The organism is Undibacterium sp. TC9W (genome assembly GCF_049339865.1).
Lineage (GTDB): Bacteria > Pseudomonadota > Gammaproteobacteria > Burkholderiales > Burkholderiaceae_D > Undibacterium.
In genome coordinates this window covers 114,333-172,003 of sequence record NZ_JBMPPJ010000002.1, presented here as the reverse complement: position 1 = coordinate 172,003, position 57,671 = coordinate 114,333, and the positions used below count along the sequence as shown (strand labels likewise).

Sequence of the window (57,671 nt, the reverse complement as noted above, 5' to 3'; positions counted from 1 at the left end):
ACGAGCAAAAGCCTTACCATCGCTTTGCAGCGATTTAATTTTACGAACATATTGTCTCCAGTGTTTTCTTTCCCTTTGTGCTGGATGCCAAAGGGTGTTTTGGTTTGTGCTCAACAAAATTTCCGAAAAGCATTGCCCAAAGAATAAAACACATCTTTGTTAAAGATTGTCATTTGGATGACTATTCAATTACTCAAAGGAAACATTTGTCAGTTTTTAGCTACGCACTACAACATCGCGGTATTCACTCGGCGTCATACCTACTGTTGCCTTAAAGATACGCGAAAACGCGCTGTGGTCCTGGTAACCGCAGGCAACAGCAATATCGGTAATGCTCAATTGTGATTCGGCCAGCAAGGATGAGGCGGCGTCGAGGCGTATCTTGACCATCATCTGCCGCGGGGTAAGGGAAAATATCTTGTGGAAATTGCGCTCCAGTTGCGCCACCGACAGACCAGTCAGCTTGACCAGGTCTGCCATGGCAATGGTTTGGGTATAGTTTTGATGCAAGTGTTTTACCGCAGCAGCAATTTTGGCATACACGGGATGACGCTGGTCAGGCATGGCCAGGTCGCGTGAGATGCCTGTCATGCCTATGATGTTGTGGCGGGCATCGCGCAAGGGAATTTTTTGTGTCAGGCACCAGCCCGGCGAGCGGTTCGGGTACAGGTGCAGCTCCAGCTGGTCATGAATTTCTTTTTTGCCACTCAGCACCAGCGCGTCCTGTGTGGCATAGCTGGTTGCCAGTGAAGATGGGAACACTTCCTCTGCCTTCTTGCCTATCAACGCATCCTTGTCCCGGACACCACATCGCCTGACCAGGGTGTGATTGACCACCAGATAACGCCCCTCATCGTCCTTCACAAAAAACACGATGTCAGGCATGGCATCGAACAGGCTTTCAGCAAAAAACACATTCGCCATCTGGCTGGCCATTTGCTGACGTTTTTGCTGTGCTGGAAAAGGGGATGCTGGCAGCGTCAATTAATCAACTCCATCAATGAAGAGATAAAAAATAACAAGAAAGAATATTGCGTTGTAATTAACTTAATTTATAAATATATTTAAATTATATTTGAAATGTGGAGCTTAGACCATAATTCCGTCTAGAATCTATTCCTGTGCCGATTTCTGCGTAAATCACCAGCAAATAAGGATAGTCCATGGCAAAATTGAAGGCAGGAATATATTGCCATATGTCAAAAAAGTGCAAAAGTTTTATAAAAACGCGCAGAATTTGATAATACTGGTTTTTTACAAGGTAAAATTCGTACTCGAATAGGTAAAATCCATACAAAATACAGAACATGGATATCTGATGCTTGCTACTCCTGAAAAAACACCCGCTTTCGCTCCTAAATTACGCGCAGCCGACGTTGCGTATGATGCGATAGAAAGCATGATTGTCACGCTGCAGTTAAAACCTGGCTCACCCGTAGTCGAGTCTGAACTGGTAGAAAGAACTGGCCTGGGCCGCACGCCGCTGCGCGAAGCTCTGATGCGCATGTCATCAAATGGCCTGATACAGCAAATGCCCAGGCGCGGCCTGATCATCAGCGACATCGAAGCTGCCGAGCACATGACGCTGATAGAAACCCGCCGCGTCATCGAACGCCTGATCGGCGCCAGTGCCGCCCGCCGTGCCACGCCGCAGCACCGCAAAGACATCATAGAATGCGCTGACAAAATGCTGGTCGCCGCGAAGCGTAATGACCTCAACGACTACATGGCAGCAGACCAGGCCCTAGACCACGTCGTCCACGAAGCGTGCCGCAACCCTTCAGCCGTCGCTGCAGTGATCCCGCTGATCATCAAATGCCGCCGCTTCTGGTACGCCTTCCAGCACGAAGGCGACATAGAAGAAGGCGCCCGTTGCCACATGCTGGTTGCCAAGGCGATTGCCAAAGGTAATGAAGAGCAGGCAGCCAAGGCGGCGGATGGTTTGATGGATTATCTGGAGTCGTTTGCGCGTAAGGTGATTGGGTAGGTGAAGTGTTTGAGGGCTTAGAAAGCCTCATTGACTACAAGCCCAAGAATACTCCCCAAGATCGTAGTGACGTCGCAGTTGGGGTTGGTTTTGACTTTCCGCAGTTCCCATGTGTCGACGCCGTTTGTGCAGTACAGAAAATGGAAAAAGAAGGGCCGCTTGTTTGAGCCGCAGGCGAGTTTCGGACCTTCCCATTTTTTGTACTGCACAAACGGGAACCCCCTTTAGGGGGCGGCGATGCCTGGGTCGCCTTCTTTTGCTTCCTTTTCTTGGCGAAGCAAGAAAAGGGAGTAGCTGCCGGTCTACCACCGGCCTGCGATCCCAAAATACGTGTGCAAGTATTCAATTAAACAGACGCATAAAACACAATGAGTCTGAAACTAATAACGCATTACTTTGCCACGACCGTCGCTGGAGCGCCAGCCCGGTGGATTCCAGCTAAAAACACGCTGGAATGACGTTACCAAGATTGCCGACCATATTGCAGCTCACCAGTCGCAAACGATACCCTTAAAGAATGGCACAAAACACGCTCAATTGCGCCCAATTCTTCAGCAGCTAAGAGTATAATCTTGCCCCTATGGCATTCCACCCTTTTATTTCCAAACCCAACACCCAGGCGATCGCTGTCTCGACTGTTGTGTATGGTCTGCTGTATTTCATATTTATTGCATTGCTGAAGGCTTCGATGGCACCACCAACACTGGTGAATACGGATGCTGGCTTATGGGGAAATCAGCTGTTCATGGCGATCTTTGGCTTTGCACAGTATGTAGTGCCAGGCTTGCTGGTGGGGTATCTGGCTGAAAAATCGCCTATGATGCATGGCTATCTGTTGGGTATTGCCACCACGGCGCTAGTCTATACCTATGCCAGTTTTACCTATAGCGACAATCCTGCCCAGCTCCCCACCTCCTATGCAGTCTTATATACCTGCTTTGTAGCCGGAGTCTGGTGTTCTCTTGGTGCGGTGATCGCTGACCATCTCAGGTCCAAAGAACCAGAACAATAATCAAGTCCATTCAGGTCTGCGTTTTTCCAGGAAAGCCTGTACCCCTTCTTGCGCCGTCCCATCCAGCATATTGCAAGCCATGGTTTGTCCAGCCAGCTGATAGGCGGCCTCCACTCCCATTTCCAGCTGTTTATAGAATAATTGCTTGCCCATGCTGATGGCCAGTGCGGGTTTGGCAATGATGCTGGCTGTGAGCTCTGCCACACAGGTATCGAGTTCATCAGTACTGACAACACGATTGATGAGGCCGCGCTGCAAGGCAGTCTGAGCATCGATAAAATCACCGGTCAGCAGCATTTCCATCGCCTGCTTGCGTGAGACATTGCGTGACAAGGCGACTGCGGGTGTAGAACAGAACAGGCCGACATTCACGCCAGATACGGCAAAGCTGGCATTGTCACTGGCAACAGCCAGATCACACATGCCCACCAGTTGGCAGCCGGCTGCTGTCGCCAAGCCCTGCACACGGGCGATGACGGGTTGGGGCAATTTCTGAATTGCCAGCATGAGCTTGCTGCATTGCTGGAACAGGCTCTTGTAATAATCTTCAGATGGATGGGCCTGCATTTGCTTCAGGTCATGGCCAGCACAAAATGCCTTGCCAGCAGCAGCCAGCACTACTACCCGCACATTTTCATCCACTGCGATGGCCTTGAACTCAGACTGCAAGGCAGCCAGCATTTCTTCAGACAGGGGGTTAAAGCGCTCGCCACGATTCAATGTCAGGGTGCTGACGCCCGCGACATCCTTACGCAATACAAAAGGCGCTTCTACCGAGGTACTCATTCAGCATCTTCCTGTTCTGGCTCCATACCAGTCTGCACGCTCTTGCCCTGCCCGAGCAAGACTGGCGGCACATAGGTCGCCAGCAAATGTTCGCGGCTGGCCGGAGTTTCCAGGCTCACGCGACCCAGGGCTCCACTGCGGTAATCAAGCAACAGGGTGTGGGAAGCTTTTTCATAATCCCAGTCGCCACCTTTGAGCTTGTAGCCACGTTTCTTGGCCACGCCCTCAATGACAGAGACTGCATCTATGCCTTCGACCGGAAAGCCATAACGCGCAGTGATAAATTTTGGGTAATGAATCAGCAATTGCTCTGCCAGAAATGTCGCGATTTCTTCTTCTATCAGCGCATTCACGCCCACCGCATGGCTGGCTGCCAGCATCAGACCATCCGTAGGATGTTCAATCTTGGGCCACAGCATGCCGGGGGTGTCGGTCAAAATCATGTTCTTGCCCAGGTACAAACGCTGCTGGGTCTTGGTCACGGCGGGCTCGTCACCGACATTGGCAACACGTTTCTTGAGCAAGGCATTCATCAAGGTCGATTTACCGACATTGGGTATGCCCATGATCATCATGCGCAGCGGCTTAGTCGGCACGCCGCGGTGCGGTGCCAGCTTCAAAGCCAGGCCAGGCACTTTGGCGACATCAGATGGCTTTTTGCAACTCAGGGCGACAGCGAACACGCCTTTTTGTGCATTGTAGAAATCCAGCCAGGCCTTGGTGGCATTTGGGTCAGCCAGGTCAGCCTTGTTCAAAATCTTCAGACAAGGACGCTGGCGAAAGGTACGCAACGACTCCACCATGGGATTGCACGAGGCTTGTGGAATGCGGGCATCCTGCACTTCTATCACCAGGTCGGTGTTTTCCATGGTTTCCGCCGCCTTCTTGCGGGCGGCGTTCATGTGGCCGGGGAACCATTGTATGGACATGCTTATTCTTCTTTTTGGCAAAAACAAAGCGACATTGTACGGAAGTCTGCCCTGCTTGCGCCGGATTTTCCTTGCGACACCAGTAAAGCCAGCTATTTATCTGGTCACGATGAAATTCATGAGTATATAAAAAGACAATAATATTTAATAAAATGACCAGAATTGTAAATTTTGTTGATTATTTTATACTTGAATGCTATTTTTTCAATCTGTCATTTATTGTGTTTTTATTATTGCAAAAATATTTCTGCCGAGCCAACTTCCAGTATGTTTTTGTCGAGAAATTAGTTATTTCCTTATATCAAGACAAGCTCGTGGAATCAAATCAATGAGTGACGATTCAAGTAACAAAACAAAGTGCAGAACAGGCTTCGATACGGGAATACAGCAGCAGTAGGAATTTTATTGTTTCATAGGTGTCATAACCATAGGTAGATGAGCGATGAAGGTAATTTCCTGGAATCTCAGAAATGTCAGTCTCAACAAATTAACCAAAGGCAATACCTTCCAGCCTTTGTTTCAAACCTATGGCATGGGTAACACCGTTCTTGATTTCGTTACCAATGTCGTCATGGGGGCCGAACAATGGGAAGGCGTAGTATCCTCCGCACCGGTTGACCTGTTTGTTGTCATTGAGCTCAAAACCGGAGGCAGCAGAAAGGGCGGGCCAGTGTCCGGCAATTGCCTGCCCACCCTGGTCGCCTTGCGCGATGCCATGAATCTTGCAGTCCCTGCGATGAACCATAATCCCCAAGAATATACCTACGATTATCTGGTACCCGTTGTCACCGGGCGACATGAGACGGTAGGCTTCATCTATAACACCAGGGAATTGACCCCGGCGGCTGTAAATGCGATTGCCATAGAACGCGATACCATCACCAATGCCTATCTGCCAGGCAGAACACCTCTGGTTGCTACCTTCAACCTGGTATCGCGACCAGCTACTTCGATACGTTTTTCCGGCATTCATGACCCGCCACCGCGTGGTGGAGCAGCGGTGAGAATGCGCCCTCCCATTGATTTTTGCAGGCAACTTGTGAACACGCCATCGGCGGCAGTGCAGAATACCTTTTTCCTGGGGGATTTCAATTGCCAGCCAAGCGACAGCTATGTGAACGGGAATGGCGTTACCGTCAGGCCATTTAGTAATCTGCCCAATTTTGGTACCGACCTGCCCAACAATTCACTCTCCAGCGTCAGGCGGCGCCTTGATACAACGCAGGCGGGGCAAGCCGCCTATCTGAATGCGGCTTACGACAACAATATTTTCTGGGCGATACCTCAGCTTGTTGTAGGCGATGAGGAAGTCGCCGACCTGATAGGTGAAGCCAAGGACAATACCTTTGACCCGCCGAATGACTTGTATCCGGCTAGAGGGCGGGCAGTGTTGAATGCATTTAACGCGGTATCGGATCACCTGCCAGTCATCATCGAATTCAACGTCATATAAATTAAATATTAGCAGGGGCATACCTCATGGCTTACTGGAAATTTACCGATGTCTATGGCAGCACTTATCCGGCACTGAGTAATTCCATACTCAGTGTGCTGGTATTTGACGTACCGTCAGGCTCACCGATCAGCGGAACGAATTTCAGTGCCAACCTGGATTTGCAGGCGACTGGCAAGGCCATGACTGTGCTGTCAAAAATGCTTGGCATGACGACGGTGCCGATGACGGGCACAGTCACGACCACCAACAATGTGCTCAGTATTGAGCTGACGTCGAGCAATAATGCAGCGATACTGAGCGCACTGGCAACCTGCATTCCCGTCATCGGTGGCCAGCTCATGCAGGCGGCCAGCCTGACCATCAAGAACACTACACCACAATCCGCCACCGTCGATGATGACCCGACCACGGACCAGTTCAATCTGAATACCACCGTCAAGATAGGCAGTGGCAGCGGGAATGTGACCACACAGATACCGATGAGCAATGGCCTGTTCACCATGAGTGCCACGTTCGACAACTTTGGCATCGGTTTGAGCGACCTGAATTTCCTGGTGCCGGGTGCACAGTTTTCCAGCATGTTCCCAACCACGCTACCAACGAATTACTATAACCCGGCCAGCACGACCTTAAATCTCTTGTCGCTGGAATTGTCGCTGTATGTGAAGACTACCCCTTCGCTGAGTATCAGCGTCAATAATGTCTCGACCTCGATAGGCATAGTCAATATACCGCTATATCCAAACGCGCTCTTCCTGAACCCGCTGGCGATCTGGATCAGTGTCAGCGATCCACTCAGCCGGCCGACACCGACCTGGGGACTCAATGGCACGATCGCGCTCTACCCTTACGACAAACAAACCAGCCCGCCCAGTGTGCCGCCGGATTTTAGCTATGATCTGGCGATGCAGATGCCGACCAGATCCGACCCCACTTTTTCTGTAACTGGCACTCTTGACAATCCGCAAAACCTGCCCGTGTCGCAAATCCTCTGTGACCTCATGAGTGACGGCAGCTTCAACACTGGCATATCGAAACAACTGACACTGGAAACATTTGATTTTGCCACCGTGGCCGACACCTCGACAGGCACGATCAGCGAATTTTCTGTCGAGATAGCAATGAATGCCACTGCTAATGGTGGCTCTTACCTCGGCTTGTTCAGCGACAGTTTTGGCGTCAAGGATTTCAGTATCGCGGTTGCTTACGTCAAGTAAGTGGCAAATAAGTGGCAAATGAATATAGAACCATCCTCTATTGAAAACGAAGGTGCGCGGACCATGGGTACAACGATCAATTTTAAAACCACGCTGGTCATAGGTGAACAGGATGTACCGCTGGCTTCAGAAATTGTACTGGGCCAGAGCGATTCGCAGGAAGGTGCCAGCAATGGCTTTTTATTCAAGCTGGACCGTGAACCCTTTGATCCGCCTGTCACGATTTATCTTGGTGATGTCATCAACTTCATCAATACCAAACTCGGTGGTGGTGATGTTTCCAGCAACTCTGGCATGGCATTGATCAGCCAGGCTTTTCCCAATATGAATCCGGCCAATTTCAATGCCAGTAACCAGACGCTGGTCAATATTTATGAATTCAGCCTCAACTCGACGACCAAAGAATTTCTGTTTTCTTTCAATCTTGATGTAGAAGGTTCCAATCCTGACGTCGGCCTGATTGCTTTGCCGCCTGTCTTGTCGAACTGGCTCAAGATAGAGAGTCTGGCGATTTCGTTTTCTGCCAGCAGTCAATCCTGATCACCTTGATCAACCCTGAATAATCCAGACTCCGCGCCGCCATGCCCACCACATCCAATACTGCCATAGACCTTACCCTCGGCCTGAACCTGCAAATCGGGTCTGTTCCTGTTTCCCTGAGCGCGGAAGTGGAAAGCAAATCGAGCGGATCTGTTTACACCTTCAGTGGCTCTGTGCAGGATGCCACCATCGATATAGGCAAGTTCATGAGCTATATCGGTCAGCAATTTGGCGTCGATGTACAATTCCCGCCTGAACTTAATCTCGAAGCCATCATCGACTATGTCGCCGGGCAAATTACCTATACCAAGCCTGTCACTGGCGCAACGACGACAGAAATGGGCATGGCAGCCAAGTTTGAACTGGTCTATCAGAATGGCAGCAGCACCGAGACATTTGGTTTCAGTTTTTATGCCGACACTATCCTGACCAGTGGCTCTGCTACCAGCAACTACGTGGTCGGTGCCTCGATAGACACCAACCTGGCATTCAAGGATTTACCCCTGGTTGGCAGCATACCTGTATTCAATGAATTCATACTCCAGCATCTGGGCTTCAGCTATACCAATGCTGACCCCGCACAGAATAATGGCAAGCCTGTCAGCTTCAATATCCCCCAAGTGTCGCAGAGCAGTAATCCATTAAAGCCAGCAGGTTCACCGCCCTCGCGTGAAAGCAATACCTATGCGATAGATACGAAAGGTGACCAGACTACATTCAGTCTGAATAAAAAAGGCTTTGCATTCACTGCAGGTCTTTTGCGGGAGGGCAGCAATACTGCTGTCAGCAATTTCTCCTTGCCCATGGCCTTGCCTGCTGCCCCGGTTTCTACTGCACCAGCCACTTATTACCAGGGTAGTGGTAGCGGCAGCGTCAAAGCCAGCCCGCCAGCCAGTCCCATCAACTGGATCAATATCAACAAGACTTTTGGCCCGGTTGACCTGCAAAAAATCGGTCTGAATTATAAAAGCGGTGAAGCGACGTTTGGTCTGTCTGCCGGTTTTTCCATGGGTGGTTTTTCGCTGGACTTGCAAGGTCTGTCAATCACCTTCCCACTGCCCTTGCCTGGCATGCCAGCAGGTAACACGGTCAGTTTTGACCTGGATGGCCTCGCGATGGATTTCCAACGCGGCAATCTGCGTCTGGGTGGTGCTTTCCTGAAAGTCAAACAGAACGACATCACAAATTATTTTGGTGAAGTCGTCGTGCAGGTTGCCAGCTATGGCTTCAAGGCCATAGGCGGCTATGCTCCGGCGCAGAATAATAATCCGGCCTCCTTCTTTATTTATGCGAACCTGCAAGTGCCTTTGGGTGGCCCGCCTTTCCTGTATGTATCCGGCCTGGCCTTTGGTTTTGGTGTCAACTATGCGTTGAACCTGCCAACCATTGCAACGCTGCCGGGTTACCTGCTACTGCCAGGCAAGGCGCCAGCACAACCATCGAATGCGGGTGCGGCCTTCAGTAGCGTGCTGACACAACTGGCTGGCGGCACCAACCCTGTTGTAACCAACCAGCCTGGCCAATACTGGGTGGCAGCTGGCATACAGTTCACGTCTTTCAATATGGTGTCGGCCTTTGCCCTGGTCACGGTGTCGTTTGGCGTCAGCACCCAGATAGGTTTGCTGGGTTCATGCTCCGTCACTTTGCCCAAGGGAGCCAGCAGCCCACTCGCGTATATAGAAATCGATATCGTCGCCTCGTTCACACCAGACAGTGGTGCACTGTCCGTGGCTGGCGTGGTCACGCCTGCGTCTTACCTCTATGGCGACTTCGTCAAGATCAGTGGTGGCTTTGCCTTCAATATCTGGTTCAGCGGTGCGCACAAGGGTGACTTTGTTGTGACACTGGGCGGCTATAACAGCGCCTACAGTAAACCAGCCTGGTACCCAGCCGTACCCCGTATGCAAATGGGTTTTGCACTCGGGCCTTTCCAGGCATCGGGCTCGTCTTACCTGGCGCTGACACCGGCGATGTTCATGGCGGGCATGCAGTTTTCTGCCAGCTTTTCGCTCGGCTCCATCAAGGCCTGGTTCAATTGCGGCATGGACTTTTTGATAGCCTGGGCACCCTTTGTCTATCGTGCAGATGCCTATGTCAATGTCGGTTGCTCGGTTGATCTTGGCCTGTTCACGATACGTGTCAGTGTGGGCGCGAATCTGCAGGTATGGGGCCCGTCATTTGGTGGCCGTGCAGAAGTTGATCTCGAGATCGTCAGCTTCACCATCAGCTTCGGTTCCTCTGCACCCAACCCTGCTCCTGTCAGCTGGCAAAATGTGGCAGACAACTTCTTGCCTGGCAGCGGCACAACCTCGTCAAACTCCGTCAAGTCTGTCTCTGCACGCAGCATGGGCATGCTGAACATGCAAAAGTCTGCCAGTATGGCAAAGACTGCAAAACTTAGCGCGGCAAATGTCAATGCCAACGCCAGCACCGACACCAATGCATCGGCATCAGTCGCCGTAGGCTTGCTGCAACAGGACATCGTTGACGCACAAGGCCGCACCTGGGACTGGATCGTCGATCCTAATCAGTTCCAGTTGATGACTGCATCAACCATACCGTCGAACGTAGCACGCTGGAGCACCGGCAGCAGTACGACAACGACGATACCAAATGTCTTGCCTATTGCCGGCACCACAGCGCTGCCGCACCTGGTGGCGGCCAGCGAGTCTTACTCCAGTACACAGATATGGAACACGACGATCAGCGTCAAACCCATGAAGCTGTCGGATGTGCAGACCATACATACCATCACGCTGACCAAGGCAGACAATAACGGTAACTTCACTGACTATATCAATGAAGTGCAAATCCAGCCTGTGCTGGGTAATTCGAACACTGCCCTGTGGGGTGACCCAAATGTCAGCAAGGATGCCAATGCTGCAGCCCTGCTGCCACATACGTTGATGGGTTTCAATATCACGGCCCTGCCGCGCAATCCATTGACGGTCAACAATGTGCCATTGATACAGCTGATTTTTACGGCAGGTAACCAGACTACCTTCAGCTATACATCGCAACAATCCAACCAGAATTACACGGTGACCTCGACCATCACCAGCCCGGCGGAGGAATTGCAGATCAATATCACAGGCGCCAGCACGCAAACGCTGAGCAACCAGAATTATGTACTCAGCTCGCTGACGAATAGCTGGGTCAGCAGCCAGCGCAATACCTTGCTGGATGATCTGACGGCCAATGGCTTTGGCACCTACACGCCCGCGCAACTGAACCTGACAGCCATGGCCACGACAGAAGCCCTGACAGACTGGCCGTTGGTGGGTGTACTGGGGGAAGCAATAGCGGCCTAGCAATCGCGGCCTGGCAATTGCAGCTTGTATGGAATAGCGCAACAAATAATGCATAGATGAATATTTTTTCTGAAGGTGTGGATCAACATGGCTGTCAATGACGATGAAACCTATTTGCTGAACCAGCAGGTATCCTTTATCCAGCATTTTTTACCAGGCCTGGATGCTGGCGGTTATCAGTTAAAAGTAAGGCAAAACATAATCGACAACGCAGGTAATGCTGTCAGCGGCGCAGACTATAGCAATAGCTATACCTTTGCGGTAACGGCAGACCGCTTTGCGATTTCGCAGCCCGGCAATGTGATCAGCTCGGTCTTCCCCTCGGACAATGTCTCGGGTGAATTCAGCAATGTCTTGCCGCATGTGGTGTTTTCACAAAAAACCTTCCCCTGGGTGCGTTACCCGACCAATAAACTTCCGTATTCACCGCCAGAGGCAGGCACGGATACCGATGCGGATGTACCAACCTGGCTATGGGTCATGCTGCTGGATGAAGATGATATCGATGCCTGCACTGCTGAAGGTGTGAGCCTGAGTCTGACTGCTGCAACCCGCTGTGTGGCGGACCTGTTCCCACAGGCTGCCCTGCCGTCTGGCACGAACAGCAGCCTGGGTAGCAATTATTCCTATTTCAATGGGGCAACCAACATACTGGGACTGGAGCCTGGTGAAACCTTGACCGATGCGATCCAGACCATTGATGTGCCGCTAAGCCTGTTCTGGAAGATCGCACCCAGTGTCGATGACTTGAAGCAGATGGCGCATGGCCGAGTAGTCAGCCTGATCAACCAGCCAACCACGACCAATACGCCAGACCCAGGTGAACCTACCGGTTCATTTTCCATCGTATTTGGCAACCGCCTGCCTGCTACAGGCAAGAAGACCGTGGCCTTTCTGGTATCACTCGAAGAATTGGAGAACTTTTTGCCCAGCACCAGCAGTGGCGGTGCACCGGCGGGCAACACTTACAATGGCAATCTTTCGTTGAGACTGGCGGTACTCAGTACCTGGACTTTCTTCAGCACTGGTCAGCCAGCGACCTTTGTCCATCAGTTGCTGAGCCTGAATGATCGCGTCATTGATGACCCGAAAAAACAACCGCCACCAGCCGCCACCAATACCAATCTGCGTCTGCCCTATCAGGGCAGCAATGCGGTCGTGCGCGGCGCATTGAATATGGGTTACGTGCCACTCAATGAAACCCTGCGCACTTCCGGCCAGACCGTGTCCTGGTATCGAGGCCCCTTGACGCCTTATCAGGTCACGCAGTCATGGTTGCAGGTACCAATAGCCTCGCCTGATGCGGCCACCATCTTTGATCCGACCACGGGTTTGCTGGATACCTCTTATGCTGCCGCCTGGACCATAGGCCGCATGGTGGCCTTGCAGGATACTTCGTTTTCAACCGCCTATTACACCTGGAAGCGCGACCTGGAAATGCAGGTGCAACAATCCGTCGAAGACCAGATGCTGGAACAAAGCCTGGGTGCTTCGCTGGACCTGGCACCGCAAGCGAAGCAAATGAAACTCATGGTCGGCGCACCGGCACCGCATGGTTCAAATTCGCTGCTAAAGCGCACCATCATGTCACTCAATCCTGAGGCTTAATATGAAATCCGTCTATAAGCGCTCATCGCTGATCAGCAACCTGCAGACTGCGTATTCCAGTCCCGCCAATGTGCAGGCCAATCTGCCCAATCCTGCCATGCCACAAGTGCTGGTGGATTGGCTGGCCAACCTGGCACTGCTGCATGGCGTGCCCTTTAATTACCTGGTACCAGATGAAAACATGCTGCCGCCAGAATCACTGCGCTTTTTTTATCTCGACAGTAACTGGATTTCTGCATTGACGGATGGTGCCATGAGCATAGGCCGCAATTTGACCACACAGGTCGATACGCCAGAGATGAATCTGCAATCTGCCGTCTTGCCGGAGGTGACCAGCCAGGTCAAGGGCACAGCTTCTCAAGTCAGGGCCAAGGCCTTTGGAACCACTGCCAAACTCAGCGAAAGCAATTCCACAGTCATCAGCGGCTTTGTCCTGCGCTCTTCACTGGTACTTGATTACCCGAGCATGGGCGTGAATGTCTATCCTCTCGGTGGCACTCCCAAAGACCCAAGCCCTGTCATGTTGCAAATCCTGAGACTGGAGCAACTGGGACCACAATCAGACACCTTAATCTGTCTGGTCGCCGGTGATGCCTATCGCGTTGATATACATGAAGCGCCACAGGCACTGCATTATGGTATCGATTGTTTCCAGAATGACTGTACCGTCAGGGGCGAGGCGGCCACTGCGGTCAAGAACCTGTACACCTTTGGCAATGCAACTAAGACCGACGATGGCACGACGACGAATAGCGTCACCATGAGCCAGACGGTGACGCCGACTGACATCAGCTCATGTTTCCGCAGCATATCGCCGCGCGTGCTGGGCATGGACAGCTTGTCCAAGCTCATTCTGCAAGCAAACCGCTCTGTCGCACCGCCACCGGGCACCACAATCCCCAGCAGCATCGATTCTGCCAAGATGGGCTTTGAGATGACCGAGGGTGTGGGCATGGTCAGTTTTTATAAATCAAATTAATTAAGCCAGCGACTGAAAATCATGATGAACGCCATCGTTCCACTCAATATTGCCGCATTGCGCGTCAACAATAATGATGCCACCAATGTCGTTGGTGGCTTCCAGGGCAAGACGGCCAGCTTCAATTCCATGCCCTGGTATAACCCGAATGGCGGCACGCCACCGGCAGCGGCCAGTACCGGTGACAAGATTTATGCGCCACTGGGCAGCACAGCCAGCGGCAATCCGCTTAACAGCCCAGCCAACCCGCTCGGTGTGGGTGTGCACCTGCAATGGGAATTGCCTGATTATTTTCGCAAGGGGACACAACCAGCCGAAGGCGGCAACCTGGTTTTCCCGGCTGCGCCTAACCGCTGGCTGGTAACCCGCTTCCTGAGTTTTTATGATACGCAAACCCAGGCTTATGGCAGCATCAGCAGCAAGAGTTGGGTGGTCGAGAGTGATTATCTGTCATCAACGCTGCAGGCAGATGCTGCCGGCATTATCAGACCCGTTATTTCCGTCCCTATTCCAGCCCAGCCTGGTTTCCAGCAACAGCCTTTCATGTACATGGGGCGGGTGGTCGATGCAGCAAGCTGGAACCCGGCGAATACGCCAGCATCGAATTACCTGCCAAATTACAAAGCCACTGATGGAAGCTCACTGTACCTGACATCAATAGGTTTTGTCGGTGCCTATTTTGGTTCTTACTACCCTGAATGCTGCAGTGTATTTGGCTTCTGGGATAACTTTTCTGACGTACCTTATCCCGGCTACAAATCTTTGTATGAAGCCCTGAAGGCGAATGCGACGATACAGTTCCGCACAACTTACCAGGTCACAGGCTGGCTCAATGAGAGCATGTCTGATCCGCTGGCCAATATTGATGCCCATATCACCGACGACTATAACAAATATCTGACTGACTGCAATAACAATGATGTTGCCCCTGAACTGACGCCGAATGACTTTTTCCAGCAGATCACCAGCGGAAAAATGAAGTGGACCTTCAATATGGCCGATGTCAGTTACGAGCTCAATGAAAATCATACGATAGCTTCGCTCAACTACCCTGAAGAAACCCTGTCTGCCGGTACCAGCCAGGAAATCGTCTGGAACATGCTCAGCAATCCCGGGACGACTTACTTTTTGCAGTCGAATAATGCAGGCAATGTTTCTGTCTGGGATACCCAGGTTGAGATTGCCGTCGGCAATTCAACCGAAGAAGCCGTGGCTGCCATGCTCAAGACCGACATGGGCCAGCAGACCAATGACCCGAATGTGCTGAGCAATTATGAATACCTGCTGGATGCCCTGCAACTGGGCTTGCTGGCAGATCTCGAAAAAACACCGAACAAACTCATTACGCTAGAAGAAGCACTGCACAGCAATGCCTTCTCTACCGACCCTGGTGGTTACCTGTGGATCATAGGCAGCCAGGAAGTCAATGGGGACACCCCTGTCAATCCCGATATCGAAGTCACCCTGCCACTCGATCTGGCCGAACAACTGTATTTGCTGAATCAGGCGCAAAAAAACTACGACATGGGCCGCGCTGCGCTCTCCACCATGCGCAAGCAATTGTTCATGGACTGGACGCATTATGTGAAGCTATACACGGGTGAGATCACTGACCCGAATATCAGCATCAGCAACATGACGAATTTCATCAACACTGCCAGCGGTGGTGAATTGAATGCTGTCATCGCCAAGGGCACGGCAGTTGGCATATTGTCGTATATTACGAATGAAGAATCAGGTGCAGTCACCGGCATCAGCCAGCCTGTCAGCGGGGTGTCGATTTCCAGCCTGGCCTACAAGGTCTGGGATAATTATCAGGTAGTGCAAAATGCCCTGGCGGCTTACCCGGCATGGCAAGTGCAATGCACGAAGAGTGATGCTTTCTATCTGCCGAATGAACCTCTGGTACTGATGCAGGGCGACATGATGGAGCCTGCGCGCAGGAATGGCAAAAATCCACTGACCTTTGTGCGCCTGAGCCAGGAGATACTGGGCCAGCTCAATATCTGCTATAACAGCACTGAATTCCAGGTCACCGCCAGCAGCACAGGTATCGTACCGGCCATCAACAGCAATATCCCCATGGGCACCGATGTCAGCGCCCTGCTGAGCGAAGCCTGCCTGATCACGCCCATGCTGGCAACGGCAGTGGCATCCGGCCTCGCTGCAATAGGTGGAGCAAATAATCCGGCAGTCACTTCACTGTCCGCCTTTACTACCAGCCTGATGTATGCGCAAGGTGGCCTGAGCCCGCTTGATATTGCACCGAATGCCGGTGGCGTACCTGCATCCACAGATACCAGTCTGTTTGCCAAGGTGGCAAGCGACAATTACCAGGCTGCAGCCAATCCGGTCATCGCGATCAGCGCGCCACAGTCGCTGAATATCACGTTCAGCAATGTTGCCGGCAATGGCTGGGCACCGAATACCATAGGCTGGAGCACCCAGGCTACCCCAGCCGGTTTCCCATCCAGCCAGGTCAACCCTTTCCTGCCGGTATTCATGGTCTGGAATGTCAGACTTAATCCCTTGCTGTGGGAAGCCAAGGACAACAATGGCAACGCGATTTATTCACCATCGAATCTCACGGACTTTTTTACCCTGGATACAGATGCGGTCGATTATGTCTATAAGATGAATGGTAGCCAGGCTGTGAACTTCACCTCGCCTGACGCCATCACTTATGGCAACTCATCGACCATGAGTTCCAACTCCACCGGTGTGCTGGTGTACCAGATCAACTCTTATATAGCCAGCCACCCCGGCGACCCGGATAACCCTACCCTGCAAAGCATAGCCGATCTGTATGCCGACAAGAACTTCCTGGCGCAATCGATCAGCGGCTTCAACATCCAGCAGATATTGGCTGCCGATGTCGCCCAGGTAGCAGTGGAAGACCTGACCAAGGGTAGCCGCGACAGCGTGACCACCGCTGTCGCCAACGCCGCTAAAAAAAATGCCTGGGACAACTGGTATGACTTTGGCTTCAACAGCCAGCAACCTATCTCCACGGGCTTGCTGGCTCAGGGTAATTTTGGCCCCCTGCGTTCTGGTTTCCTGGAAATCATGAGCATAGAAATCGTCGATGCTTTCGGCCAGCGCATGGATCTGGCGACTGCGGCCAGCAATCCCGATGGATCGCTGGAAGTGATCACCGCCTACTCCATGACGCCGCCCGCCGAAGATACAGCGAACCAGGGCAAAATCTATCTGCCACCAAGGTTACTGGCCTCCAGCCGTCTGTGGTTCCAATGGTTGTCAGCCTCTTATGACACCAGCATCGCCGGTATCACAGGTGATTTTGAAGAGATGAGCCATCACCCCGCCACCTCACCCGTGTGCGGCTGGATCATGCCGAATCACCTCGACAACAACCTGTTTTTCTACAATGCCGATGGCAGCCCGATAGGCACGTTTGGCATAGAACATCTGAGCACCAACCCTGCCCTGGTCTATCGCACCCGTGCCGGTAACCTGGACAATCCCACCAGCAGCCTGGCGTATGACATAGGCGAACCAGGCTCACCCAAGGTGAATGCGAATCTGGCCAACTACATGTGGTACATCAATGGCCAGAACGCCAGCTATCTGCAAGATCTGATGAAGGTGATACTGGACTCTGCCGACTATATCAACCCGGCCAATTACGCCAGGGATGCGAATCTGTCAGTCCTGCTGGGTAATCCCCTGGCCCTGGTCAGGGCCTCGGTCGGGCTGGAAACTGCTGGCAACCTGCTGCCAATCAGCCAGGCAAGCAGCGGCCCCGGCGCGCCATTCCCGCAAGACGTGAACAATAACCGCGTCAATTACACAGACCGCATGGCCTACAGCAGTGCCAACCTGCAAAACCTCAACTTCCCACTGCGGCTGGGTGACCTCGCCAATCTGGATGACGGGCTGGTTGGCTACCTGATGGATGGCACTGGCGACAATCCTTACACCGGTGCCGTATTTTATGCACCTGCTGCCGATCCTGGCATGCAAGGAAGTATCCGGGCACCGACTGAAACCACGGTGCAACTGAACCTGAATGCAGCATCACGTCACCTGACCATGCTGGTTGATCCGCGGGCCGCAGTACATGCCACGACAGGCGTATTGCCGGTCAATGAACTGAGCATACCGCCTGACCAGTACTCGACTGCAATGAACAGCCTGCAAGTCAATTTCGTCACCAGACCCATGCTGAAAATGAGTCAGGGCCTGGTTGTACCCTTGCCTGCGGAGGCCGGTTATGCGTGGTCGTGGATCACGCCGGGCAGCACTACCGAGACAGCGCTGATCGCCAACGCGGCGAATGAAACCCCGGTCTATGGCTACTCACCACAGACCCTGCAGGAGGGTTGGCTGGAACTCACCCCGGACAGTAATGAATGAAGCATGCATACAAGCAGTGACAACCAAGCAGTAACAACCAAGCCTGCACTACTCAACATTTATTATGTTGATCAACCCTAACAGACAGAAAAAATTATGAGCTCAGTAATAATGACCATGAACAACCCTGCGGTACCGGGCACGCCCGCTACCATTTATACAGGGGTCACAGCCAGCCTGAATATCGTGCTCACCAATGACACCGGGGCTGATATCAATCTCACTAACGCCGCCAGCCTGGAAGTGTTCATGCCGCTGTATTTCACGGCTGCACAACTGGAGCAGATGACGATAAGCAATATCACGCCTGGAGGCTGGACTTTCAGTTACAACAGTGCCGACATGTCTTTGCAACTGAACTGGACTGGTGGCAATGCCCCCTGGTTCAGCAATGGCGCCATCACTTTCAGCATCAATAATGTGCTGACATCGAATACCCCTACCGCTGACGTGGTGCAGATCAACTTCAATGACATCAGCGGTGCCAACGTCCCTAGCCAGGTATCCTCAGCCCTGGCGCTGGTTGCACAACCTGCGCCAGGCAACCTGAATCTGCAACAGGTGCTCAGCGTCACACCAGAATTTGGCGGAGCGGTCTATGTGTCCGCCATCAGCAATCCACTGACCAACACCCTGTATCTGAACCTCAAGAATATCGGCAGCACGCCACTGTTCAATGGCAATAATATGTGGACAGGCTCACCCAAAGTATCAGTCAGTTTTGTGTATGGCACAACCAGCGGCTCGCTGGCGCCGGACGACAAACAGCAAGCGACACAAACGGGCTCAGCCTGGGCTATCAGTGCTGGTATCTATGTAGATCAGACGGGTGGCTGGAGTGTACAAAACCCCTCAGTGACCGGCCAGGCGAATTCGCCAACCTGGACACTGACACCCAACAATACCAATAAACAGATCATAGGTACTGGTGACCAGTCAAATGTGACATTCTCTTTCGCCAATATCATTTCGATGACGCCAACTGGCCCTACGCAGATGTATGTGCAGTTTTCCGGTTTCATGGCAAACGATGGTACGCATTACAACGATACGGTGTTTGTCGTTCCTATCAGCAAACAGATTCCACCCAATCCCGGCGCGATAGGCATCTACAGTCTGGCAGAAACTATCCCTGTTAACAGTTCAACTGAACAGGTTTCTATCCCGCTGACCTGGAGCATGTTTGGCGTTGGCAGCGTCAAACTGAGCTTCTATATACCAGGCATGACAATACCCGAACAAAAGTACACCTACGGCACTACGGCACATCCCGCACTCATTTATGACACTGAGCATCCACAGATCACAGGCATTACCAAGACCCAGACCCTGACTGTCTATTGCTGGGCTTACTCTGACAGCAACTGGCAAAACCAGCTGAACAAGATACAGTGCACGGTACCTCTGATCTTCCCGCCCGTGATCAATAGTTTTACCATACAGCCTACCACGATCGTGCCACCGGCCAGCTATGCCTTCCAGTTGCAATGGGATATTGAGGGACAGGACAGTTTTGAAATCATTGCTGACAACGGTTCAGGCAGTCCACTTAAACTCCCAGTTCCGCAAACCGCGTCAACTTATATAGTCAACCCGACTTCACCACAAACCACCTATACACTGAATGTGTATGGCAATACCACTAATGACTGACCGGAGTATCCCATGCCAAATTTAAATGTCGTCACTGCGCAAGTCACAGCGACAATACAGATGCCGGTCGGCACCGTCGTCAGCTATGCTGGTGGTGCAGCTCCTAATGGCTGGCTGATATGCGACGGATCAGCGATTGATCAATCCACCCATCCCACATTGTTTTCTTTGATCGGGGGCAACGTACCTGACTTGCGCAGCCGTTTCATCGTCGGGGCAGGTCAGGGTGGAGGCTTATCCAACCGCACATTGAAAAGCGCTGGCGGTGAAGAGACTCACACCCTGAGCGAAAATGAAATGCCCAATCACAGTCATGCATATGGTGTTGGAGGCGGCAACCGTGGTAACAACAACGGAGGTGGCAACTCGGAAGGCTGGTCAGCCAATAACTGGTCATTTACGACCTGGACAGCCCGCACTGGCGGTAATGTTCCTCACAATAATATGCCACCTTTTTATGCACTGACCTACATCATCAAATACTAAAGCTGCAGATTCCAGGCGTCTTTATCCAGATGCCAATGCTATATCCTGTATTGGCATAATTCATTCCATTTTTTTGAAAAGAACTCATGAGCACATTAACCAACACCGCGCCTTCCCAGTCCGCTGAGACGGTTGCCATCAATCCCTTGCCAGTCGGCTCCATCATTGCTTTTGGTGGCAGCGATGCACCAAACGGCTGGCTGCTTTGCGTCGGGCAAACTATCAGCCAATCGACCTACCCCAATCTTTTTGCCGTCATAGGCGGCACCGTGCCAGATCTGCGCAGCCGTTTTGTCATCGGCACAGGGCAAGGCAATGGCCTCAGCAACTACCCGCTAAAAAGCACGGGCGGGGCTGAACACGTCACACTCAATACCGACCAGATACCCAGCCACCAGCATTTTGGTTTTGGTGAATCGACTTCTCCCTGGCCCATGGGTACTTCTGGAAAAAATCAGATGGGAAGCAAAGGCGGCATTGATAACGACAATTATTACTATGGCACGACATTTACAGGTAGCGGCCAGGCCCATGAAAACCGCCCACCGTATTTTGCACTGAGTTACATCATCAAGTACTGAAAGCACCTGAGCATAAGCAGGTTTGAACAGTTTGCAGGGCTTATTTTTTCTGCGTCTGTTCAGCCTGTTTTTCAACAAGTTGCTTCACACCGGCAGCGAGATAGTCAGTCAGTTCATTCGGCACAGTCAGTGACAACTGGTAGTGCATGATTTCAAAGCCCCGTGCGGTCTGGTGTATGACGCCTGTCGCCTGGCAGATACCCATCTGGGTTTGCAACTGCTCATCAAACCAGATAAATTTGCGGTCTGCCGACATGCTGATATGGCGGTTGAAGGACTTGAAAGCCCAGGCAGATTGCCGTTCAAAAAACCGTTTTGCCCAGGCTTTGAATTCATCACGCGTCCAGCGTTCTGTCTTGTCGGTGCCGATATACACACCATCTTTTGCCATCTTGTCGAAATACTGCAGGCGTGCGTGGGCAGCATCGTCATGCCATTCATCAATGAACTGGGCAACTTTGCTCGTGACGCTTGCAATATCATCTGCGGCTTGAACCAATGTAGTCTGCATGGCCCATGCAGCCAATAAAGCACTCAGTGTCTTTTTCATTTTCACACCCTGGTTTTCGTAGCCTGATCTTCGTAGCCTGATCGGGGTATCAGTTTTGTTGGATCAGGTAATCGGCACGGGTGATGCGGTAAATCAGGCTCGCTGCTTCACCCGTCACATCTTCAACTTCTGAATATGGCTGCAAGCCGATTTTTTCCAGGGTGCGGCGCGAAGGTATGTTGGCGGGCCTGACCAGCCCATATACTGCATCCTCAGCCAGCACGACAAAGGCAGCATGCAAGGCAGCCATAGCCATTTCCGTTGCATAGCCCTTGCCCCAGGTGTGCGCAGCAAAACGGAAATAGATGTTCAGGCCACTGAAATCAGCTATCTGTTTGCGCATGACGCCACCAAAACCCAATACCTGGTCCGGCTCATCTATAGAACAGACCGTCCAGTAACCAAAATGCTGACGTTCCCAGGCCCCGGCCCAGTCATCCAGCAACAAGCTGGTGGTTTCACGCGACCTCGGCCCAGTGGGGTTATGGACATTGGTCGCGGGGTCACCATGGATGATGGCGGCACTGTCGATATCGCTGCGCTCCATCTTGCGCAACAGGAGACGTTCCGTCTTCAACGGACTCAAGCTGGCGTAGTCAATCATACTTGTTCAACGATGATCAATCCAGGTCAGCCAGGACTTTAAGATGAGCAACCACGCTGCGCCCCAGAGCCGACAGGTTATAGCCACCTTCCAGGCAACTGACGATGCGTTTGTTGGAAAACTGCTGGGCTACCTTCATGATTTCTTTGGTGATCCAGGCGTAGTCGGCTTCGACCAGGCCCATCTGTCCCATATCATCTTCGCGGTGGGCATCAAAACCGGCAGAGATAAAAATCATTTCTGGTTCAAACTTGCGCAAGGCAGGTAACCACTGTTCAGTAATTAACTGGCGCACCACATCGCCATAACTGTGTGCCGGGACGGGGATATTCACCATATTGCGGGCAGGATGCTCAGTACCCGTATAAGGATAATACGGGTGCTGGAAAAAACTGACCATCAGGACCCGCTCATCACCCCTGAAAGCTTCTTCAGTGCCATTGCCATGATGAACGTCAAAATCGACGATGGCAATACGCTTCAGACCGCGTACCTCCAATGCATGCTTGGCCGCTACGGCAATATTATTGAACATGCAAAAACCCATGGCTTCACTGGGGGTCGCATGGTGTCCTGGCGGGCGTATGGCGCAAAAGGCATTTTCCACTTCGCCATTAAGCACGGCATCGGTTGCCGCTAGAGCGGCACCGGCGGCACGCAAGGAGGCGAGCCAGGTGTAAGCATTCAGTGAAGTATCAGCATCCAGCGGGAAATGGCTGTATTCAGAGCGCTCTGAGGGGCAGTTTTCCCGTATGCGATAAATGGCGTCGGCAGTATGCACGCGCGCAAGATCGGCTTCCGTCGCCGGAGGTGCTTCGCGATGGTCCAGCAAGTTGCTGATACGGCTGGCGATCAGTTGATCGTCTATGGCTTGCAAACGCTCGGGTGATTCGGGGTGCCATGAGCCCATTTCATGGCGCTTGCAGTCAGCATGGGTGAAATACGCAGTTGTCATGTCTCTGTGCCAGAACTGCCACAAAACCAGTCCGGCATTAGCTTGCCAGCGCAGTATGAGTGAACTCAGTTCTGTTTATCTTATCCGTCTTGCCATCAGTTTCACCCTATTTGCCTGATTTTGCAAATCCGTCTGTCTGAATCTTTTCACTATGGGCAACAGTTTTTCACATTTCGGTTTACACTGTGGGCACAGAAATTTGACAATTCATCTGCGTGGCCAGCCCAGGCTGGCTTGAACCATCATGATTTTCAGGCAACAATAAATATTGCTCAGCAAGGACGAACATGTTTTCCAAAGTACATAAAGTAGCAAAACAGGTGAATAGCGTCATCATCGGCAAGGAACAGCAAATCAGGCAGGCACTGGTCTGTTTGCTGGCGGGTGGACACTTGCTGATAGAAGATTTGCCTGGTGTAGGCAAAACCACACTGGCGCATGCACTGGCAATTTCCCTGGGTCTGAAGTTCAACCGTCTGCAGTTTACCAGCGACCTGTTGCCAGCAGACGTGGTTGGCATTTCGATTTTTGACCGGGAAAAATCACAATTTGTTTTTCATCCCGGCCCCGTGTTTGCCCAGGTACTGCTGGCAGATGAAATCAACCGCGCAACACCCAAAACCCAATCCTCATTGCTGGAAGCCATGGAAGAAAGGCAAGTCTCGGTAGAGGGGCAAACGCGCAACCTGCCCTCGCCGTTCTTTGTCATCGCCACCCAGAACCCTGCCCATCAGGTGGGTACTTTTGCCCTGCCTGAGTCGCAACTCGACAGGTTTCTGATGTGCCTGTCGCTCGGTTACCCGGATGCCGCAGCAGAACGTGCCCTTTTGCTGGGTGAAGACAGACGCAGCCTGCTGGCACAATTGCCCGCCATCATGCAACCGGAAGAATTGATGGAAGCACAGCAGCAACTCAAAAAAATCCATACTTCAGCAGCGCTGATCGACTACGTGCAATCACTGGCCCATGCAACACGCCAGGGCGATTTATTTGCCGAGGGCATGAGCCCACGTGCTTCTATCGCTCTGTTACAGGCCGCGCGTGCCTGGGCGGCCATGGAAGGCCGTGACCACGTCCTGCCTGAAGATGTGCAGGCAGTATTGATACCCGTTATCGCGCACAGGCTGCGCCCCTTGAAGTCAATGACAGGCAAGGTCAGTGCGAGTAGCGAATTGCTGGCACAACTGATGAAACGCGTCAGCGTCTGAACTGCACAGCCATAGATCAATCACGGCATGTTCACATCGATAAAAAAAAGACTGCGCAAGATCGTTTTTCTGGAACACAAGCCAGAAAGTGGTGAAGTGTTCCTGAATCAGCGACGGGTATTCACCCTGCCCAGCAAACCCGGGCTGGTATATGTCGTCCTTTTGCTACTGATGTTTTTGGCAGCGACCAACTACAGCCTGAACCTGGGCTTTGGCCTGACTTATGTACTGGGTGGCGTTGCGCTGGTCAATGTATTTTATGGCTTTCGCAATCTGGCCTACCTGCACTTGCTGCCAGGCTCGGCCCGGGCTGTCTTTGCGGGCGAAGAAACCGAATATACAGTGTATCTGATCAACCGCCGCATTCACCCACGCTATGCCATCAGCGTGGGTTTTGCTGAAAAAGGTCATCCGGAAAAATTTGTTGATATCGCTGCCGACAGCCGCGTTGCAGTGCAGCTCAGCTACCCGACGACGAACCGGGGCTTGCAAGCGATACCCAGAATCCGTTTGCAAACCAGTTACCCGCTGGGCCTGTTACGCGCCTGGAGTACCTGGCTGCCAGATGCCAATGCGCTGGTCTATCCGCAACCAGAGGCAAATCCACCACCCCTGCCCATGTCAGGTGCCGGGCAAAAGACAGAAGCACCAGGCCATGCCGGTGATGAAGATTTTGCCGGTGTGCGTGCCTATCAGCCTGGCGACGCCATGAAACACCTGGCCTGGAAACAGATTGCCAAAGTCGATACAGCCCTGGGTGGTTCACTGGTGACCAAGCAATTCGCCGGAGGTTCTGGCAACGATGTCATGCTGGACTTTGCTGCGCTGCCCCGGAATATGGATACAGAACTAAAACTGTCACGCCTGACCAGCTGGGTACTGGAGGCTGATCAGCGCGGCCTGACTTATGGCTTCAGGCTGGCGCAAACACAGTATCCACCAACTACTGGGCCAGAGCACTGTGAGGCCTGCCTGCGCGCACTGGCGCTCTACGAGATACCAGCATCATGAAATTGCCAGTCTTCCGCACCATATTGTCACGTGACAAGGCAGATACCCTGCTGTTGATCTTTGCCTGCGTCTTCGTATTATTACCACATGCTGACCATGTCAAATGGTGGGTGAATGCCTCTTGCGCCCTGTTATTGACCTGGCGAGGATGGCTGACCCTGAGCGGACGCCGCCTGCCCCCTGCCTGGCTGCTGCTGCCGGTTGCTCTGATGATGATGGCCGGAGTCTATCTGACGCACAGGACTTTTTTTGGCCGGGAAGCTGGCGTCACCATGCTGGTCTTGCTGCTGACCTGCAAGCTGCTGGAAATGCATGCCAAGAGAGATTTGTTCGTGGTGATTTTTCTTGGCTTTTTCCTGTTACTGACGAGCTTCTTTTATCAGCAGAGCATCTTCGCCGCCATGCTGACATTGACAGGGCTGTGTCTGTTATTGACAGCGCAGTTATCCTTCCATTACACAGGCGTAGTACCGCCTTTACTGCAAAGGCTCAAGCTTGGGGCCAGCATACTGGGGCTGGCAATTCCGCTGACCATCATCGCTTTTGTGCTGTTCCCACGCATACAGGGTCCATTGTGGGGCTTGCCAGGCGATGCACAATCTGGCCGCAGCGGTCTGTCGAACTCGATGTCGCCGGGGAATATCAGCGAACTGGCACAGTCTGAAGAAATTGCCTTTCGCGTCAAGTTCGATAAATTCATCCCGGCCAAACCCCAGCTTTACTGGCGTGGCATCGTCATGAATAAATACGACGGACGCAGCTGGTCGCAGGAAGAAAAAAGGTCTTCCTATAAAACTGACCAGGACAAAAACTGGATTAAATATGGCGGCCAGGCCATACGCCAGGAAATCACGCTGGAAGCAAATGGGCAAAACTGGCTGTTTGCACTCGACATGCCCGCAGGCAAACCCGAGCTGGACACCAATACCGGTACCGTCGCCATCATCAACAGACTGATGGAAACCCGGCGCGAGCAAGTCACCAATGACAGGCTTAAATACACGATAGAGTCGTATACTACCTATGCCCTGGAAGCCAGCAGCAACCGGGAAATGATGGCCGATTCGCTGAAACTGCCAGAAGGCTACAATCCACGCACCCTGGCTTTTGCTGCGACGCTGAGACAACAATATCCCGATGATATGCAGTTGATCTGGGCCATACTGAACTACTTCCGCCGTGAAGCCTATTCCTACACGCTGGAACCACCGCGTCTGGGCAGGAATAGTGCCGATGAATTCCTGTTCGATACCAAGGCTGGTTTTTGCGAACACTATGCCAGTGCCTTTGTCCTGCTGATGCGCGCCGCCAATATTCCGGCGAGGGTAATTGCCGGCTATCAGGGCGGCAACCTGAATTCTGTCGATGGCTATCTTGAGATACGCCAGTCCGACGCACATGCATGGGCCGAAGTCTGGCTGGAAGGCAAAGGCTGGCTCAGGATAGACCCGACCGCAGCCGTAGCACCGGAAAGGGTGCAGCGCTCACTCAATTATGCCGTGCCGCGCCAGGGCCTGGCGGGCCTCATGAACCTGAGCCCGGATGGAATTTCCTTTTTCAATCAGGTACGCATGCAATGGAGCGCCGTCAATAACTCCTGGAATCAATGGGTATTGAACTACAACCAGAATACCCAGAGGAGCTTGTTGAACTCCATGGGTCTCATGAAAGTGGATTGGACACAACTGACCATGTTGTTTTTTGTCGCGACCAGCCTGATACTTGGCCTGATCTCCCTGCCCTTAATTCGCAACCGGCCACGTGTCACAGCGCTTGATAAGGTATACTTTTCTTTCTGTCGCAAGATGGAAAAAAAGACCGCAGCACGCGCTTTGCATGAGGGGCCAAAAACCTATCTGGAAAGATTGCGCAGCAGCCTGCCCGCAGCTGAATTTGAAAATGCCGAGCGTTTTCTGACACTGTACGCAAGTGCCCGCTACGGCAAAGACCCAGGTCCGGAAAGTACGCTGATCCGGCGTTTGAAAACCTTGCTGGCAGCATGCCGCTAATTTTTAATAGACGTATTTTGATCTCTCTGACATCCCACGCATCACGCCAGCCAGGCATCCTGCTGAATAGCATTTACTCACTCATTATCGCAGTCGCACTGCTCACCTCAGGCGCAGCCCAAGCAACAGAAAAAAAACAAGTGAAAAAGCCTGTAAGGAGCACGGCGGCAGCCAGTTCTGCCCCGGCTGCCAAGGCAAAAAAAGATGAAAGCCATTTTGAGCAATGGAAGGAAGTATCCAGCTTCATCTCGGAAATGGTCAGCAAGCATGGCTATACCGAAGCAGAATTGAAAGCCATCTTCAAGCAAGCCAGATACATAGAAACCGCCAGGCAACTGATGCGCCCTGCTCCGGCAGGCAAACCCAAGAACTGGAAAGCCTACCGCGCCCGCTTTGTCGAGCCTTACCGCATCGAAGCTGGTGTTGCTTTTTGGGATAAATATGCCGATGCCCTCGCCAAAGCCGAGCAGGAATATGGCGTGCCGCCAGAAATCATCGTCGGCCTGATTGGTGTAGAAACCATTTTTGGCAAGCAGACTGGCGGCTTTCGCGTCATGGATGTGCTGACTACGCTGGCCTTTGATTACCCTGACACACCGACTCGCGATACACGCATGCAATTCTTCCGGGGGGAACTGGAAAACATGTTGCTGATGTCCAGGGAAGCCTCGCTTGATCCTTTTGTTTTTAAAGGCTCTTACGCAGGCGCGATAGGCTGGCCACAATTCATGCCTGGCAGCATCAGGAAATATGCAGTGGATTTTGATGGCGATGGCAAGATCAACCTGACAGATTCACCAGTGGATGCGATAGGCAGTGTCGCCCATTATCTGGCAGTACATGGCTGGAAGCGCAATTTACCTGTCGCATTCCCTGCCACTCTAGTGTTGCATGAGAAAAATGAACAACTCAGCACGGCCTTGGGCAAAGGTTTGCAGGCCAGCTATCAGTTGCAGGATTTAAAAGCCATAGCGACAACAGCCAGTAGCGATGCGCCAACAAATATCCCTTACGGGCTTGTCGATCTGCAAAATGGCAATGACGCAACAGAGTACTGGCTTGCAACAGAAAATTTTTACGCCATAACCTTGTATAACCGCAGTTATTTTTATGCAATGTCAGTCTATGATCTGGGTCGTGTCATTGCCTTGGCCAGACAAAAATAATTCTCACTTAATGTGTTTAACGCCGCATCACAGAGTGATGGGAGAAGAAGATCGCAATTTAACAGATTTTAATAAACCAAATAAAATTGTTAATTTATGTTATTCTAGTAACTAATTACTGGAATAAACATTGCCATTCAGTATTTTCTAAACTAAAGTGCTGTTATCTAGTTGACACATTTACTTCTTAACTAAGCAAAGTGTCAAGAGATTTAACAATGGTTTGCTATTTTTCTGACAAGCAAATTATATTTTAAAGATACAATATTACCGTTTGATTAATTTTTTATTGAAGCAACTAATTAAGCGTCAATAAACTACACAGCGAGGTAATTATGGCAAATTTGACCCAGCTTGAATCCGATGAAATCGACTATGATCCAAACAATCTGTTGGATACTCTGATCAAGCAATTGCATTTGAAAAATGATGCAGCACTCTCCAGAGCATTGGAAGTGGCACCACCAGTAATCAGTAAAATCAGGCATCGTCGCCTGCCGGTCGGCGCATCACTGCTGATCCGCATGCATGAAATCAGCGATGTCAGCATCAAAGAATTGCGCGAATTGATGGGCGACCGTCGTGCGAAATTCCGTATCAGCGACAAGCAATTCAAACCAAAAGACGCAGCATAAGTCTTTAATTTGATCAGTGCTTGCTGGCCTGTCTGACCTTCGGGTTGTCAGGAAAACTGCTACATTGAAAAATACCGAAAATGCGCCACAAGCGTGATTTCGGTATTTTTTTTCTTGTTTTTATTGTGCGCCGGATTTATGACAGCTTGATGTAAAGCTACCGGAGAAGTGCAATAAAATTGAGTGCCTGGAGATTTCCATGGCAGAGCGCCATGACAATGCGCGCACGAATGGCAGCAGCTAAACCGCTCGCCTTGACCTGCTCATCACATCTAGCACTGCCCTTCATGATCTGGCTATATGAGTAGCGATGTAAGTAGCTATATAACTTAGCTGTATGCCTTAGTCCTGTCACTTGCACCTGCAAGATATACACGCTATCCACTCAGTCATGCCTGCAATTACATCAGCAAGCCACACCTTTGGCTCAATCAGCGAGTGCGGGGCTGCACTCGCCTATGATGCGACTACTCAGGCTGGAAACACACCTGTCGATAAATACCGGTCGCCACGATCACAAACAACGAAGACTATTGTGGCGTTTTCTACCGTCTGGGCGATACGCAAAGCGATTTCGCAAGCACCTGCGGCAGAAATACCACAAAATATGCCCTCTTCCACGGCCATCCTGCGGGCCATTTGTTCTGCATCTGCCTGCGTGACTGACTCTACCTGATCAACTCTGGCTTTATCAAAAATCTTCGGCATGTAAGCCTCTGGCCATTTGCGTATGCCTGGTATCTGCGAACCTTCTTCCGGCTGCGCACCGACGATGCGTATCTGTGGATTCTGCTCCTTCAGATAAGCAGATACCCCCATAATGGTACCGGTAGTTCCCATGGCGCTGACAAAGTGGGTGACCTGGCCCTTGGTGTCGCGCCAGATTTCTGGCCCTGTGGCTTCATAGTGTGCGAGCGGATTATCCGGATTGGCGAACTGGTCAAGTATCACCCCCTGCCCTTCGGCCTGCATTTGCTCTGCCAGGTCACGCGCATATTCCATGCCGCCGGTCTTGGGAGTCAGCATGATTTGCGCCCCGTAAGCAGCCATGCTCTGGCGACGCTCTATGCTCAGGTTTTCTGGCATCAGCAAGATCATCTTGTAACCACGCATGGCGGCAGCCATGGCGAGGGCAATGCCGGTATTGCCGCTGGTGGCCTCGATCAAAGTATCACCAGGTTTGATACGGCCACGTTCTTCTGCCCTCTTGATCATGGACAAGGCAGGCCTGTCCTTGACGGAACCGGCAGGATTATTACCTTCCAGTTTGCCGAGGATGACATTATTGCGTCGCTGGTTTTCGTCACCGGGTATGCGCTGCAATCTAACGAGCGGTGTATTGCCTATGGTGTCTTCGATGGTCAGATAGTTCATGGTAAACAGCTTAACAACAGCTTAAAAAGACAAAGTCTTATTCTAAACGCAGTTACCTTTAGACGCTTGCCGCATAAGCAAGCAGTTTGTTTGAAAAACACCCCGCCAAGGCTGATAAAAATCAGCTTCTCATAGACAAATCAAGTCTTTACAACCCACTCGCAAGCACTAATCAGGCTTATACAGAATTTAAATAAGCTAATAAAAAACCCCGGAATCACTTCCGGGGTTTTGTGGAACTGTCAGTTCAACAAAAGAACTGAAGAATCAGACTTATTTTGCGCTGGCCTTGGAAGCTGCAGATGCCGCAGCAGAAGCTTTTGGTGCCGCTGTTGACGCTGGTGCTGCTGTTGCAGACGCTGCTGGCGCAGGTTTTTCTGCTTTCTCTGCCTTCGCTGTAGCTTTATCTGCTTTTTCACCTTTGGCAGGAGCTGCGCTGGCCGCTGGTTTTGCTGCTGCACCAGGTTTAGCCTGGCCATTGACAGTCAAACCTGCTTCAGACAATTTAGTGGAGCTTTTTTCGCCTATGCCTTTGACGCGGCTTTCAAAATCAGCCCAATCCTTGAAGGCACCGTTCTTGGTACGTTCTTCGATGATGGCCTTGGATTTGGCTGGGCCTATGCCCTTGATACCATCGAGTGCGGCCTGGTCACCTTTATTGACATCGACATCGGCGAATGCAAAACCAGTAGCAGCCAACAAAGCCATCAGGCCAAATATAATTTTCTTCAACATGCGAATACTCCCTCAATAATTGGACATTTTTAAAGCAATATGTAAAGCGAATCTTTAAACGACATAGCCTGGTTTTTATCGCTGGCTATGTAGCTATCAACGGAACTCGGTTAATTCCGTTGACAAGTATTCCACAATTAAATGTCAATATGACTAATCACCCAGCCTGTCTATCAAAAAATCGATAAAACAACGTAGCTTGGGTGGCATCTGACGGCGGCTGGCATACACTGCATACAGATTACCGGTAAAACCCGGCTCATTACCTGCCACCAGTTGCAAACGGCCACAAGCAAGATCATCACCTACCAGCCACTCGGGCAGAAATGCGGCACCCATACCAGCCAGTACGCAGTGATAAGTGAGCGTGGTGTCACCGCATTTCATGACCGCATCCAGTTTTAAAGGTGCCCACTCTGTTTGCACTGGCAAGTGAAACCTTTCAAGCTGCACATAATTGGGCAATATCATCGCCACGTTGATGGCTTCTTCTTTGTTGCCAGCTTGCAGATTTTTCACAAAAGCCGGTGTGGCAACCAGGCGGAATTCGACCTTGCACAAAGACCTGGCAATCAGCGCTGGTGATGGCTCATCGGTCGCCCGCAGCCCCAGATCAAAGCCATCTGCCACCAGATCTACCATGTGGTTATCAAGATGCAGGTTCAATCTGACTAGAGGATAATGTTGACGAAAATCTGCCAGCACCTTCGCAAAGCCGGCGTTGGCACACCAGACCGGAGCGCTGATTTTCAATTCACCGCGTGGTGGCCCGCTCTCTTGTGCAACCGAGGCAACAGCAGCATCAAGAATATCCAGCGCCTGCCTGCCCTGCGCAAAAAAATCCTTGCCCGCCTCAGTCAGGCTCATGCTGCGGCTGCTGCGATTAAGCAGCCTGGCACCCAGCTTGCGTTCCAGCCTGGCGATATGCTTGCTGACCATGGGCGCGGCCATGCCCAGCCTGTCAGCTGCGGCGGTAAAGCTGCCTGATTCGACAATCTCACGAAATACCCTGATGCCACTGATATCTAGTTCATCCATATATCTGCCTCACGCCATCAATGTTGCACTTTTTGGAAACAATACAATTACTTTACCACCATCGATTTCCTTATCAGGAAACATTATGATGAATTTCATGGGCTCTATGGAATGAATTGAAAAAACAAGCCCCTGCACCAAATGACCTGTGGAGGATACTCATATGAAATTGCCTACCTACTTTATTTCGCACGGCGGCGGCCCCTGGCCTTACATGGAAGACATGCGCAAAACCATGCATGTGCTGGAAGCATCACTGGTTGATATGCCACGGCAACTGCCGCACAAACCCAAGGCTATCTTGATGATCTCGGCACACTGGGAGGAAAGCGCATTCAAGGTCATGACAAGCCCCTGGCCAGGCATGCTGTATGACTACGGTGGTTTTCCTGAGCATACCTACAAGGTACATTATTCTGCGCCGGGCTCACCCGAGTTGGCAGAACGCGTAATGGGCCTGATCAAGGATGCAGGTTTGCCCGCACAGGCGGATGCGCAGCGTGGTTTCGATCACGGTGCATTTGCGCCACTGGCCGTGATGTACCCTGAAGCTGATATGCCGGTCGTGCAATTATCGCTGCGCAAAGGACTGGACCCGGCAGAACACCTGGCACTGGGACGTGCGCTCGCCCCTTTGCGTGACGAGGGCATACTCATCATAGGCAGTGGCCTCAGCTACCATAACCTGCGCCGCTTTGGCCCTCTGGCAAAAGAGCCCTCATCAAGTTTTGATGACTGGCTGCAGGACAGCCTGATCGCCAGCAGCACGACAGAAAGAGTCAAGCGTCTGCTCAATTGGGAAGACGCGCCAGCAGCCCGGGTTGCCCATCCGAGAGAAGAGCATTTGTTGCCGCTGATGGTGGCAGTCGGCGCTGCAGAAGATGAAGTTGCCAGTTGTGTTTATCATGAAGAAAACATTTTTGGCGGCGTAGTGGCATCAAGCTTTCGCTTTGGGGCGATCGCCTGATACACCAGTATTGAGGATGCTGGCTTGAATCCTTCAAGCCAGCTCAGGTACTAATTTAATGCGCAGACTCAGGAAAGAGTTCTTCGCACGTCACCGTAGCCGTACCAAGCTTACCGACCACAATCCCACCAGCACGGTTGGCAATCACCACCGCCTCTTGCATGGATTTGCCTTGCGCCAGCATGACGGCCATGGTGGCGATGACGGTATCACCGGCACCAGAGACATCAAATACTTCACGCGCCATCGCTGGCACATGGGTTACGCCATTGGCGGTGAACAGGGTCATGCCTTCTTCTGAGCGGGTCAGCAGCAAACCATCGATTTGCAAATCTGCGCGCAGTTGCTGGGCCCTGGATGTCAGTTCTTCTTCATTGGGCCAGTCACCGATGATCTGCTTCAACTCCGACTTGTTCGGTGTCAGCAGGCTGGCACCAGCATAGCGTTTGAAGTCACTGCCCTTGGGATCAACCAGCACGATCTTGCCTGCAGCCTTGGCCGCAGTGATCATCGCGCTGACGTTCACCAGGCTGCCCTTGGCATAGTCGGACAAGACGACGACATCATAACCAGTCAGCAAAGAATTAAAGCGATTCAGTTTGTCGCGCAAGACATGTTCGGTCGGGCGTTCTTCAAAATCGATGCGCAGCAACTGCTGCTGCCTGCCGATGACGCGCAGCTTGATGATGGTAGAGATTTGCTGGTCACGGCTGAGGTAGGCTTCTATGCCTGAAGTCTTCAGCAGGCGCTCCATGCTATTGCCTGCATCATCGTCACCGATGACACCCATCAAGGCAGCCTGCACGCCCAGGGCGACGGCATTGCGGGCCACATTGGCGGCACCGCCAAGGCGTTCTTCACTTTTTTCCACGCGCACGATAGGCACAGGTGCTTCTGGTGAAATGCGGTTAACTTCGCCGAACCAGTATCTGTCCAGCATGACATCGCCAGCAACCAGAATACGCTTCATTGCTGTATTTTTTTTTGCATCCATATTCTGCATTATTAGTTCGTCATTTATTTGTCATTTATTCGTCAATACGGAGCGGCCTATGCCGTGGTATTCAATGCCCAGTTCGGTCATGACCGTGGGCTCGAACAGGTTGCGGCCATCAAACACCACTGGTTGTTTCAGGCGTGCCTTGACTTCATCAAAGTCAGGGCTGCGGAAGGCCTTCCACTCTGTGACAATCGCCAGCGCGTCGGCTTCAAGCAGTGCATCCATGGGGTTGGCTGCATAGCGTATGGATGCCAGCAATTCTGGCGCATCGTAGAAATCCAGTTCAAATACGCGCTTGGCTTCCTGCATGGAGACCGGGTCATACACTGCCACAGTCGCACCAGCACGCAATAACTCCCCCAGCAAGACGCGTGAAGAAGCTGCACGCATATCGTCGGTATTCGGCTTGAATGCCAGCCCCCAGATGGCAAAATGACGGCCACTGAGGTTTTCGCCAAAGCGTTGCTGTATCTTGTTGCCGAGTACCTGCTTTTGACGCGCATTGACGGCTTCCACTGCCTGCAGGATGAGGAGATTCAAACCATGGTCTTGTGCTGTACGTTCCAGCGCCTGCACATCCTTGGGGAAGCAGGAGCCGCCATAGCCGCAACCTGCATATAAAAAACTATGACCTATGCGCGGGTCAGAACCTATACCGTGTCGCACCGCCTCAATATCAGCACCAACATGGTCTGCAAGATTCGCCAGCTCATTCATGAAAGAGATGCGGGTCGCCAGCATGGCATTCGCTGCGTATTTGGTGAACTCTGCCGAGCGCACGTCCATCCAGTAAGTGCGTTCATGATTGCGGTTGAAAGGCGCATACAACTTCTTCATCTGGCTGCGGGCTTTTTCACCTTGCGGTGTCTGGTCGCAACCGATGACGATGCGGTCAGGGCGCATGAAGTCTTCTACTGCTGCGCCTTCTTTCAAAAACTCTGGATTGGAAACTACCGAGAACTCTGCCGTCACTGATCGTGCCGTCAATTCAGCAGCGATGGCAGCGCTGACGCGGTCTGCGGTACCCACAGGCACGGTAGATTTATCAACAACTACCTTGAAGTTCGTCATGTACTTGCCGATATTTTTTGCCGCCGCCACGACATATTGCAAGTCGGCAGAACCGTCTTCATCCGGCGGTGTGCCGACAGCGATAAACTGCACGTCACCGTGTTTGACACTGGCTTCAACATCGGTAGAAAACTGTATGCGGCCCGCAGCGCGATTGCGCGCAACGATTTCTTCCAGGCCCGGCTCATGGATAGGGATGCCGCCGTTATTGAGGATGTCAATCTTGCGCTGATCGACGTCGAGGCAAAATACATCATTACCCAACTCAGCCAGGCAGGCACCTGTGACCAGACCGACATAACCTGTACCAATAATTGTGATTTTCATTTTTTGATCACCAAATAAAAATAAGTCATTCTGCACATCCAAATATCTAGTCATCCACATAGATTTTCAGATTGCAGCCCTTATTCAAGATTCTTTAACTTAACGAGTATCCCTGAAACCTTGCGCAAATCAGTCTGCACTCAGGCATGACAGCGATCATTAATTCATGACGTTCAGCTCTTCTGTGCGGCGTGGTGGATAAGTTTCCCACTTACTGCAGCCAGGGCAATGCCAATAAAACTGCCTGGCCTTGAAACCGCAATTGGAACACTGATAGCGCGCCAGTTTTTGCGCATAGCCATGTACCAGGTTCTTGATGATGGCCAGTTCCGGCCTGACTTCAGGTGGCACCACCATGATGCGACCATCCAGCAATTTATCCAGACCCAGCAGCGTTGGGGTACGGCGCAATTCTTCACTGACCAGGCTATTGACGGCTTCTATACCTTCCAGCTCCAGCGTGGCCTTGAAAGCGACTTCCAGCAAATCTATCGACGGTGCCTCTGCCAGGTAATTTTTGAGCAGGTTCAATCCCTCTTGCGACTTGTCGAGCTTGCGGTATGCATCCATCAGGCGCTGCGCCACTAGTGCCACATGCGGCACGCTTTGCTGCTCCACCCGGCGCCAGGTAGCCAGAGCTATCTCAGTGTCCCCATTGGCCATATACACATCACCCATGAGGATGATGGCGCGTACATTATTACGATCTGCTGCGAGTGCTTTTTCAAGATTGGCCAGGGCCGCTTCTGTATTGGTATGCACCAGCTCATCCTGGGCAATTTCGCAGTAGAACTGGGCGATTTCTTTTTGACGGCCACCAGCACCACATTCCTGCAAGGCATTGGCTGCCTCAATCGCACGCGCCCATTCTTTTTCTCGCTGGTAAATTTCCAGCAAGGCGCGTCTGGCCTGGGCTTCAAACGGGCTGTTGACGAGCAGGTTGTAGGTTTCTTCAGCACGGTCGAGCAGACCGGCTTTCAGGTAATCCTGCCCCAGTTCATACATGGCCTGGGTTTTTTGCTCTGTGGGCAGGTCTGGCCTGGCCAGCAGGTTTTGATGCACGCGGATAGCGCGTTCAGTCTCACCACGGCGGCGGAACAGGTTACCGAGGGCGAAATGCAAATCTACCGCCTCAGGATCTAGCCTGACGATGTCGATAAAGGCGTCAATAGCCTTGTCTGGCTGGTCGTTGAGCAGGAAATTCAAGCCCTTGAAATAGCCACGCGGCAGGCTGCGGGACTCCGAGATCAACTGACGTATATCGATACGCGCAGCACTCCAGCCCAGGGTAAAGAATAAGGGTATGCCTAGCAGCCACCAAATTTCAAATTCCATGTGTATTTCTTCTTATTGTTGAAAACAATGTCAGTTCAGATGCAAAGCCTGAATTTCCGATATGTCTTTAGCCAATCTTTGTTCGCAGGTCTCAATGTGCTGAAAGCTACGCCCACACGTGTCAGATATTGCGAATGCTATCAGGCTGGGGCGCTTGTGTGCTGGCCCTTTGTGCGGCTTCACGTTCTTTTTCAATTTCTGCCAGAGTCTTCTTATGCTTGTGCAGGTCGCGTCTGTGACGGAATACCATGGGCACCATGGCCAGCGCACCCAACGCAGCACCACCGGCAAAAAAAGCCAGCAGCATGATGACGAGTGGCGCAGATCGTTGAAAGCCAAAGAAATATTGCAGCGTGACTATCTGGTCGTTTTTCAAGGCAAAGCCAAAGAACAGGATAAACAGCACGATGGCGAAAAATCTTGAAATATATTTCATGTATGCATCCTTGATGGATAAGCGGAAAAATCGTCAATGAAGCAATTTATCCCGAAAAGAGCATTGTACTGAAAAAAAACGGCATATCGGAAAACCGATATGCCGTTTTTATCTTTGAGTCATCTAATAGGCTCAACATTCCGAGCTCAACAACCAGTCAGCCTGACTTAGTCATCGTGTATCGGTTGCCCCACCATGGCATCAACACGTTCGCGCAACTCCTTGCCTGGCTTAAAGTGCGGCACCCGTTTTTCAGGGACCATCACCTTGTCACCGGACTTGGGATTACGACCTATCCGTGGTGGACGACTGTTCAGTGCAAAGCTGCCAAAACCGCGGATTTCTATGCGTTGCCCTGTTGCCAGGGCATCCGACATTGCATCCAGTATGGTTTTAACAGCGATATCCACATCTTTAGCTACCAGTTGCGGATATCGCTCTGCCAGACGAGCTATCAGCTCCGACTTAGTCATAGTAAAAACCTTATGACTTAATCTTAGTTTTTATTGTCGAGCTTGGCTTTCAACAAAGCGCCCAGGCTGGTTGTGCCGGATGCTGCGTTGGAATCAGTAACGGACATTTTTTGCATAGCTTCTTGTGTTTCAACGCTATCTTTAGCTTTGATAGACAATTGGATACCACGCGCTTTGCGGTCGATGTTCAATACTAGGGCTTCAACTGTGTCGCCGACTTTCAGGTGTGTACCAGCATCTTCCACGCGGTCGCGGGAGATTTCGGATGCACGCAGGTAGCCTTCAACGTCGTCTGCCAACTGGATTACTGCGCCTTTGGCTTCAACGGATTTAACTGTACCTGTAACAACTGCACCTTTGTCGTTCATTGCGCAGTAGTTATTGAATGGGTCACCTTCCAGTTGCTTAACGCCCAGGGAAACGCGCTCACGCTCAACGTCGATTGCCAGAACGATGGCTTCGAGTTCGTCACCTTTCTTGAAGCGACGAACAGCTTCTTCGCCTGTTTCGTTCCAGGACAGATCAGACAAATGTACCAGACCGTCGATGTTGCCAGACAAACCGATAAATACGCCGAAGTCAGTGATGGACTTGATCGCGCCGCGAACTTTGTCACCTTTCTTGTGGTTGATCGCGAAATCATCCCAAGGATTGGCTTTGCACTGTTTCATGCCCAGGCTGATACGACGACGTTCTTCGTCGATTTCCAGAACCATGACTTCAACTTCGTCGCCCAATTGAACAACTTTGTTTGGTGCAACGTTTTTGTTAGTCCAGTCCATTTCGGACACGTGAACCAGACCTTCGATACCTTGCTCGACTTCAACGAACGCGCCGTAGTCGGTCAGGTTCGTTACTTTACCGAACAGACGTGTGTTCGCTGGGTAACGACGGGACAAACCTGTCCATGGGTCGTCGCCCAATTGTTTTACGCCCAGGGAAACACGGTTTTTCTCTTGGTCGAATTTCAATACTTTTGCAGTGATTTCCTGACCAACTGTCAACACCTCGGAAGGGTGACGTACACGACGCCATGCCAGATCGGTGATGTGCAACAAACCATCGATGCCACCCAGATCAACGAACGCGCCGTAGTCAGTGATATTTTTAACAATACCAGTAACCACTGTGCCTTCTTTCAGGGTTTCCATCAGTTTTTGACGCTCTTCGCCCATGGACGCTTCAACAACAGCGCGGCGGGACAGCACAACGTTGTTACGTTTGCGGTCGAGCTTGATCACTTTGAATTCCATGGTTTTGCCCTCGTAAGGAGTTGTATCCTTAACTGGGCGTGTATCAACCAAAGAACCTGGCAAGAAAGCGCGGATGCCGTTCGTCAGAACAGTCAGACCACCTTTGACTTTGCCATTTACTGTACCAGTAACGATCTCGCCAGACTCCAGCGCTTTTTCCAGCGCGAGCCAGGAGGCCAGACGTTTAGCTTTGTCACGGGACAAAATTGTGTCGCCGAAGCCGTTTTCCAGCGAATCAATCGCTACGGAAACGAAATCGCCGATATTAACTTCCAGGTCGCCCTGGTCGTTTTTGAATTCTTCAACAGGGATAAAGGCTTCAGACTTCAAGCCAGCGTTAACGATCACGAAGTTGTGGTCGATACGGACGACTTCAGCAGAAATCACTTCACCGGAACGCATATCCTGACGTGACAGGGATTCTTCGAACAAAGCTGCGAAGCTATCTGCACCGGTTGCGAAATCTTGGGACATAAAAACAGTAGACATAGTATTTACAAGTTAGCCGGAACGGTGCAAAAGACACTATTAACCGGGTTAGGTTGAACATCCCCTTATTAACCTTGCGTCAATAAAGGCACTTGAAACGACACATACAGACTTCACCAGCTACTTATTACCTAAGCTACCTATACGGCGTTGTTTGTCTGTGTTTGCGCATACCAGACCAACACTTTATTGACAGCTTCTTCAGCGGTTAATTCAGATGTATCCAGGATGATCGCGTCTGGCGCGGGCTTGAGCGGCGCTGTGCTGCGGGCACTATCTCTCGCATCACGTTCCATCAAATCTTTTACCAAGTTTTCCATATTAGCAGAAATTCCCTTTTCAATCAATTGCTTATATCGACGGCTTGCGCGCGCCTCGGCACTTGCTGTTAAGAAAACTTTCAAGCTGGCATCAGGGAAGATGACTGTTCCCATATCGCGCCCGTCAGCCACCAGGCCCGGCGTATAGCGAAAAGCCACCTGCAAATCAACCAGCGCCTGACGCACTGCTGGCAAAACGGCAATGCGCGAGGCAGCCACGCCGACTTCTTCTGCCCGCACGGCGTCAGTGACATCGGCATCTTCCAGAAAAACATGGCCGTGAACAAAACGGCAAGGCAGGGTTCTTGCCATGCTGGCAATGGCAGTTTCATCTTCAAACGCGATGCCATGGCGGGTAGCCATCAAGGCAGTCAGGCGGTACAGGGCACCAGAATCGAGGTAATGAAAACCCAGATGCTTGGCTACCCTGTGTGCCACCGTGCCCTTACCGGATGCGGTAGGGCCGTCTATCGTGATAACAGGACTTGGTACAGTCATAGATAACTATAAAAACCTTTAAAACAAATCTTGGTGATTAATCTTGGCAAAGACTTCAAAATAATCAGGGAAAGTCTTGGCGACGCATTTTGGATCATTGATGCGCATAGTAGCACCTCTGCGGGCCCGGCCATCGAGGCTGGCCAACGAGAAGCACATGGCCATGCGGTGATCATCATAGGTATCGATCGTGGCTGGCAGGATATGTTCGGGTGGTGTCACCGTCATATAGTCTGCGCCCTCTTCTACTATTGCACCGAGTTTACGCAATTCTGTTGCCATGGCAGACAGGCGATCAGTTTCTTTCACGCGCCAGCTGGCAATATTGCGCAGGGTCGTGGTGCCATTGGCATACAGTGCAGCTACCGCAATTGTCATGGCAGCATCGGGGATATGGTTAAAGTCCATATCTATGGCTTGCAATACGCCATTAGAGCTGACTTCTATCCAGTTGTCGCCACGAGTAATCGTCGCGCCCATCTTTTCCAGCGCCTCGGCAAAGCGTACATCTCCCTGTATGCTGGACTTGCCTACGCCTTCTACGCGAATGGGTCCGCCAGCAATGGCACCTGCTGCCAGGAAATAGGATGCAGAAGAAGCATCACCTTCGACGTGGATGACGCCAGGTGACACATAGTGCTGACCCGTTTTTACTGTAAAGGCCTGCCAGCCATCACGCTCTACCGTCACGCCAAACTTTTGCATGAGATTCAGGGTGATTTCTATGTAAGGTTTGGAAATCAGCTCGCCTACCACTTCTATTGTTACATCATGCTCGCGCGCCATCAAAGGTGCGGCCATCAGCAAGGCAGTCAGAAACTGGCTGGAAACATTACCTTTGACTTGCAAACGCTGGGCATGGATATGGCCACGGCGTATATGTAAAGGCGGGTAACCTGGGTTGCCGGTATATTCTATCTGCGCACCAGCTTCATTCAATGCATCGACCAGGTCACCAATCGGGCGTTCATGCATACGGTGCACGCCGTGGATGGTATAGTCGCCCCCTAATACAGCCAATGCACCAACCAGCGGGCGTATCGCCGTACCGGCATTACCCATGAACAGGTCTGCCTGGTGTTTGGGGAAATGGCCTTTGACGCCCTCTACAGTGTAATTCTGGCTATCGCCATCCTGTTCCCAGTGCACGCCCAGTTGAGTCAGCGCGTTCAGCATGACCAGAGTGTCATCGGATGCCAGCAAATCCATGATCTGGGTCTTGCCCTCTGCCAGCGCTGCCAACAACAAGGTGCGGTTGGAAATACTTTTGGAGCCCGGCAATTTGACTGTGCCCTGCACCTGCATCACAGGTTGCAGATCAAGGTAATGCGGATAATGTTTGCTTGCTTGTGTCATGGTTTTATTCAATTCTGATCTGAGTTTGAAAGCGAGGGGGAGCGCATTGGCGTTATCAATCCCCACCTTCACGCTGCTGTTTCTCGGCTGCCTCAATGGCGCTGATCCAGTTATGGCGCGCGCGCTGGGCATTGGCGTAAATACCTTCTATACCATCACTGTCTGCATCCACCAGATGCTGGCGCAAAATGGACAGGCGGGCAGTGTAAGAATCCAGTTCCTGCAACATCGCAGCCCGATTCGCCAGGCTGATATCGCGCCACATTTCCGGTGATGAACCGGCAATGCGGGTAAAGTCGCGGAAGCCGCTGGCAGCATACTGGAACAAGGTATCTGCATGCGGCTTGCGGGCGATATCATCGACCAGGGCATAAGCCAGCAAATGCGGCAAATGGCTGACTGCAGCAAATACGGCATCATGGGCAGCAGGCCCCAGATGATGGATGATGGCACCGCATTGCTGCCAGGCCCAGGCCACCCTCGCCACATCAGCATCGGTATTTTCTGGCAGGCGGGTGATGACGGCTTTTTTGCCAATATACAAATCCACCAGTGCTGCCTCAGGCCCATTCAGTTCACGTCCAGCAATCGGATGCGCAGGTACAAATTGCGCAATCTTTTCACCCAGGCTGGCGCGTGCGGCGGCAACCACATCGGCCTTGGTACTGCCAGCATCCGTGACTATCGTACCCGGCTGCAAGTGAGGATAAATTGCCTTCAATATTGCGCCAGTCTGTGCGACTGGCGCGGCTATCAGCACCAGATCACAGTTGCACAATGGCTGTTCGGCATTAAAGGCTATTTCATCGATGATACCCAGTTGCTGCGCTTTTTCCAGCGAAGCCTGGCTGCGCCCTAAGCCGACTATCTGCTCAACTGCCCCTGCTTTTTTTAAAGCCAGGGCAAATGAACCACCAATCAAACCTACACCAAAAATCGCTATCCGTTGAAAAGCTTTTTGCATCAGGCACTCACACTGTACAAGGGTAAGAACCCAGCACCTTGAAGAAGGCAGCCTTGTCATTCAATTCGGCCATAGCAGCCTCTACCCTGGCGTCCATGACATGGCCTTCTACATCGACATAGAAATAATATTCCCAATTGCCGGTACGTGCAGGACGTGACTCAAAACGTGTCATCGAGACGCCATGTTTTTCCAGTGGTGCCAGCAGGTTATACACAGCACCCGCCTTGTTAGGGGTCGCCAGCACGATGGAAGTCTGATCCTTGCCGCTAGGTGTAGTACGCAAACGGCCAATGACGGCAAAACGGGTGCGGTTATGCGGATCATCCTGGATATGTGCGGAGACTATGCCCAGGTTGTACTGGTGACCGGCAATTTCACTGGCAATCGCTGCCACGGTGTAATCACCGCTGGCCATACGCGCCGCCTCGGCATTCGATGCCACAGCATGTCTTTCCACATGCGGGAAATGCTGGTTCAGCCAGGCCTGGCATTGCGCCAAAGCTTGCGAATGAGCGCAGATGCGGCTGACGCCTTCCATATTGCCGGACTTGCTCATCAGGCTATGCTGCACAGGGATTGCCAGCTCGCCACTGATGGCCAGGCTGGTTTGCAAAAGCAAATCGAGAGTACGGTTGATCGCACCTTCAGATGAATTCTCGATAGGCACGACACCAAAGTCTGCCGTACCTGCTTCAGTCGCACGGAAAACTTCATCGATAGACACGCAAGGCAAAGGCTGGATGGCATGACCAAACTGTTTATACACAGCCTGTTCGCTGAAGGTGCCGACAGGGCCAAGGAAAGCCACGACCACGCGGCGCTCCAGCGCACGGCAGGCAGACATGATTTCGCGGAAGATCAGTTGTATGTCGTCGCTCAGCAAAGGACCAGGATTGCGCTCAGCCACGCCGCGCAATACTTGCGCTTCACGCTCAGGGCGAAACACTGGCGCATTGGTTTCTGCCTTGACATGGCCAACTTCTTCGGCCACGCGGGCGCGCTGGTTCAGCAAATCCAGGATTTGTGCATCGATAGCATCAATCTTGATGCGCAGGGGGAGTAATTTATTGTCGCTCATAATGACCTAAAAACCGTGTTTGATAGGGTGTGGGCAGGCAGTAATACTGTAGCGCATGACTGCCATGCCGGATATGCTTTTTCGCCGGGCTTTTGACCCGGTTCATCAGCGCCACGGTTTCCAGGTGATGGTGAGTACCATGCTCAGAAAGGGCTGACGATGAAAATAATTTGCGGCGTCTGTTTATAGAGTAAACAAAACAGACGCCAATGTCTTAAGTGCTGTTTTAAGCCCAGGGCTTATGAATTTCTTTTGGCGAAATCCTGCATAAAACTGACCAGAGCCTGCACGCCTTCTATAGGCATGGCGTTATAAATCGAGGCACGCATGCCGCCTACTGATTTATGGCCTTTCAATTGCAACAGGCCATTCGCCTTGGCTTCTGCCAAAAATGCCGTATTCAGGTTTTCATCTTTCAGGTAAAAAGGTACATTCATACGTGAACGGCTGCCTTTTTCTACCCTGTTTTCATAAAAATCCGTGGAATCCAGGTACTCATACAACAGGCTGGACTTGGCAATATTCTTTTGCTCCATCGCTGCCACACCACCCTGCTGCTTGAGCCACTGAAACACCAGGCCCGCGATATAAATCGCATAGGTTGGCGGGGTGTTGTACATGGAATCATTGTCGGCGACGATTTTCCAGTCAAAGGCAGAGGGGCAGATGGGCAAGGCATGGCCTAGCAAATCTTCACGCACGATGACGATGGTCAAGCCCGCTGGGCCGATATTTTTTTGCGCGCCACCAAAGATGACGCCATATTTGGACACGTCTATCACGCGTGACAATATGTGCGAAGACATATCGGCAACAATCGGCGCATCGCCAGTTTCAGCGGCGATATCCGGAGCAAAATTGTATTCGATACCATCGATGGTTTCATTGGTACACAGATGCACATAAGCAGCACCTGGCGTCAATTTCCAGCTATCGCGTGGCGGCACAGTGGTGTAGCCGCCGGCTTCACCAGACGCTGCGATATTGACGTTACCGTATTTTTTTGCTTCCTTGATGGACTTGCCAGTCCAGGAACCAGTGTGCACAAAATCTGCCGTTGCGGGCTGTGGCTTGCGCCCCATGAGGTTCATGGGGACGATGGCGTTTTCGCCCAGGCCACCGCCTTGCAGGAACAGGATCTTATAATTGTCCGGCACCGCCAACAGCTCGCGCAAATCACTTTGCGCAGCAGCGAGGATGGACATGAATTCTGGCCCGCGGTGGCTCATTTCCATGACGGACATGCCACTGCCATGCCAGTCCAGCATTTCGGCAGCGGCTTGCTGCAATACCTCTTTCGGCAATACTGCCGGGCCTGCAGAGAAATTGTAGATCGTCGTCATGATGGCTTACTCCGTTGCGTCGGCTTCTGGTGCGCTGCCTTCTGCTTCACCAGCACCGTTATCGCCTGTATCTACATCGGCATCTGTTTCCACAATGCGTTGCAAGCCAGACAGTTTGGTGCCATCTTCAACCGCAATCAGGGTCACACCCTGAGTTGCGCGACCCATTTCACGGATTTCTGAAACACGGGTACGTATCAGGATGCCACCGGTAGTGATCAACATAATTTCATCCGTTGTCTCAACCAATGTAGCTGCAACAACCTTGCCGTTACGCTCGGAAGTCTGAATCGCGATCATGCCCTTGGTGCCACGGCCATGACGGGTGTACTCAGTGATAGGTGTACGTTTGCCGTAGCCGTTTTCAGTCGCAGTCAGAACAGATTGCTGTTCGTTTTCAGCCACCAGCAATGCAATAACCTGCTGACCTTCATCCAGATTCATACCACGTACACCACGGGCTGTACGGCCCATAGGACGTACATCGTTTTCATCAAAGCGCACGGCCTTGCCGGAATCAGAGAACAGCATGACATCATGCTTGCCGTCGGTCAGTGCTGCACCGATGAGGAAATCACCTTCATCCAGATCGACCGCGATAATGCCGGCTTTACGTGGATTACTGAAGTCAGTCAAAGGTGTTTTCTTGACCGTGCCCAGGCTGGTGGACATGAAAACATAGTGGTCTTCAGGGAAAGTACGGTTATCTCCAGACAAAGGCAGGATGACAGTGATTTTTTCACCGTCCTGCAATGGGAACATGTTCACGATAGGCTTACCGCGTGAAGTACGCGAGCCTTGTGGCACTTCCCATACCTTCAACCAGTACATGCGGCCACGGTTACTGAAGCACAGGATGTAATCATGGGTATTGGCCACGAACAGTTGCTCGATCCAGTCATCATCTTTTGTTGCTGTTGCCTGCTTGCCACGGCCACCGCGTTTTTGCGCGCGGTATTCAGACAAGGGTTGCGACTTCATATAGCCAGTGTGCGACAGGGTCACGACCATGTCTTGCGGCGTGATCAAGTCTTCTGTACCCAGGTCTGTGGCGTTATGGGTGATTTCTGAACGACGTACGTCTTTATTGCCTTCGCCGTATTCATTGCGGGCCAGGGTCAGTTCATCAGTGATGATGACGGTGACGCGTTCTGGCTTGGACAAGATGTCCAGCAAATCGGCGATTTCGGCCATGACGTCTTTGTATTCATTGACGATCTTGTCTTGTTCCAAACCAGTCAAGCGTTGCAAACGCATTTGCAGGATTTCTTGCGCCTGGTCATCGGACAATTTATACAGGCCATCTGGCTGTATGCCGTAATGCTTGGGCAAATTCTCAGGGCGGAAAGCATCGATGCCAGCTAAATTGTCAGCCGCAGTACGCGTCAGCATCTCACGCACCATCGAGCTATCCCAGGCACGGGTCATCAATTCCTGTTTCGCGATCGGTGGTGTAGGTGCGGCGCGGATGATGGCGATAAAGTCATCGATATTTGCTAGTGCAACCGCCAGACCTTCCAGCACATGACCACGTTCACGCGCCTTGCGCAGTTCAAACAGGGTGCGGCGTGTTACCACTTCACGGCGGTGCGACAAGAAGCAGGACAGCATTTCCTTCAGGTTCAGCAATTTGGGCTGACCATTGACCAGTGCCACCATGTTCATGCCGAAGGTGTCTTGCAACTGCGTTTGCTTGTACAGATTATTCAGTACTACGTCAGGTACTTCGCCACGCTTGAGTTCGATCACCACGCGCATACCCGATTTATCGGATTCATCGCGGATGTCAGAAATACCATCGAGCTTTTTGTCACGTACCAGTTCAGCGATACGTTCCAGCAGGGATTTTTTATTGACCTGGTAAGGCAGCTCATCAACGATCAGTGCCGTGCGGTTTTCTTTGCCAAACTCTTCAAAGTGTGTCTTGGCGCGCATGACCACGCGGCCACGACCAGTACGGTAACCATCGCGCACACCAGACACGCCATAGATAATGCCGCCGGTAGGAAAGTCAGGCGCAGGGATGATCTCAATCAGTTCATCAATCGTGCAATCACTATTACGCAAGACATGCAGGGCACCGTTGATGATCTCGGTAATATTATGAGGCGGGATATTCGTCGCCATACCCACCGCAATACCGGATGCGCCATTGATCAGCAGATTCGGGATGCGGGTAGGCAGAACCGAAGGTTCTCTTTCCTTGCCGTCATAGTTGGGGACGAAATCGACAGTTTCTTTTTCGATATCGGCCAAAATTTCATTGGCGATCTTGTCCAGGCGGCACTCGGTGTAACGCATCGCCGCAGCGTTGTCGCCGTCGATGGAGCCGAAGTTACCCTGGCCATCGACCAGGGTATAACGAAGGGAGAAGTCTTGCGCCATACGCACCAGCGTGTCGTAAATGGAGGCATCGCCATGGGGATGGTACTTACCCATGACTTCACCCACCACACGCGCACATTTGACGAAGGGGCGGTTATAGACATTGTTCATTTCGTGCATCGCGAACAATACGCGACGATGCACAGGCTTTAAGCCATCACGCACATCCGGCAAAGCGCGACCTACGATAACGCTCATCGCGTAATCGAGATAGCTTTTGCGCATTTCTTCTTCAAGGGAAATCGGGAGTGTTTCTTTTGCGAATTGATCCATTGGCGGCCGGCGAATTAGAGCTTGGTTAATTAATAACGTCTTTAATAACGTCCTTAATTGAAATCCAATAAGTGAAATCCAATAAGATTTTATTAAGACTGTTAACGACTGACGTTTAACTCTTGATTCTAACATGCCTCCTAAGCTGAATTCCATTTATAGCAATTAAGTCAGGCAAACACTGGCAATAGCCAGCCAAAAAGCCAACTGACGGCATGCAACACTGTCATTCAAATGACAGCCGGGGTGCAAATTTATATGATTTAATCAAAAGCATAATAAAAACACCTGACAAATAATCCCCCACGGAGACAACCATGTTAAAAAATTTGACAGCACTTTGTGTGCTCGCAGCATTCGCCCTGCCCGTCTCAACAGCACTGGCCCAAAGCGCTGCTGCACCAGCATCTGCGGCACAAACTGGTGAAGCCCCGGCATCTGCCGCAGTTACCACTCCGGCTGCAACCCCAGTAGTTACTCCACCCGCCCCAGCCCCGGCTGCTGCACCCAAACGCTGCGACTTTTTCCTCACCCTGCAAAGCGATGAAATTTTTGAACACAAAAAATCCACACAATTATCTGTACTCAATGACAAGGGTAAAGAGCGTATAGACAATGAAGTCGCGGCCAAGCTGGCCAGCTGCGCCAAAGTTGATCTCATCGTCGTCAGTGGTCACACCGACCTGTCAGGCAGCCATGCACAAGCCCAGAAATTATCTGAAAAGAATGCTGATGCCGTAGTCGCCTACTTGGGCAGCAAGGGTATTAATGCCCCTATGGACACCATGGGCATGGGTAAAACCCAACAAATCAAAGCTTGCGATGACAAGTTACCCAAGGTAAAACTGGCAGAATGCCTTGCACCAAACAGGCGCATCGTCGTCGAAGGACGCGGTCTCGCAAAATAATTTCGGTGCAAAAATCCTTCGCTTTTCTGGTCAAAAACAAAACATTTCTGCTCCGGAACTGGTATTAGCTTGCCAAAGCATACATTTTGTTGTCAAAATACGACATATTTAACTAACTGTAACTTTGTCGATTTAACAATTTTCGTCTTTATATTGATGATTATGGCAAAATAGACCGAATGCTTATTTATGGCTGACATGATGTTTGACGAAATAGTAATGTCATCATCGCCGTGGTACTATCTGGTTTTATGCAGTAATTTGCGCAGTTCATCTGCGGTAATAATCTCACCCGAGAGGAGAAATATGAAAAATTTAGTCAAGCTCGTTATCGCAGCGTCCGCAGTAGCATCCTTTTCTGCTTCCGCACAGCAAGACATTATGGCTAACAAGCCACACAGCGCCTATGTACAAGATGGTCGCGGTGTAATTGCACGTGACCCATTTGGTCTGTGCTGGCGTACTGGCTACTGGACTCCTGCTGACGCAGTTCCAGGTTGCGATGCACCTTTGGTACAACCAGCTCCACCAGCACCACCAGTAGCTCCAGCAGTTGTTGCTCCTGCTGAACCAGTAAAACCGCCAGTTCCACCTGCACCTACTTCTGAAAAAGTAACGTTTGCAGCTGACGCATTCTTTGACTTTGACAAAGCAGTTCTGAAACCAGAAGCTAAAGTCAAACTCGACGACATGGCATCCAAACTGAAAGCAATCAACCTGGAAGTCGTTATCGCTGTTGGTCACACTGACTCTGTAGGCTCTGACGAATACAATCAAAAATTGTCTATCCGTCGCGCTGAAGCTGTCAAAGCTTACCTGGTAAGCAAAGGCATCGAAGCCAACCGTGTTTACACTGAAGGCAAAGGCAAAAAACAACCAGTAGCTGACAACAAAACAGCTGATGGTCGCGCCAAAAACCGTCGCGTTGAAATCGAAGTTGTTGGTACACGCAACGTTAAGTAATTCAGTACTTGAAGCCTGGCTTCTGAAAAACCCGCTTCGGCGGGTTTTTTTATTTGTGGCTTACGCTATTCATTCTTGCTTAAGGCCGGAACCGCTCCCAGAGTATTTCCATACTATGTTTATTTTCCGTCAATGCGGTACAGCCCTGAATCGCCTACAATAGCGGTTTCGCAGCTCATGCCCCGACCCGGCACTTCAAACCACATCATGTCCACCTTGAACGCTGATCCCGCAGAAATCCAGAAATTTAGTGAACTTGCCCATCGCTGGTGGGACCCCAGCTCAGAATTCAAACCACTGCATGAAATTAATCCCCTGCGCCTGGAATGGATCAACCAGCGCGTACCGCTGGCAGGCAAACAAGTCATTGACGTAGGTTGTGGTGGCGGCATACTGGCCGAATCCATGGCAAAAAAAGGCGCGACCGTCACCGGCATAGACCTGTCTGACAAGGCTCTCAAAGTCGCCGACCTGCATGGCCTCGAATCTGGCGTCAATGTGCGCTATAAAAAAATCGCCGCCGAAGACATGTCAGAAGCAGAGGCTGGCCAGTTTGATGTCGTCACTTGCATGGAAATGCTGGAACACGTACCCGACCCCGCATCCATCATCAAGGCCTGCGCAAAAATGGTCAAACCAGGTGGACATATTTTCTTCTCCACCCTGAACCGCAATGCCAAGGCCTATCTGTTTGCCGTCATCGGTGCAGAATACCTGCTGCAAATGCTGCCCAAGGGCACGCATGATTACGCCAAGTTCATCACTCCGGCAGAATTGTCGCAAGACATACGCAATGCAGGCCTGGAATTACATGCGATGAAGGGCTTGAGTTATAACCCCCTGACCCAAATCTACTCGCTGAATAGTGATACCAGTGTCAACTACATGGTTGCCTGTACACGTCCGCTGTGAAGCCAACAAAACGCCCTCATCCATCATGAAGGCGTGTTCTTGATTTTTTATTATGCAAACTCCACAAGCAATCCTGTTTGACCTCGACGGCACCCTCGCAGACACCGCCCCCGACCTCGCAGCCGCCGTCAATGTCATGCGAGAAAACCGGCAACTGGCACCTGTTCATTATCAAAGCTTGCGCCCCCATGCATCCGCCGGTGCCCGCGGCTTACTGGGCGCTGGTTTTGGCATCAAGCCAGAACACCCGGACTACGAAGCCATGCGCGTAGAATTTTTGAACCAGTATGAATCCGCCATTGCTGTGCACAGCAAACTGTTCAAGCAAGTGCCAGACCTCTTGCGCGGTCTCGATGTCATGGGCGTATCCTGGGGCATAGTCACCAACAAGGCCATGCGCTTTACCCGCCCGCTGATACCCTTGCTCGATTTGCAGGAAGCACGTTGCGTGATATCCGGCGACACCACCCCGCATTCCAAGCCCCACCCTGCCCCCCTGCTGGAAGCAGCAAGGCAACTGGGCATACGCTCAGAAAACTGCTGGTACGTAGGCGACGACTTGCGCGACATACAGGCAGCTGAAGCTGCAGGCATGACCAGCATCGCCGCCGCCTGGGGCTATTGCGGCGCGACCGAGCCCAAGCACTGGAAAGCCGACGCCATCATCGACAGCCCGCTGGAACTGCTGGAACTGGTACGCGCCAAACATTTACAGGCCATGGCCTCTTGAATACTGCAGGACTACCCCTAAATGGGGTATACTGATAAAGCTTTGGGGACGACCAGGTTTCGACGGGGGTTGCAAAGCAGCGCAGGGCATACCGAGGCCAGACTACCTCGTAAATACAATCTGAACTATATAACTGCAAACGATAACTCGTACGCATTAGCCGCTTAATACCGGCTAACCTTACACCACTTCGTCCATAGGGTGGGCTGGCAACAGCAGTAAGGACATTCATATGGAATCGTCTTGAGCCGGGTTACTTGACTCTCGATTAAATAATAGGTAACTCGTCCTGCCGCAGCGTGTGCGTCCGCGTCGTCAGGATTAAATCAAATGGCAGCACTAAGTATGTAGAACTGTCTGTAGAGTGCTTTCGGACGCGGGTTCGATTCCCGCCGTCTCCACCAAAATACAAAAGTCACCCAATTTATTGGGTGGCTTTTTTCTTTTGACGATCTGCGTGAATTGAATCTGCGGGACGCGGGGATGAGTGCGGACAGGTGAAAGCACCTGCGTGCTTTCACCTGCCTCATGAATCTGAGCAGCTTGCAAGCTGCGAAGTGGAGAACAGGGGTTTCGAGCCGCATGCGGCGAGCCTACGAGTAACATATCGCTTGCAAGCGATATGGCTGGCCAGGATGGCCGATTCCCGCCGTCTTCACCAAAAATGTAAGCCACCCAGCTTCATCGGGTGGTTTTTTATTTTGACGGTCTGCGGAATTGAACCTTCGAGACGCTGGGCGAGTGGGGAATCCTAGCTGCATGCAGCGAGCCCACGAGCGACATGGCGCATGCAAGCGCCATGGCTGGCCAGGATGGCCGATTCCCGCTTATTTCACCAAAAATGCAAACCACCCAGCCTAATTGCTTGTTTTTTTGTTAATTTTATGGAGGCAGATTTCAACTTAAGGGTACTGCTGACGCGAGTGAAGCACGTTTAGAATTTCTACAGCGGAAACTGTGACTCGAAACACCAGAATGTAATTGGGATGTACAACGACTTCGCGAGTGCCCGCGATCCGTCCCGGACGAAAAAGTAAAGGATGCTCTCCCAGCATGTCTACACACTGAAAAATATTGTCATTGATATTGTTGGCTGCTTTAGGAGAGCGCTGGGCAATGTAAGTGGTAATTACAGCCAGATCTTCCAGAGCTTCATCAAGCCAGATTACCGGAAGCACTGTCTTCAGCCGCTTTTATGATTTTTTGCATACGCTGCCTTACTTCGTCAGTACTGTAGCGCTTTGGGTTGGTGCTATCCAGCGATGCTTGTACCTTCGCACGAAACCACACGTCATAAGACGCAGCTTCTTCAGAAGTAGCGAATTCAGATTCTATGGGCGAAAGTATCGATGTCATAAGACAAGATTAGCACAATTTTCGTTATGTGTCATCGCAATGAGTTAACAAATTATTATGTTAATTGCACTATGTCTTACCCTTGATGCACTCTTCAGATGTCATCAGACTGAAGAACTCGCCAGGTAGTTTTTTTGAAAAATGAATATAAGTAGGGTCTGGTCGCTCCAAATCAGGTAGGCGATATAAGTTATCCTTGGTGGTCTCAGTTCATACATGTCAAAGCTTGACGCCGCGACTATAATATTGACAACATCCATGAGAATTCAATGTAATATTTTTCTTAAACTAGCACCCGAAATCGCGCGAATGTAAAAATGAAAAAAATTATCTTTTTGACACTCCTCAGTTGCAAGATTGCGATTGCACAGAATTTCTCAGTATCCGTCGCCGCGCATTCCGATTTTCAAATAACACGAGATGAAGGCGGGCAAAAATCGTGCGGAGCACGATCCATGATCGTCTACAAGGATCCACTGCAGAAAACTAGCGATAGAGCAATTGATTTCTCTTTGGTAATTTACTCTACCTTTATAACGGCAATCAAATTTGGCGTTTTGGATGTAAATATTATCAATGGACAAGTAACTCCAATAAAAAGACAAGAAAAGGTGTACCTCGCACTTCCAGTGCAAAATATAAATCTCATGTCGGAATATCCTATCGATTCAGAGAGCGAAAATTACACACTTGCAACATTCAAAGATACAGTATCTGCAATAAGAGTTTTGGATGCTATTTCGATGGGGTAAACCATACAAATACAAATCCCCAGAAAAACCGATTCAATATCTACTACAGTTCAATTTACCGCACCGTTTTCCATGGCTGAACAGCAAGCTTTAAAAGAGTGTTTAGATAATTTAATAGAAAGAATCAAAAAAGAAAATAGTATTAAATGAGAAAGGCTAAATGAAAATCGAACAAACATGTGAGTCTCTGACAAAAATACTCCTAAAAATAGGAAATGACGTATTAAATAAAAGATTGATCATCAAGTAGAGTGTTCGTCGCCCCCTCTGCTTCTGGCCATGAAAGAAATGCTGCACAACCATGGCAGTACCCTTTTCTTGTGTATCTGAAATCTCATGCAAATGAGTGATCAAGACAATGTCTGCCCAGAATGCAGCGACAGCCTTAGCTGGTTTGAGCAAGGCTTGGCCGCAGGTTGGCGATGTCATAAAAGTGCGTGCACTTCGTAATACGCTGGAATCAAAAGGTATTTCACTTCGAACAGAACCAGTATTTCCCTGGTGATTCAAACACGTTCACAAAGTCATAGCGAATGAATCCCGAATACAATTATCTATGACCCCAGAACTCAAATTTTATCTCGCAGCCTGGATCAGCTACTGCATCCTGTGCATCTGGCTATACCTGACTGACCGCGCTTCCTTTCCCCTGCAAGCGTACAGAGCATTTCTCTACGTGCCCTGGAAGCTGATTACTTTCAGCATTGCTGCAATTGGGATTACTGTCGTCGCACCTTACACAGCTGACCCGACCTGGGATTATTTTGATGCGGCCATGATGTCGGCACTCACATTCTTGACTGCACCTTGGGCGACGGGAATGCTCTACCTGGGAATAAGAGGCAAAGCCAGGCTCAGGCATGTGCTGGTCGCAATTGGGGTTTGGATGTTCTCGGCAAGCTGGTGTTATGACTTGTATCTGTTGATCAGGGATGGCCATTACCCGATTACCTGGGAGGCAAATATCTATGCATCCTCGGTGCTTTATTTTAGCGCGGGCTTGCTGTGGAATCTGGAATATAGGGCTGGTCGGGGCGTGACATTTTCTTTTCTTGAACCGGGATTTCCAGCCCGCCCACAGCAAACAAGTTTTGCCAGGATCGCCTTGTTTGGCCTGCCTTTTATGATATTGGCTATCTGTTGCATAGGATATTTTCTTATCTAAAGACAAGAAAATCACACGCAAAAAATTCACAACTCTATCCAGCTTGCAGGTCTTCAAGCGTTCAGGAAAATCAATCCCTCCTTCATCCCACCTCAATCCCTGTCCGGCGCCCCAAGCGGAAATAGCTGACGATAAGGCCGCGCCTCTTCCACTGCCCTTGCAAACGATGGGCGGGCCAACAAACGGCTGCGGTAGGCGCGTAGTCTTGGATATTTTTCTGCGATCTGCTGGGTCCAGTCTGCATAGAACAGTGAAGGTGCTGCGGCGCAGTCTGCCAGCGTGAAATTTTCGCCGCTGGCCCATGCATCACCTTCGAGGTGATTTTCCAGCCATGCATAGGCGAGGTCGAGTTTGCTGGCGGCGTGGGCCAGCCCCTCCTGTCTTTTTACAGTATCGCCTGTCAGTGCTGCGCCAACCGCGTGCTGGACCGGGGTCATGACGTGCAGGTCGAAGTAGCGGTCAAGAAAGCGCACGTCCAGCGCCTGCATGGGATCTGTGGGTAGAAGGCGCACTGGCCCAGGATGGGTTAGTTGCAAATACTCGATGATGATACTGGTCTCGACGACATTGCGCTCATCATCAACCAGCAAGGGGAATTTGCCCAGCGGCCAGCGTTGCAGCCACTCTGCTGTGTAGGCCGGCGTATCTGGCCCTATGCAGCGAAATTCAAAAGGCGTGTCGTTCTCGTACAGCGCGATAAGCACTTTCTGCGTGTAAGACGAGAATGGGTGACCGTATAGTGTGAGTGACATGAGCTATGCCTTGAAAAAGGTGTTCTTTGATGATGTTCGCGTTGTCCAGGATTTTATCTCGCATGGTAGTCTGCGTATGACCAAGACAAAGGCCATGACTACACCGGCCATGCGCCGCAAATACGTGCCTGGCCCAATTCTGCGCGCCCACAGGTATTCAATCAAATACTTCCATCCAGCGACAAGGCTCATTATTTGCCGACTATATTAAAAATGCAATCACTTGCAGAGTTGAAATGATCAGAAACCGGCTCGCTAAATAAGGTCGTGGGTGACAAATGAAATCAGGACGACCATCTCTTGTTCGCAGGGGCAATTCAATCTCAACAATAGGCCGTCCGTTTAAATTTCGGACACAAAAAACAATAAGCCACCTCGCGGTGGCTCATTGTCTTCAATGCCGGACTTCGCTTCTATTGAGCTTAGCCACGCACATAGCGGCTATCAACTGCAAAGGCAGTCGTTGAGCTGCCAATCGCCTGTACAAAAAACAGTTCGCCATTACGCAACATGAAACCGCCCTGAGCGCTGCCAGATGAGATTTCTATCGTCTGGGTAATTGTCGTGTCCTTGAAAACAAATTTCCAGGTGGTCTTGCCATTGACCACGGAAGATGACGCGGCACTGCCAACGAAGTTGATCACTGCACCGTTCGCAGTCGCATTGACAAGATCGACCGAAGAGGCGACGGTTTCACCAGTCAACATTTTGACGGTGGCGTTGGCTTCTGTCCTGATATGTTGTGCCACCACAACCGGCGAGGTGTAGGTGCCAGTTGCGACGATAGCCCCTGTACAGTTGGCGTTTTCGTAGTATTCAATTTTTTGTGACATCGACAGCGCGGAACCAGCGCTGGTCGCCGTGATCGTGGTCGTGTCAATTTCATGGTTCTGACAACCCTGGTTCCAGACGCCCGCATATTTGCTCAAAGGGCCGGTGCTGGTATCAACAGGTGTCACCGTAGCAGGCGTACTGCCACCTGATCCGCCGCCACCGCAGGCTGCCAGCAGCATTGCCGTTATTACGCTCAAACCAGCTGATTTAATTTGTTTCATTTTGCATCACTCATTAGTATAAAAATAGATCGTTCGCATTATGACAACTTTCATTGCAAATTCGGAAAATAATTGGCCTTTTATTTAAGCTAATCAATAAACCTTTCTTAAAAGCACTGTATCTCGCTACGACAACCAGATGCATCAAGTGCGCACACCCTTGCCACTCTTAATGGCGTTGTTAAAAATACACAACCATTTCGACTTGTGCAGCAAGCCTGTAAAAAAGACTTAAAATATGGACATGCAAAAAAAACAATTTTGAATATAAAAAAACTCAAGCACAGCCATAAGACCCCCGCCTTTATTCAGCCAGGAAAAATCATGAAACTTCCGAAAATAAAATTCAAAATATGGCATGGCATCTTGCTGCTGATTTTGCTGTTCATCATCCCGCCCCTGATCATCACCTTGTCGCAGAGATGGGAAGTGTCTGACAGTGATCCTGATCGTGGTGCGATGACGGTCAAGCAGGATGTGTTTGGAGACAGTGCAAGCAAGATTGTGTATCTGGAGCAGAACTGGAAGCCTGAGCAGAGCCTGTGGTTTTATACAACGACGCAGGGGTCGAATTTGCTGCCTTATGATTTTTTCCTGGTACTGGAACAGGCGGACAAGCCAGAATTGTTCCGCAGTGACGAGAACATTAATCGCTACCGTTATCTGCCACAGAAAAAAACCTCCAGCAACCCTGATGCCTTGCCCGTGGGCTTTGTCAAAGACAATTACCTGAGCAAGAATTACATGGGCTTTACCTGTGCGGCTTGCCATACCGGGCAAATCAATTACAAGGGTACAGGCATGCGCATTGACGGCGGGCCAGCCAGCGCTGACATGGCAGGCTTTTTGAAAGGCCTGACTGAGGCGATGATTGCCGTCAGAGACAAACCGGATGTACAAAAACGTTTTGTAAAGGCGGTCATGGCCCTCGGTGCGTACGACAGTGAAGCAGATGTGATTGCTGACATCAAGACGTATACCCTGCGCCTGACCAGCTATAACATCATCAACCATAGTCCTGTCGATTATGGCTATGCGCGACTGGATGCCTTTGGCCGCATCTATAACCGCACGCTCGAGCATTTGCTGAACCGCCAGCAGATAGAAGAAGTGCTGGGCAAGGTCTTGACTGAAGATGAAGTGCGTACGGCGATGGCAGGCATAGGGCCGGACATCAGCTCTGCCGACCGCGACAAGATCGTGGAAAGAGTAGCGACCTCGGCCAAGAATATCGTCAAGCTCAGGCAAGAATTATTCATCAAGGCAGATGCACCTGTCAGTTACCCTTTCTTGTGGGACA

The 57,671-nt window shown here is 51.2% G+C and carries 51 protein-coding genes, 1 other RNA gene and 1 pseudogene (2 of these 53 cut by a window edge); 26 read left to right on the top strand and 27 right to left on the bottom strand.

What is annotated here, in order from left to right; translation table 11 throughout:
* Together ACO0LN_RS03060 and ACO0LN_RS03055 are read right to left on the bottom strand one after the other, a co-directional pair.
* Positions 1 to 50 carry the 5' portion of an ABC transporter substrate-binding protein gene (locus ACO0LN_RS03060; protein ID WP_422970910.1) on the bottom strand. It extends 1,093 nt beyond the left edge of the window, so only the first 50 of its 1,143 coding nucleotides appear in the window; its start codon is at positions 48 to 50; the stop codon falls past the left edge of the window.
* Between the two features lie 166 nt (positions 51 to 216).
* Positions 217 to 984 (bottom strand): helix-turn-helix domain-containing protein, encoded by a 768-nt coding sequence (locus tag ACO0LN_RS03055; RefSeq protein ID WP_422970909.1) that lies wholly within the window; start codon positions 982 to 984, stop codon positions 217 to 219.
* Positions 985 to 1,318: 334 nt separating this feature from the next.
* Between ACO0LN_RS03055 and ACO0LN_RS03050 the strand changes: the two genes are divergently transcribed.
* Both ACO0LN_RS03050 and ACO0LN_RS03045 read left to right on the top strand, forming a co-directional pair.
* Positions 1,319 to 1,987 (top strand): GntR family transcriptional regulator, encoded by a 669-nt coding sequence (locus tag ACO0LN_RS03050; RefSeq protein WP_162042205.1) that lies wholly within the window; start codon positions 1,319 to 1,321, stop codon positions 1,985 to 1,987.
* A 580-nt stretch (positions 1,988 to 2,567) separates the two neighbouring features.
* Positions 2,568 to 2,999, top strand: a complete 432-nt coding sequence (locus ACO0LN_RS03045; protein ID WP_422970908.1) for a hypothetical protein — start codon at positions 2,568 to 2,570, stop codon at positions 2,997 to 2,999.
* Here ACO0LN_RS03045 and ACO0LN_RS03040 read toward each other — a convergent pair whose 3' ends face one another.
* Together ACO0LN_RS03040 and ylqF are read right to left on the bottom strand one after the other, a co-directional pair.
* Entirely contained in the window at positions 3,000 to 3,785 is a 786-nt protein-coding gene (locus ACO0LN_RS03040) for an enoyl-CoA hydratase (RefSeq protein WP_422970907.1), read from the bottom strand. It lies immediately after the preceding gene.
* Positions 3,782 to 4,714 carry a ribosome biogenesis GTPase YlqF gene (gene ylqF / locus ACO0LN_RS03035; protein ID WP_162059699.1) on the bottom strand — a complete coding sequence of 311 codons (933 nt, stop codon included), beginning with the start codon at positions 4,712 to 4,714 and terminating at the stop codon, positions 3,782 to 3,784. Before ylqF ends, ACO0LN_RS03040 begins: the two co-directional genes overlap by 4 nt.
* Before the next feature lie 442 nt (positions 4,715 to 5,156).
* On the opposite strand from ylqF, the gene ACO0LN_RS03030 reads away from it, so the two are divergent.
* The 10 genes from ACO0LN_RS03030 to ACO0LN_RS02985 all read left to right on the top strand — a co-directional run bounded on the left by ACO0LN_RS03030 (position 5,157) and on the right by ACO0LN_RS02985 (position 20,922).
* Positions 5,157 to 6,167, top strand: coding sequence for a hypothetical protein (locus ACO0LN_RS03030; RefSeq protein ID WP_422970906.1), 1,011 nt, complete (start codon positions 5,157 to 5,159; stop codon positions 6,165 to 6,167).
* Positions 6,168 to 6,193: 26 nt separating this feature from the next.
* On the top strand, positions 6,194 to 7,387 hold the full coding sequence (locus ACO0LN_RS03025) for a hypothetical protein (RefSeq protein ID WP_422970905.1): 1,194 nt from the start codon (positions 6,194 to 6,196) through the stop codon (positions 7,385 to 7,387).
* Between the two features lie 18 nt (positions 7,388 to 7,405).
* Positions 7,406 to 7,927: a hypothetical protein gene (locus ACO0LN_RS03020; RefSeq protein ID WP_422970904.1), complete on the top strand. Its 522-nt coding sequence runs from the start codon at positions 7,406 to 7,408 to the stop codon at positions 7,925 to 7,927.
* Positions 7,928 to 7,968: 41 nt separating this feature from the next.
* The gene (locus tag ACO0LN_RS03015; RefSeq protein ID WP_422970903.1) at positions 7,969 to 11,238 is read left to right on the top strand and encodes a DUF6603 domain-containing protein; all 3,270 of its coding nucleotides are present in this window, start codon (positions 7,969 to 7,971) and stop codon (positions 11,236 to 11,238) included.
* An 87-nt stretch (positions 11,239 to 11,325) separates the two neighbouring features.
* Positions 11,326 to 12,846: a hypothetical protein gene (locus ACO0LN_RS03010; protein ID WP_422970902.1), complete on the top strand. Its 1,521-nt coding sequence runs from the start codon at positions 11,326 to 11,328 to the stop codon at positions 12,844 to 12,846.
* A gap of 1 nt (position 12,847) precedes the next feature.
* Positions 12,848 to 13,825 (top strand): hypothetical protein, encoded by a 978-nt coding sequence (locus tag ACO0LN_RS03005; RefSeq protein ID WP_422970901.1) that lies wholly within the window; start codon positions 12,848 to 12,850, stop codon positions 13,823 to 13,825.
* Positions 13,826 to 13,849: 24 nt separating this feature from the next.
* Positions 13,850 to 18,202 carry a hypothetical protein gene (locus tag ACO0LN_RS03000; protein WP_422970900.1) on the top strand — a complete coding sequence of 1,451 codons (4,353 nt, stop codon included), beginning with the start codon at positions 13,850 to 13,852 and terminating at the stop codon, positions 18,200 to 18,202.
* Positions 18,203 to 18,298: 96 nt separating this feature from the next.
* Positions 18,299 to 19,855 (top strand): hypothetical protein, encoded by a 1,557-nt coding sequence (locus tag ACO0LN_RS02995; RefSeq protein WP_422970899.1) that lies wholly within the window; start codon positions 18,299 to 18,301, stop codon positions 19,853 to 19,855.
* A 12-nt stretch (positions 19,856 to 19,867) separates the two neighbouring features.
* Entirely contained in the window at positions 19,868 to 20,341 is a 474-nt protein-coding gene (locus ACO0LN_RS02990) for a phage tail protein (protein WP_422970898.1), read from the top strand.
* Between the two features lie 86 nt (positions 20,342 to 20,427).
* Positions 20,428 to 20,922 (top strand): phage tail protein, encoded by a 495-nt coding sequence (locus tag ACO0LN_RS02985; RefSeq protein WP_422970897.1) that lies wholly within the window; start codon positions 20,428 to 20,430, stop codon positions 20,920 to 20,922.
* 40 nt (positions 20,923 to 20,962) lie between these two features.
* Here the strand turns inward: ACO0LN_RS02985 and ACO0LN_RS02980 are convergent, their stop codons facing one another.
* The 3 genes from ACO0LN_RS02980 to ACO0LN_RS02970 are packed head-to-tail and all read right to left on the bottom strand — an operon-like array spanning position 20,963 to position 23,031.
* Positions 20,963 to 21,472, bottom strand: coding sequence for a nuclear transport factor 2 family protein (locus ACO0LN_RS02980; RefSeq protein ID WP_422970896.1), 510 nt, complete (start codon positions 21,470 to 21,472; stop codon positions 20,963 to 20,965).
* Positions 21,473 to 21,521: 49 nt separating this feature from the next.
* Positions 21,522 to 22,076 carry a GNAT family N-acetyltransferase gene (locus ACO0LN_RS02975; RefSeq protein ID WP_422970895.1) on the bottom strand — a complete coding sequence of 185 codons (555 nt, stop codon included), beginning with the start codon at positions 22,074 to 22,076 and terminating at the stop codon, positions 21,522 to 21,524.
* 16 nt (positions 22,077 to 22,092) lie between these two features.
* Positions 22,093 to 23,031: a histone deacetylase family protein gene (locus ACO0LN_RS02970; protein WP_422970894.1), complete on the bottom strand. Its 939-nt coding sequence runs from the start codon at positions 23,029 to 23,031 to the stop codon at positions 22,093 to 22,095.
* 287 nt (positions 23,032 to 23,318) lie between these two features.
* Between ACO0LN_RS02970 and ACO0LN_RS02965 the strand changes: the two genes are divergently transcribed.
* The 5 genes from ACO0LN_RS02965 (at position 23,319) to ACO0LN_RS02945 (ending at position 29,060) form a co-directional block, all read left to right on the top strand.
* Positions 23,319 to 24,239: an AAA family ATPase gene (locus ACO0LN_RS02965; RefSeq protein WP_422951589.1), complete on the top strand. Its 921-nt coding sequence runs from the start codon at positions 23,319 to 23,321 to the stop codon at positions 24,237 to 24,239.
* 27 nt (positions 24,240 to 24,266) lie between these two features.
* Positions 24,267 to 25,250: a DUF58 domain-containing protein gene (locus tag ACO0LN_RS02960; protein ID WP_422970893.1), complete on the top strand. Its 984-nt coding sequence runs from the start codon at positions 24,267 to 24,269 to the stop codon at positions 25,248 to 25,250.
* Complete coding sequence (locus tag ACO0LN_RS02955) at positions 25,247 to 27,259, top strand: transglutaminaseTgpA domain-containing protein (protein WP_422970892.1); 2,013 nt, start codon at positions 25,247 to 25,249, stop codon at positions 27,257 to 27,259. The genes ACO0LN_RS02960 and ACO0LN_RS02955 overlap by 4 nt, the downstream gene beginning before the upstream one ends.
* Before the next feature lie 140 nt (positions 27,260 to 27,399).
* The gene (gene mltB / locus ACO0LN_RS02950; protein WP_422970891.1) at positions 27,400 to 28,425 is read left to right on the top strand and encodes a lytic murein transglycosylase B; all 1,026 of its coding nucleotides are present in this window, start codon (positions 27,400 to 27,402) and stop codon (positions 28,423 to 28,425) included.
* A 335-nt stretch (positions 28,426 to 28,760) separates the two neighbouring features.
* Positions 28,761 to 29,060, top strand: coding sequence for a hypothetical protein (locus tag ACO0LN_RS02945; protein ID WP_110257001.1), 300 nt, complete (start codon positions 28,761 to 28,763; stop codon positions 29,058 to 29,060).
* A 471-nt stretch (positions 29,061 to 29,531) separates the two neighbouring features.
* On the opposite strand, the gene cysM is transcribed toward ACO0LN_RS02945, so the two are convergent.
* From cysM to ACO0LN_RS02930, 3 genes are all read right to left on the bottom strand, one after another.
* Positions 29,532 to 30,434, bottom strand: coding sequence for a cysteine synthase CysM (gene cysM, locus ACO0LN_RS02940; protein WP_422970890.1), 903 nt, complete (start codon positions 30,432 to 30,434; stop codon positions 29,532 to 29,534).
* 273 nt (positions 30,435 to 30,707) lie between these two features.
* On the bottom strand, positions 30,708 to 31,169 hold the full coding sequence (locus ACO0LN_RS02935) for a ComEA family DNA-binding protein (RefSeq protein WP_422970889.1): 462 nt from the start codon (positions 31,167 to 31,169) through the stop codon (positions 30,708 to 30,710).
* A gap of 153 nt (positions 31,170 to 31,322) precedes the next feature.
* Positions 31,323 to 32,207 carry a LysR family transcriptional regulator gene (locus ACO0LN_RS02930; RefSeq protein WP_422970888.1) on the bottom strand — a complete coding sequence of 295 codons (885 nt, stop codon included), beginning with the start codon at positions 32,205 to 32,207 and terminating at the stop codon, positions 31,323 to 31,325.
* A 163-nt stretch (positions 32,208 to 32,370) separates the two neighbouring features.
* Between ACO0LN_RS02930 and ACO0LN_RS02925 the strand changes: the two genes are divergently transcribed.
* On the top strand, positions 32,371 to 33,174 hold the full coding sequence (locus ACO0LN_RS02925) for a DODA-type extradiol aromatic ring-opening family dioxygenase (protein WP_422970887.1): 804 nt from the start codon (positions 32,371 to 32,373) through the stop codon (positions 33,172 to 33,174).
* Positions 33,175 to 33,229: 55 nt separating this feature from the next.
* On the opposite strand, the gene rfaE1 is transcribed toward ACO0LN_RS02925, so the two are convergent.
* The 12 genes from rfaE1 to gyrA all read right to left on the bottom strand — a co-directional run bounded on the left by rfaE1 (position 33,230) and on the right by gyrA (position 47,778).
* Positions 33,230 to 34,144, bottom strand: a complete 915-nt coding sequence (rfaE1, locus tag ACO0LN_RS02920) for a D-glycero-beta-D-manno-heptose-7-phosphate kinase (RefSeq protein ID WP_422970886.1) — start codon at positions 34,142 to 34,144, stop codon at positions 33,230 to 33,232.
* Positions 34,145 to 34,198: 54 nt separating this feature from the next.
* Positions 34,199 to 35,572 (bottom strand): UDP-glucose dehydrogenase family protein, encoded by a 1,374-nt coding sequence (locus ACO0LN_RS02915; RefSeq protein ID WP_162059724.1) that lies wholly within the window; start codon positions 35,570 to 35,572, stop codon positions 34,199 to 34,201.
* A 159-nt stretch (positions 35,573 to 35,731) separates the two neighbouring features.
* Positions 35,732 to 36,907 (bottom strand): lipopolysaccharide assembly protein LapB, encoded by a 1,176-nt coding sequence (gene lapB, locus ACO0LN_RS02910; protein ID WP_162042229.1) that lies wholly within the window; start codon positions 36,905 to 36,907, stop codon positions 35,732 to 35,734.
* 121 nt (positions 36,908 to 37,028) lie between these two features.
* A complete protein-coding gene (locus tag ACO0LN_RS02905) occupies positions 37,029 to 37,343 on the bottom strand; it encodes a LapA family protein (RefSeq protein ID WP_422951578.1) in 315 nt (104 codons plus the stop codon).
* A gap of 167 nt (positions 37,344 to 37,510) precedes the next feature.
* Complete coding sequence (locus tag ACO0LN_RS02900; RefSeq protein ID WP_110256992.1) at positions 37,511 to 37,816, bottom strand: integration host factor subunit beta; 306 nt, start codon at positions 37,814 to 37,816, stop codon at positions 37,511 to 37,513.
* Positions 37,817 to 37,839: 23 nt separating this feature from the next.
* Entirely contained in the window at positions 37,840 to 39,543 is a 1,704-nt protein-coding gene (rpsA, locus tag ACO0LN_RS02895; protein ID WP_422970885.1) for a 30S ribosomal protein S1, read from the bottom strand.
* 155 nt (positions 39,544 to 39,698) lie between these two features.
* Positions 39,699 to 40,376 (bottom strand): (d)CMP kinase, encoded by a 678-nt coding sequence (gene cmk, locus ACO0LN_RS02890; protein ID WP_422970884.1) that lies wholly within the window; start codon positions 40,374 to 40,376, stop codon positions 39,699 to 39,701.
* 18 nt (positions 40,377 to 40,394) lie between these two features.
* Positions 40,395 to 41,732: a 3-phosphoshikimate 1-carboxyvinyltransferase gene (gene aroA / locus ACO0LN_RS02885; protein WP_422970883.1), complete on the bottom strand. Its 1,338-nt coding sequence runs from the start codon at positions 41,730 to 41,732 to the stop codon at positions 40,395 to 40,397.
* 55 nt (positions 41,733 to 41,787) lie between these two features.
* Positions 41,788 to 42,696 (bottom strand): prephenate dehydrogenase, encoded by a 909-nt coding sequence (locus ACO0LN_RS02880; protein ID WP_422970882.1) that lies wholly within the window; start codon positions 42,694 to 42,696, stop codon positions 41,788 to 41,790.
* Positions 42,697 to 42,703: 7 nt separating this feature from the next.
* Positions 42,704 to 43,777 carry a prephenate dehydratase gene (gene pheA, locus ACO0LN_RS02875; RefSeq protein WP_422970881.1) on the bottom strand — a complete coding sequence of 358 codons (1,074 nt, stop codon included), beginning with the start codon at positions 43,775 to 43,777 and terminating at the stop codon, positions 42,704 to 42,706.
* A 239-nt stretch (positions 43,778 to 44,016) separates the two neighbouring features.
* Complete coding sequence (gene serC, locus ACO0LN_RS02870; RefSeq protein ID WP_422970880.1) at positions 44,017 to 45,120, bottom strand: 3-phosphoserine/phosphohydroxythreonine transaminase; 1,104 nt, start codon at positions 45,118 to 45,120, stop codon at positions 44,017 to 44,019.
* A 6-nt stretch (positions 45,121 to 45,126) separates the two neighbouring features.
* Positions 45,127 to 47,778 carry a DNA gyrase subunit A gene (gene gyrA, locus ACO0LN_RS02865; protein ID WP_422970879.1) on the bottom strand — a complete coding sequence of 884 codons (2,652 nt, stop codon included), beginning with the start codon at positions 47,776 to 47,778 and terminating at the stop codon, positions 45,127 to 45,129.
* 317 nt (positions 47,779 to 48,095) lie between these two features.
* Here gyrA and ACO0LN_RS02860 point away from each other — a divergent pair, with 317 nt between their 5' ends.
* From ACO0LN_RS02860 to ssrA, 5 genes are all read left to right on the top strand, one after another.
* Positions 48,096 to 48,686, top strand: a complete 591-nt coding sequence (locus tag ACO0LN_RS02860) for an OmpA family protein (RefSeq protein WP_422970878.1) — start codon at positions 48,096 to 48,098, stop codon at positions 48,684 to 48,686.
* A gap of 306 nt (positions 48,687 to 48,992) precedes the next feature.
* Complete coding sequence (ompA, locus tag ACO0LN_RS02855; protein ID WP_422970877.1) at positions 48,993 to 49,649, top strand: outer membrane protein OmpA; 657 nt, start codon at positions 48,993 to 48,995, stop codon at positions 49,647 to 49,649.
* 207 nt (positions 49,650 to 49,856) lie between these two features.
* Positions 49,857 to 50,561, top strand: coding sequence for a bifunctional 2-polyprenyl-6-hydroxyphenol methylase/3-demethylubiquinol 3-O-methyltransferase UbiG (gene ubiG / locus ACO0LN_RS02850; protein ID WP_422970876.1), 705 nt, complete (start codon positions 49,857 to 49,859; stop codon positions 50,559 to 50,561).
* 52 nt (positions 50,562 to 50,613) lie between these two features.
* Complete coding sequence (locus ACO0LN_RS02845; RefSeq protein ID WP_422970875.1) at positions 50,614 to 51,291, top strand: HAD family hydrolase; 678 nt, start codon at positions 50,614 to 50,616, stop codon at positions 51,289 to 51,291.
* A 44-nt stretch (positions 51,292 to 51,335) separates the two neighbouring features.
* Positions 51,336 to 51,695, top strand: a transfer-messenger RNA (tmRNA) gene (ssrA, locus tag ACO0LN_RS02840).
* A 498-nt stretch (positions 51,696 to 52,193) separates the two neighbouring features.
* Here the strand turns inward: ssrA and ACO0LN_RS02835 are convergent.
* From ACO0LN_RS02835 to ACO0LN_RS02825, 3 genes and pseudogenes are all read right to left on the bottom strand, one after another.
* Positions 52,194 to 52,469 carry a type II toxin-antitoxin system RelE/ParE family toxin gene (locus ACO0LN_RS02835; RefSeq protein ID WP_422970874.1) on the bottom strand — a complete coding sequence of 92 codons (276 nt, stop codon included), beginning with the start codon at positions 52,467 to 52,469 and terminating at the stop codon, positions 52,194 to 52,196.
* On the bottom strand, positions 52,447 to 52,647 hold the full coding sequence (locus tag ACO0LN_RS02830; RefSeq protein ID WP_422970873.1) for a stability determinant: 201 nt from the start codon (positions 52,645 to 52,647) through the stop codon (positions 52,447 to 52,449). Before ACO0LN_RS02830 ends, ACO0LN_RS02835 begins: the two co-directional genes overlap by 23 nt.
* Before the next feature lie 69 nt (positions 52,648 to 52,716).
* Positions 52,717 to 52,845, bottom strand: a pseudogene (locus ACO0LN_RS02825) (hypothetical protein); the annotation flags it as partial.
* A gap of 119 nt (positions 52,846 to 52,964) precedes the next feature.
* Between ACO0LN_RS02825 and ACO0LN_RS02820 the strand changes: the two are divergent.
* Positions 52,965 to 53,399: a hypothetical protein gene (locus ACO0LN_RS02820; RefSeq protein ID WP_422970872.1), complete on the top strand. Its 435-nt coding sequence runs from the start codon at positions 52,965 to 52,967 to the stop codon at positions 53,397 to 53,399.
* A 556-nt stretch (positions 53,400 to 53,955) separates the two neighbouring features.
* Complete coding sequence (locus ACO0LN_RS02815) at positions 53,956 to 54,564, top strand: hypothetical protein (RefSeq protein ID WP_422970871.1); 609 nt, start codon at positions 53,956 to 53,958, stop codon at positions 54,562 to 54,564.
* 92 nt (positions 54,565 to 54,656) lie between these two features.
* Here ACO0LN_RS02815 and ACO0LN_RS02810 read toward each other — a convergent pair whose 3' ends face one another.
* Both ACO0LN_RS02810 and ACO0LN_RS02805 read right to left on the bottom strand, forming a co-directional pair.
* Complete coding sequence (locus ACO0LN_RS02810; RefSeq protein WP_422970870.1) at positions 54,657 to 55,316, bottom strand: glutathione S-transferase family protein; 660 nt, start codon at positions 55,314 to 55,316, stop codon at positions 54,657 to 54,659.
* Positions 55,317 to 55,738: 422 nt separating this feature from the next.
* Positions 55,739 to 56,371: a hypothetical protein gene (locus ACO0LN_RS02805; RefSeq protein WP_422970869.1), complete on the bottom strand. Its 633-nt coding sequence runs from the start codon at positions 56,369 to 56,371 to the stop codon at positions 55,739 to 55,741.
* 324 nt (positions 56,372 to 56,695) lie between these two features.
* On the opposite strand from ACO0LN_RS02805, the gene ACO0LN_RS02800 reads away from it, so the two are divergent.
* On the top strand, positions 56,696 to 57,671 hold the start of the coding sequence (locus tag ACO0LN_RS02800; RefSeq protein ID WP_422970868.1) for a di-heme-cytochrome C peroxidase. Its footprint extends 1,058 nt past the window's final position; the window shows 976 of its 2,034 coding nt (coding positions 1-976); its start codon is at positions 56,696 to 56,698; its stop codon lies beyond the right edge, outside the window.

Bases quoted from the DNA above. Each gene is read 5' to 3' on its own strand.
- ACO0LN_RS02990 (WP_422970898.1), top strand. From the start codon at position 19,868: ATGCCAAATTTAAATGTCGTCACTGCGCAAGTCACAGCGACAATACAG.
- ACO0LN_RS02845 (WP_422970875.1), top strand. From the start codon at position 50,614: ATGCAAACTCCACAAGCAATCCTGTTTGACCTCGACGGCACCCTCGCA.
- cysM (WP_422970890.1), bottom strand. From the start codon at position 30,434: ATGAACTATCTGACCATCGAAGACACCATAGGCAATACACCGCTCGTT.
- ACO0LN_RS02915 (WP_162059724.1), bottom strand. From the start codon at position 35,572: ATGAAAATCACAATTATTGGTACAGGTTATGTCGGTCTGGTCACAGGT.
- ACO0LN_RS02960 (WP_422970893.1), top strand. From the start codon at position 24,267: ATGTTCACATCGATAAAAAAAAGACTGCGCAAGATCGTTTTTCTGGAA.
- ACO0LN_RS02995 (WP_422970899.1), top strand. From the start codon at position 18,299: ATGAGCTCAGTAATAATGACCATGAACAACCCTGCGGTACCGGGCACG.
- rfaE1 (WP_422970886.1), bottom strand. From the start codon at position 34,144: ATGAAGCGTATTCTGGTTGCTGGCGATGTCATGCTGGACAGATACTGG.
- ylqF (WP_162059699.1), bottom strand. From the start codon at position 4,714: ATGTCCATACAATGGTTCCCCGGCCACATGAACGCCGCCCGCAAGAAG.
- ACO0LN_RS03040 (WP_422970907.1), bottom strand. From the start codon at position 3,785: ATGAGTACCTCGGTAGAAGCGCCTTTTGTATTGCGTAAGGATGTCGCG.
- ubiG (WP_422970876.1), top strand. From the start codon at position 49,857: ATGTCCACCTTGAACGCTGATCCCGCAGAAATCCAGAAATTTAGTGAA.
- rpsA (WP_422970885.1), bottom strand. From the start codon at position 39,543: ATGTCCCAAGATTTCGCAACCGGTGCAGATAGCTTCGCAGCTTTGTTC.
- lapB (WP_162042229.1), bottom strand. From the start codon at position 36,907: ATGGAATTTGAAATTTGGTGGCTGCTAGGCATACCCTTATTCTTTACC.
- ACO0LN_RS02880 (WP_422970882.1), bottom strand. From the start codon at position 42,696: ATGCAAAAAGCTTTTCAACGGATAGCGATTTTTGGTGTAGGTTTGATT.
- ACO0LN_RS03020 (WP_422970904.1), top strand. From the start codon at position 7,406: ATGAATATAGAACCATCCTCTATTGAAAACGAAGGTGCGCGGACCATG.
- ACO0LN_RS03045 (WP_422970908.1), top strand. From the start codon at position 2,568: ATGGCATTCCACCCTTTTATTTCCAAACCCAACACCCAGGCGATCGCT.
- ACO0LN_RS02975 (WP_422970895.1), bottom strand. From the start codon at position 22,076: ATGATTGACTACGCCAGCTTGAGTCCGTTGAAGACGGAACGTCTCCTG.
- ACO0LN_RS02925 (WP_422970887.1), top strand. From the start codon at position 32,371: ATGAAATTGCCTACCTACTTTATTTCGCACGGCGGCGGCCCCTGGCCT.
- aroA (WP_422970883.1), bottom strand. From the start codon at position 41,732: ATGACACAAGCAAGCAAACATTATCCGCATTACCTTGATCTGCAACCT.
- ACO0LN_RS02830 (WP_422970873.1), bottom strand. From the start codon at position 52,647: ATGACATCGATACTTTCGCCCATAGAATCTGAATTCGCTACTTCTGAA.
- ACO0LN_RS02905 (WP_422951578.1), bottom strand. From the start codon at position 37,343: ATGAAATATATTTCAAGATTTTTCGCCATCGTGCTGTTTATCCTGTTC.
- ACO0LN_RS03000 (WP_422970900.1), top strand. From the start codon at position 13,850: ATGAACGCCATCGTTCCACTCAATATTGCCGCATTGCGCGTCAACAAT.
- ACO0LN_RS02945 (WP_110257001.1), top strand. From the start codon at position 28,761: ATGGCAAATTTGACCCAGCTTGAATCCGATGAAATCGACTATGATCCA.
- ACO0LN_RS02810 (WP_422970870.1), bottom strand. From the start codon at position 55,316: ATGTCACTCACACTATACGGTCACCCATTCTCGTCTTACACGCAGAAA.
- cmk (WP_422970884.1), bottom strand. From the start codon at position 40,376: ATGACTGTACCAAGTCCTGTTATCACGATAGACGGCCCTACCGCATCC.
- ACO0LN_RS02805 (WP_422970869.1), bottom strand. From the start codon at position 56,371: ATGAAACAAATTAAATCAGCTGGTTTGAGCGTAATAACGGCAATGCTG.
- ACO0LN_RS02980 (WP_422970896.1), bottom strand. From the start codon at position 21,472: ATGAAAAAGACACTGAGTGCTTTATTGGCTGCATGGGCCATGCAGACT.
- ACO0LN_RS03015 (WP_422970903.1), top strand. From the start codon at position 7,969: ATGCCCACCACATCCAATACTGCCATAGACCTTACCCTCGGCCTGAAC.
- ACO0LN_RS02815 (WP_422970871.1), top strand. From the start codon at position 53,956: ATGACCCCAGAACTCAAATTTTATCTCGCAGCCTGGATCAGCTACTGC.
- ACO0LN_RS03050 (WP_162042205.1), top strand. From the start codon at position 1,319: ATGCTTGCTACTCCTGAAAAAACACCCGCTTTCGCTCCTAAATTACGC.
- serC (WP_422970880.1), bottom strand. From the start codon at position 45,120: ATGACGACGATCTACAATTTCTCTGCAGGCCCGGCAGTATTGCCGAAA.
- ACO0LN_RS02970 (WP_422970894.1), bottom strand. From the start codon at position 23,031: ATGACAACTGCGTATTTCACCCATGCTGACTGCAAGCGCCATGAAATG.
- gyrA (WP_422970879.1), bottom strand. From the start codon at position 47,778: ATGGATCAATTCGCAAAAGAAACACTCCCGATTTCCCTTGAAGAAGAA.
- ACO0LN_RS02820 (WP_422970872.1), top strand. From the start codon at position 52,965: ATGAAAAAAATTATCTTTTTGACACTCCTCAGTTGCAAGATTGCGATT.
- ACO0LN_RS02935 (WP_422970889.1), bottom strand. From the start codon at position 31,169: ATGTTGAAGAAAATTATATTTGGCCTGATGGCTTTGTTGGCTGCTACT.
- ACO0LN_RS02965 (WP_422951589.1), top strand. From the start codon at position 23,319: ATGTTTTCCAAAGTACATAAAGTAGCAAAACAGGTGAATAGCGTCATC.
- ACO0LN_RS02860 (WP_422970878.1), top strand. From the start codon at position 48,096: ATGTTAAAAAATTTGACAGCACTTTGTGTGCTCGCAGCATTCGCCCTG.
- ACO0LN_RS03005 (WP_422970901.1), top strand. From the start codon at position 12,848: ATGAAATCCGTCTATAAGCGCTCATCGCTGATCAGCAACCTGCAGACT.
- ACO0LN_RS02900 (WP_110256992.1), bottom strand. From the start codon at position 37,816: ATGACTAAGTCGGAGCTGATAGCTCGTCTGGCAGAGCGATATCCGCAA.
- ompA (WP_422970877.1), top strand. From the start codon at position 48,993: ATGAAAAATTTAGTCAAGCTCGTTATCGCAGCGTCCGCAGTAGCATCC.
- ACO0LN_RS03010 (WP_422970902.1), top strand. From the start codon at position 11,326: ATGGCTGTCAATGACGATGAAACCTATTTGCTGAACCAGCAGGTATCC.
- pheA (WP_422970881.1), bottom strand. From the start codon at position 43,777: ATGAGCGACAATAAATTACTCCCCCTGCGCATCAAGATTGATGCTATC.
- ACO0LN_RS02955 (WP_422970892.1), top strand. From the start codon at position 25,247: ATGAAATTGCCAGTCTTCCGCACCATATTGTCACGTGACAAGGCAGAT.
- ACO0LN_RS02930 (WP_422970888.1), bottom strand. From the start codon at position 32,207: ATGGATGAACTAGATATCAGTGGCATCAGGGTATTTCGTGAGATTGTC.
- ACO0LN_RS03025 (WP_422970905.1), top strand. From the start codon at position 6,194: ATGGCTTACTGGAAATTTACCGATGTCTATGGCAGCACTTATCCGGCA.
- ACO0LN_RS03030 (WP_422970906.1), top strand. From the start codon at position 5,157: ATGAAGGTAATTTCCTGGAATCTCAGAAATGTCAGTCTCAACAAATTA.
- ACO0LN_RS02985 (WP_422970897.1), top strand. From the start codon at position 20,428: ATGAGCACATTAACCAACACCGCGCCTTCCCAGTCCGCTGAGACGGTT.